Origin of the sequence: Streptomyces sp. TRM49041, from assembly GCF_008271805.1 — a bacterium.
GTDB lineage: Bacteria > Actinomycetota > Actinomycetes > Streptomycetales > Streptomycetaceae > Streptomyces.
The window spans coordinates 1-57,671 of record NZ_VSRY01000118.1 but is presented as its reverse complement, the minus strand read 5'-3'; the positions used below and the strand labels follow the sequence as shown (position 1 = coordinate 57,671).

Here is a 57,671-nt window from a genome sequence, read left to right as displayed (position 1 = left end):
CCGCCGTCGAGGTTCAGCAGCGCGTCCAGGATGTGCAGGGAGTCGCGTGGGGTGCCTGGGACGACCATCTGCCCGATGCCCGCGACCTGGTCGTTGACGGCGTTGAGCCAGGTGATGCCGCGCTTGAATCCGAAGTACTTCGGCGACGGCGCGGCATTGATGGTGCGGACGGGGACGACGAAGCGCAGCCCGTCCACCGAGGCGAGCAGGCCCTCGCCCCAGAACTTCACGATGGGCACGGCGGCCTGGGCGGCGATGAGCGCGGCGTTCGCCGCGGCGATGGTGTCGGCGCGCAGGTAGTACTGGTCGACGTGCACGAGCCGGGCCCGGGTAAGCGCCTCGTAGCCGGGGTTGACCACCGGGACCAGGCCGATGTTGCACGCCTCGGACACCAGCAGCGCGACCACCGAGGTGGACAGGTCCTTCATCCGGGTCGTGCCGTCGCCGAGATACACGAAGGCGTCCAGGAAGCCGGTCCAGGCGTTTACCTCGAACAGCAGGTCCGGCAGGTCGATCTTCGGGAGCATCCGCTCGACCCGCTGGAGCAGCCAGGTTAGGGACTTCGGCTCGCCGAGCGCGCCGAGCTTGTCGACGTTCAGCTTCACCCGCCCGTCGTCCTGCACCTCGATGGAGACCCTCGCCGCCGGCCCGGCCTCTTCCAGACGCTCGGCGAGCTGCTTCCATCTGGCGTCCAGGCCCCGCACCAGCTCCGCCAGGTCCTCGGTGACGGGCATGTCCAGGCTCAGCCCGGCCAGCACGTCCTCCTCGACCGCGTCCCAGTCTGGCCCGTCCAGCAGGCGGGCGCGCGGGTTGGACCAGCGGTGCGAGGGCGAGGCGAACACGTCACGGTTGTTCAGGGCCCGGTGCAGCTGCTCCAGCACGCACACCACGTAGGCGTCCCGGTCCACCGCGCCCTGCGGCAGATCCGGGTTGGCGTACACCGCCTTGCGCCACGCGGGCAGTACGGGCTTGTCGTCCACCTCGCGCGGCAGCAGCGGCTTCACCCCCACCTTCCGCCGGGCCAGCGCCGGCAGGCCGCGCACCCCGGCCAGGACCCGTTTCCCGGCGCTTGCCGCGTCCAGCGCTTTCGACTCGCCCAGCAGGGACAGGAACGGCCGCACCGTCGCGTACCGGTTCGCGAGCGCGGCCCGCATGGCGATCTCGGCCGAGTTCTCGTCCTCGGGCACCAGGGTCACCACGGTGGCCGCCGCGCTCAGCGGCCGCTCCTTCTCCGTCTTCCGCTTCGCCGTGTTCAGCAGCCGGGTGGCCATCAGGACCTGGAACAGGTCCAGAGCCTCGTCGATCGCCTTCGCCTCCAAGTGCCGCATCACCGCGGTGAGCATCGCCGTGCGCTTCGGCTCCGCCGCCCGCTCCAGCAGCGGCGCCCTCGACCCCAGCGCGTACCGGGCTAGCGCCGCCATCCGGTTCGGCGGGATCTGCGACAACTTCAGCCGCCGCAGCCGGTAGGCCCCGATCTCGTCCACCCGCTCCAGCGCGCGGGCGAACGCGGTGCCCGTCGTCCGCGTCGGCGGCCAGCGCAGCCGCTCCAGCTCCGAGAACCGCGAGCCCTTCGGCGTCTTCAACGCCGCCACCAGATCCCCGGGCAGCGCAGGGTCCGCGCGGCGGGCGGCGCCCGCGACGGTGGCGTGCAGCCGCTTCTCCGCAACCTCCCGCGCCTCCGACACCTGCCGGGCCAGCACCGACACCCCAGGCAACAGCACCTGGTGACGTCGCAGCCAGCCCACCGCATGGTCGAACAGCGCCTTCGGGCCCTCGGCGTGCGTCCACGCACGCCCGTGCAGGAACGTACGAAACCGCCGGCCCCCACTCGGCATCCTCGTAGGGGTGGTAGCCGTAGGCGTCCCGGATCTCCCACGCGTGGTCGTACAGCGTCTGGCGCCGCTCCGCGTACCTCTTGACCACCGGCAGGTCCTCGATGCCGAGCTGCGCGGCCAGGTGCTCGATCACCGGCCACGGCACCGCGAGCGGGTCCTCCAGGAACAGACCGACGTAGCGCACCGTGCACATCTGGAGCGCGAACCCGAGCCGGTGATGCTCCGTCCGCCGCAGGGCGATCAGGTCCCGGTCCACGTCGTCCAGGAAGAAGAACCGCTCCAGCTCGGGCCTCGTCGGCTCCTCGGCGAACGTCCCGTACGCCTCGGCCTGCTCATCACTCAGAAATTCCACCGGCACGAGCCGGACCGTAGCCAGCCCCGGACCAGGCCCGGAGGCGTTTCACCGAACCCCAGCGGCGAAGTGGATCACTGTGCTAGCCGACCGTGATCGTTCTCACCGATAACCGCTGTACCGATGTTCCCCGAGGCCGACCCTGCGTGAGATGACGATCTCAGTACGCAGAAACAGGGCCACCATTATCAGTTCGGTTAAGCAGGCGTGTCCGTGTTGGCAGGAGGTGCCGTAGGGGCGTCCGCAGGAGCCGAGTTCGACCTTGCGGCGGTCGAAGTGCTCCTCGAACTCCGACCACTCCGCGTTCGTCGTGTCGCGGTACTCGCCATCGGGGCGGACCTGGCGGCGGTGTTGTAGGTGTTCCTGGTAGTGGCGATACGTCCTCGTCGCGCGGCCGCTACGGCGGATCCGTGTCCGTGATCACGGCGAGCAGTTGGAACGGCAGTTCCCTGTCCCACTGGGAGACGCCCAGTGCTATCCAGCGGCCGTCCGCACGCCACAGATGCAAGTCGGGCACATGGTTGCTGAGGCCGTCCCACGGCTCGGGTATGTCCTCGCCGTCCATGCCGCGCCGGAACACCGACCAGAGGCTGAAGATCTGCGGCTCCCCCCAGCGGGCGGTGAGGAGCACCCCCAGCGCGTCGCGCTCCGCCTCGTACTGCTCCGCGACCAGCTCGACGCGGCTGCGGTCCTCCCAGAAGTCCTCGCTGGTGGCGAGCTCGGCCAGGTGGTAACCGGGGCCGCTGTCGCCCACGTCCGATCTGCTGCGCTCCCCGGGGAAGGGACGGGAGCGCAGCAGGTCGATGGTCGCCAGGTGACGGGCCGTGGTCATGGGTCCAGTAAAGCCTTCCGCACTGACAATTGGCGTGGCGTCAGGTCACGCCTGGGGACGACCGCGGGTCGGTCGGCGCCGCAGGGGCGGCCGTCGGGTCCAGGGCCGTGCCGCGCGGGGCGGTCATCGGGTCCGGGACGTGCCGCGCGGGGCGCCCAGGGCCGGGGCGGGCCCGCGGTCGCCGCCCGACCCAGCATTGAGTACCATCCGGCAGACACGCGGCACGAGCTGGGAGGACACACGGTGGGCCGGCTGACCGGCGGCGACCCTTCGCTGCTGCGGCGGATCAACTCCGCGGTGGTACTCCATGCGCTGCGCGGCGGTGAGGCCCGCACGCTGACCGACCTCACCCGTCTCACCGGCCTGTCCCGCCCCACGGTCGAGGGTGTGACCGAGGGGCTCATCGAGGCGGGGCTCGTGGTCGAGGCCGGGCCCGAGGAGGGCGAGGTGCGGCGCCAGGGGCGGCCGGCCCGCCGGTACCGGTTCCGGGCCGAGGCCGGCCATCTCCTTGGCATCGAGATCGGGCCGCACCGCGTGGCCGCGCTGCTGTCCGGGCTGGACGGGCGGATCATCGGCGCCGGTGCGCGGGAGGTCTCGGAGACCGCGTCGGCCGACGAGAGGCTGGAGCGGGTCCGCGCGGCGGTCGCCGACGTACTGCGTCGTACCGGTGTCGCGCGTGGCGCACTGCGGGCCGTCGGCGTGGGCACGCCCGGGATCGTCGAGGCGGACGGGACGGTCCGGCTGGGTACGGCGCTCCCAGGGTGGACCGGGCTGGCGCTCGGCGACCGGCTGCGGCGGTCGTTCCGCTGCCCGGTGCTCGTGGAGAACGACGCCAACGCGGCGGCCGTGGCCGAGCATTGGAAGGGTGCCGCTATCGACTCGGACGACATCGTCTTCGTACTTGCCGGGCTGAGCCCGGGTGCCGGATCGCTGATCGGCGGGCGACTGCACCGGGGGTTCGGCGGGGCGGCCGGCGAGATCGGGGCACTGCACCTGCTGGGGCGGGGCGAGACGCCGGAGACGCTGCTGTCGACGACGGACGAGCCGCTGCACCCGCTGGACGAGCAGGCGGTCGCCGAGGTGTTCGCCCGGGCGCGGCAGGGCGACGAGCGGGCGCGGGCGGCGGTGGACCGGTTCACGGAGCGGCTGGTGCACGACGTGGCGGCGCTGGTCCTGGCGCTCGACCCGGAGCTGGTGGTGGTCGGCGGCTGGGCCGCCGGGCTGGACGGGATTCTGCCGCCGCTGCGGGAGGAGCTGGCGCGGTTCTGCCTGCGGCCGCCGCGCGTGGAGCTGTCACTGCTGGGCGAGGCCGCCGTCGCCACGGGGGCCTTGCGACTGGCGCTCGACCATGTCGAGGAGCAGCTGTTCGCCGTGGAGGGCACGGTGACGGCACGGCGCTGAGCCGGCCGGGCTCTGCCGCCGGGTGCGGCCCGCCCGGCGCGGCCGGGCGCGCCGGGCCGACCGGTGTTCAGGACGCGATCTGGAGGTCGCCCACGTCGCCGAACGTGAGGCGGCAGGTGTCGGCGCGGTACGTGGCCACGGACACCGCGGCGGTGCGGCCGCCCGACAGGTAGCGGGTGGTGACGACGAGGACCGGCGCGCCCGGCAGGCGGTCGAGCTCCTTGGCGTCGTCCGCGCGGGCCGAGCCGAGCTCGACGGCGCGGTCCTGGCCCTCCAGGGGCAGCTGCTCCAGTTCGCGCAGGACGCCGCGCGCGAGGGCCGGTCCGGCGAGGGTCCCGGGAGCGACGAGGCCGGGGACCGACGCCAGGGGTACGTACAGCTGCTCCGCCGCGACGGCCTGGCCGTGCGTCGCGCGGAGCCTGCGCACCACGTGCACCGGGCGGGCGGCGCCCGTGGCGGGGTCGGTGTCGGTGTCGAGGAGGCGGAGCACCGCGGCGGGCGGTACGGCGGAGGCACAGTCGACGGCCTGCCAGCTGTCCTCGCCGGCGCCGGGCCAGCGGTGCTGGACGGTGGAGACGTCCACGCCGACGCGCGGCGGGGCGACTGTAGTGCCGACGCCGCGGCGGCGCTGCAGGCGGCCCTCCAGCTCCAGCTGTTCGAGGGCTTGGCGGAGCGTGGCGCGGGCGACACCGAAGCGGGCCGCGAGCTCGCGCTCGTTGGGCAGGATCTCGCCGACCTCGAACTCCGAGTCGAGCGCCTCGCCGATCACGGTCTTCAGGTGCCAGTACTTCGGCTCCGGCACCGATTCCAGCTGCGTGGTCCCCACCCTGATCCTCCGCGATCGCCGTGTCCCGGACGAAATTCCGTGCCCTTGTTTATTAAAGGTTCCTGCACTAACTCTGCGACCATAGGACGGGGCACCCCCTTGGTCAAGACCAATCGTCGCGCGACCGTGCGACGTGGTGACGGTGTGCGTTCAAGGCGCCCTTCAACCTTGGGCTACCGAACGGAAATTGTTGCTGACATGCTGTCTGCGAAGCCCGGGCGGGAGACAGGGAGCAGCAGCATGGCCGAAGAGGTCGCGTTCACGGTGGAGTCCCCGCGGGGGCCGCGCACGCTGTCCGTACGGTACGAACGACAGGGCGCCGGCGAACCGCTGCTGCTCCTGCACGGGATAGGGCACCACTGGCAGGCGTGGCAGCCGGTGCTGGACATCCTGGCGGGCGGACGGGATGTGATCGCCGTCGACCTGCCCGGCTTCGGAGCTTCGACGGCGCTGCCGGACGACATGGCGTACGACCTGTCGACGGTCGTGCCGACGCTGGGCGCGCTCTGCTCGGCACTGGAAATCGAGCGGCCCCATGTGGCCGGGAACTCGCTGGGCGGACTGCTGGCCCTGGAGCTTGGCCGGGAGAAGCGGGTCCGGTCCGTGACGGCGCTGTCGCCGGCCGGCTTCTGGACGGACGCCGAGCGGCGGTACGCCTTCGCGGTGCTGCGCGCGATGCGGGCGGGCGCGCGGTCCCTGCCGGTGCCGCTGATCGAGCGGCTTTCCCGGTCGGCCGCCGGACGGGCGGCGCTGACGAGCACGATCTATGCGCGGCCCGGGCGCCGCTCACCGGACGCGGTGGTCGCCGAGACACTCGCGCTGCGCGGGGCCACCGGTTTCGGACAGACCCTGGCGGTCGGGCGGGACAGCCTCTTCTTGGACGACGTCCGGGACGTGCCGGTCACCATCGCCTGGGGGACGAACGACCGGCTGCTGCTGCGGCGGCAGGGCGTCCGTGCCAAGCGGGTCATGCCGGGCGCCCGGCTCGTGCGGCTCCCCGGGTGCGGGCACGTCCCGATGAACGACGACCCGGCGCTCGTCGCCCGGGTCATCCTGGACGGCAGCCGCTGACCGGACGCGGCTGTCACCGCCCCGCCGCACCCGGCCGAGCAGGCCGGAGCCGAGTGCCACACCGGCGCCGACGAGGGCGCTGCCGACCGCCTGGCGGAGCCGTACGAGCCGGTGGCGACCAGTGGCGCGGTCATTGCGGCGGACAAGGGCCACGGCCTCCTGCGGGCGGGGACGCGCAGGGCGTCCCCGCCGTCCGGGACGAGACCGAGGGCGGCGGCCTCTAGCGCGGCGACCACGACGGGCGCGCAGCCGACGAACACACCTGGCACGGCGGGCTCCGCGGTGCGTTCCGCGGCGAGGACCGCGAGGTTGAAGCCGACCATGCCGATGGCGGCGTGCACGGCGATCCGTGTCCACGCGGCGGCGGTGAGGGTGCGCAGAGGGGCTGTTCCGTCACGGCCCAGCAGGGGCAGGAGCAGCGGGCAGGCGAGGCCGTGGCGGAGGGCCTGGCCTCCGGCGTACGGGTACGAGCCGAAGACGCTGTTGACGGTGAAGGACGCGCCGACGAGGACGCAGGCGAGGGCCGCGAGGAGCGCGCGCCGTGCCGGGAGGTCGCGTTCGTGACGCCGACGCTAGGGAACGTGATTGTCCTGGTTGAGGACCACTTTCCTCCTTTCTTCGAGGACCACTTGATGCTTCGAAACGTAGTGGGTGGCACTGACAACGACGCCCGGCCCGGACGGCCGCCCGGAACGTGGAAGCCGTGTAGGTCCGGCGAGTGACGGATCGGGAAGAGGGCGGTGGAGCCTGGAAGTTGCCGGTACGGGCGCTCGCCGCTCCGGCCAGGCTGCGGGGCCGTGCCGTGCAGGAGGCGCTGCGGGACGCGGTGAGGTCGGGGCGGCTGGCGGCCGGGGGACGGCGTACCGCTGGTGCTGGGGTACGCGTACCTGACGCCGGGGGACATCGGGCGCGGGATGCGGGCCCTTGCGCGGGCCGTTCACTCCGCTGCGGTGTGGGCCGGCCGCGCTGGTACGGGAGGAGCCGGTGGCCGTCCGGGACCGCGACCGTCACGCGCCGGATGGGCGCGTCCGGGGTGATTGTCAGTGGCGGGTCCTACGGTCGGAGACATGACGCGATCCGTACAGGCGCTCGCCTACGCACGCCCGTCCGCCCTGGAGTCCTCGCAGGTCGGGCGGTCGCTCGGCCTGGAGACCTCCGGTGGGCTGACGCCGGCCGGGGCCGAGGCCCATCCCCGTTTCTTCTCCGGCTTTCTGACCGCGCCCCAGACAGCGGCGCGCGGTCTGCTCGCCGTCGCCGATGTGGCGGCGGCCCGCTACTACCAGCGGCTCCGTCCCGGATCGCTGGACCCGGTGGTGACGGGGAACGGCGACCGCCTGCGGTTCGAGTCGTTCTCCGGCTGCAACGGCGTGTACGCACGCCTCGACGTGCTGCGTGAGGGCCTGGACGGCGCGGACACCGGACACGGCACGGCGAACGTGGACGTGAACAATCCGCTGAGGGAGGCGCTTTCCCGGCTCACCGGCGAGGACCCGCTGCACCTCCGGGTCGGCCCGGAGGAGTTGGCGGTGACGACGCTGGGCGGCTCCGTCGTGGAGAAGAAGGTGCCGCTGCCGGACCGCTGGCTGCGCGGGTTCGCCGAGGCGCAGGTGGCGAGCGCGGGGTTCGACCTGCGGGCCGAGCTGCCGGCCGCCGAGGCCGTGCGGTTCCTCCGGTCGCTGCCGCGCGGCACGGGCGCCTCCGCGCGGGTTCCGATGTGGGTCGTACCGGCGGGGCGCACGCTGCGGCGGACGACGCGGCCGGTGCCTGGCGCGGTGTGTCTGGCGGGGCCGGACCGGCTGGCCGCGCTGCAGCGGGTGCTGCGGCACGCAATGGCGCTGCGCGTGTACGGGCCCGTGGCGGACCGCGCGGGCGCGTCGGCGTCGAGCGCCTGGGAGGTGGTGCTGCCCGGGATGCGGCTGACGCTCACGCTGTCGCCCGACCCGTCGCGCGGGTTCTCCGGCGAGGGCGGGGTGCTGGAGGCGCTGGCCACGGAGGACGCCGCGCGGGACGCGGAGCTGGTGTCGGTACTGCTGGCCTGGGAGCCGCGCATCGACCCGGCCGGACTGGCCGCTCAGGCGGGCCTGCCGGTGGAGCGGGTGCGTGCGGCGCTGACCCGGCTGGGCTCGGCGGGGCGGGTGGGGTACGACGTGGCGGACGCCGCGTACTTCCACCGGGAGCTTCCGTACGACGCGGACCGGGTGGAGCGGCACAACCCGCGGCTGGTGGCGGCCCGGGAGCTGGTCTCCTCGGGTGCGGTGGAGCTCGCCGGTGACCTGGCGACGGTGGCGTCCGGGCAACGGAGCTACCAGGTACGGGAGTCGGGCGGGATGCTCACGTGCACGTGTCAGTGGTGGGCGGACCACCGGGGCGGGCGCGGCCCGTGCAAGCACGCGCTTGCCGTACGGATGGTGCGGCGTGGCGCGAAGGTGACCGGAGGGGTCCGATGAAGGAGCTGCTGGACGCTGTGCGTCAGGGCCGGGCGGAGGATGTTCCCGGCCTGGTGAAGTCGTCGGACGCCGCCGGGCGCAAGGGCGTGCTGGGTGAGTTGAAGACGCTGCGCGCGGAAGCGCGGAACTGGGGCTGGGACCAGTGGGAGAAGCGGCGCCGTGTCCATCACGCGCTGCTCGTCGCCGGGGCCGGGTGCCACGGCGGAGCGGCCGCGGCCGCCACCTGGATCGGCGCCCGGGACCTGAGGGACTGGCGGCAGCCGCCGTACGGCCTGCTGCTGGATGTGCTCCACGACCGTGACGCGGCATGGCTGGGTGATGTGGCGCACCGGCTCGCGGGCCGTGCCGCGACGGCGCGGGAGGACTACCCGCTGGTCCATGAGCTGGTACGGCGCTCCGGCTGCCCCGTGCCGGTGACGGACGGCTATGTGTACGGATGGGTGGACGAGCTGTCGCGGCGCGGCAGACGGCCGGATCTGTCGGCCGATCCGCAGGCTCCGGTACTGGTGCCCAGGCTCTTCGAGACGGCCGAGCTCGCCGACGGTCTCAGCTGGAAGGAGGGATGGACGGAGGCTCTTGTGGCCCTGCCCGGCGCGGGTGCCGTCGAACGGGCGGTCCTTGTGGACGGGTGCGTGGCGCGGCTGCTGCGCGGCGGCCGGGCGTCCGACCTCCGATTCTTCCTCGGTCTGCTGCGGACGCTGGAGCTGACTGCGGACGAGGAGCGGGCGCGTACGGCCGACTGGATGGGTCTGGCGGCGGACGCCCCGTCGACGGTGGCCGGGCACGCGCAGGACGTACTGTCCCGGCTGGCCGCCTCGGGGGACCTGTCCGCGCGGCGGGTGGCGGAGGTGTCCGCGTCGGTGCTGTTCCGTACGGAGAAGAAGCTGGTCCGTGCACAACTGGTGCTGCTGGGCAAGGTGCTGCGGCGTGACCGGGATGCGGCCGGGGAACTGCTCCCGGTGGTGGCCGAGGTGTTCGGGCACGAGGACACCGCGCTCCAGGAGCGGGCCCTGAAGCTGGTCGGCAGGCATCTCGACGCGGTGGGCGGTGAGGTGCGGCGCGAGCTGGCCGACACGGCGGCCGCGCTGCTCAGCCCGGTGCACCGGGCCGTGGCCACCGAGGTGTTCGGCGGACTGCCCGATCAGGTGGGTGCGGACGGTCCGTACGAGGACCTGCTGCCGCCGGTGCCGGAGCCGCAGCGCGTCGCGCCGGCCGCGCGGACACTTCCGGAGCTCGTCGAGGAGGTCGCCGCGCTGCTCCGCTCCGGAGAGGAGGACGTGATCGACGTCGAGCGGGCGCTGGACGGCCTGACCCGTTCCGCGTACGAGGACTTGGCGGCGCTGCGGGAGGCGATCATGCCGCTCCTGGCCGACGAGTGGTGGTGGGGCGAGGACCGGGTGAACCTCCGGCACGTGGACGGTGTGCGGCTGGTCGCGGCCGCCGCGGCGGGCCGGGTGAGGCTCGACGATCTGCGCCGGGTGATGCGGTCCGGTTCGGATGCCCGCTGTGTGCACCGGCGCCTCGAGCGGATACGGGAGGCGCGGGCGCAGGAGGTCGCGTGGCGGATCATGACGGAGCCGCTGCCCTTCCTCCTGGCCACGCCGGCCTGGCACACGGGCACGGTCGAACCGGCCGAGCTGGTGGAGCGGCTGGCCGCGTACGGACGGCTCGGTGCCGGTCCCGCCGAGTGCGATGTCGCGCAGGCGCTGCTGCGAGTCCGCAGGACGGGCCCGGGCGTGGCCGAGGCGGCGGAGGCGGCGGCCGCTCTGGGCACACCGGAAGGTACGCGTCTCGCCGGGTGGTTGACAGATGGGGAACTGTACGGTCCGGGGACACGCGAGGTCGTCGAGATGTCCGGGCGGGGCTGGGCGGCCGCGGTGCCGTCCGGCACCGGGCGGATCGTGGTGAGCACACCCGGACAGCCGGTGATCCAGCGGGAGTTCCCGCCCGCCTTCCGGGCTCTGGGCAGCCCCTGGTCGGCGACGGGCGACGGTTGTCACCACTGGTGGGCCACGGACGGGGCCGACCTGGCCGTCCTGCCGGAGGACCGCGAGACGCTCGCGGCGTGGCTGCTGCCGGTGGTGACCCTGGCCGCCGACGCCGACGTCCGGGACGTCGCCCGGCCGCTTCCGGCGCTCGTCGAGGCGGGAGGCGAGGCTGGCCCCGCGCTCCATCTGGCGCTGGGCTGCGGGCTCGGCGCGCGGCACACGGAGGACCGGCTCGCGGCCGTCGACGCGCTGCTGGTGCTGGCGGCGCGGGAGCAGTTGGACGCGGCCCGGCTCGGCGGCGACCTCGCCGCCCTGGTCGGCCTCGGCACGGTGAAGCTGAACCGGCTGGCCGACTCGCTGCGTACCGCCGCCGCGACCGGAGCGTACGCCACGCTCTGGGCCGTGCTGGCGAGCGCGCTGCCCGCGCTGCTCACCGCCGACGAACCGCCGCGCGGGCTCGGCGGGATACTCGCGGTGGCCGCCGATTGTGCCGAGCGATGCGGGGCCGCGGCACAGAGTCGGGCCGGCGCGACGGTGGACGGGCTCGACGCGGTCGCCGCGCGCCCGGGCTCCTCGCAGGTGGTCGTCCAGGCCAGGAGGCTGGTGAACGCACTGCGACAGCCGACCGGCCAACCGGCCTCATAAACTGCAAAAATCAACCGTTAAGGACACAAATATATCCTTAACCAGACAGTCACAAATCGTTCGTGATCACGCAACACCGCTGCGCCAGAGTGCTGCCATGAACGACATGACCCAAGCGACAGTCACTTCCGCGAAGCGTACCCGCCGCCAGCACCACTGGCGGCGGGATCTCGTGGAGCTCGCAGCCCTGTTCACCGCTGTGGCGGTCGCCGACGCGATCGCGAACACCATCGCGCACGGACCCGACGGCCCGTATCTGCTCATCGTCTCGGCGGTGGTCCTGGTGGCCACCGCCGCGTTCCACACATGGTGGGCACGCCGGCAGAGTCACTCGCCGCCGACCGCCACCGGGGAGGCATCCGCCGCCCCGGTCGCCTCCCCGGTCACCGAGCCGGCCGGGGACGGCGCGGGCGACACCGACCGCGGATCGGCCGGGACGGTGCTGTGGCGGATGCGGGCCACCGTGCGCGACGAGCCCGGCAGCCTGGCCGCCCTGTGCGGCGCGCTCGCCGAGCTGCGGGTCGACATCCTCACCCTGCAGACCCATCCACTGGCCGACGGCACCGTCGACGAGTTCCTGCTGCGCGCCCCCGCGTCGCTCCAGCCCGCCGGACTCACCCGGCAGGTCGCAGCGGCGGGCGGCACACACGTGTGGACGGAGCGCGCCGATGCCCACGACCTGGTGGACACCCCCACCCGGGTCCTGGGCCTGGCCACCCGCACCGCCCTCGATGCCGCCGAACTCCCGCTCGCGCTACGCCAGTTGCTGGGCCGGTGCACCATACGGTCCATCCCGGCCGTCTCCGCGACCGGCCGCCGCAGCGAGCGCACCGCCCCCGTGGAGGGTGCCCTGGAGCAGGACGACACGGTCATGCTGCTGCGTGACCCGTACGGCGGTGTGATCGCCGTCGAGCGCCCGTATCTCCCGTTCACGCCCAGCGAGTTCGCCCGGGCCCGTGCCCTGGTCGAGCTGGACGCGCGCCTCGGCCCGCGGATCCCGCGCAGCCAGGACGTGCTGACCCTCCCCGAGGGCAACGAGATCACCGTCCGCCGCGCCGACCAGGGCGACCTGGGGGCCGCCCGGGCCATGCACGACCGGTGCTCCGACCGCACCCTCGGGCTGCGCTACCACGGGCCCGTCGCCGACGCGGACCGCTATCTCAACCACCTGCTCAGCCCCCGGTTCGGAAGGACGCTCGCCGTCGCGACGCCCTCCGGCCGGCTGGTCGCCCTGGGCCATCTCCTCTGGGACGGCGACGAGACCGAGGTCGCCCTCCTCGTCGAGGACGACTGGCAGCGCCGCGGCATCGGCTCCGAGCTGCTGCGCCGTCTGGTGGGCCTGGCGGTGGACGCCGGATGCGACAGCGTCTACGCGGTCACCCAGTCGTCCAACACGGGCATGGTCGCGGCCATGCGCGGGCTGAACCTGCCGCTCGACTACCAGATCGAGGACGGCACGCTGGTGATCACCGCCCGGCTGGGCACCCTCCGCGCCGAACAGCACAAGTCGGCCGAACGGCGCGAGCAGGCCGTGCCGTACGCCGACCGCGGCGTGGAGCCCGGCCGCGCCGGTCAGGGCACCCGCCGCCGGCCGTAGGCGCACCCACCAGGCCGGGCCAACGACTCGATCCGGCCAAACCCGGCCACGACCCGGCGGCGCCGCGCCCGACACCTCCGCGGCCCGCCGGGCGCCCCCGCCACGCCCCGTACCGCTCCAGGTGCGAGGCGTCCACAGGCTGCCGGGAACGGAGGCGTGACACTCCCCACGGGGTTCCGCCACTGGTCGCGACAACCGCCCGGCGCACATGGCCGCGGCCCCGCGCCCCCGACCGATCCGGACGACGACCGTGGCGCTCGGCGCCCGACCCCGGCGCGCGGGGCGGAGGAGGCACCGGCGGGCCGCTCATTTGTCAGCCGACTGTGATCGAATGAGGTGACGTGGGCGGCGGCCGCGTACGAGGATGGTGTCATGCCAGATACCCCCTGCAGCGCTCTTCCGCGCCAGGTCGCGGACGCCTTCGTGGACGCCCTCGTCGAGCTCGACCCGGTCACCGGCACGTACCTGGGCGTGCGCGAGAGCCACGCGCTTCTGCCCGACTTCTCCCCCGCCGGCCAGGAGGAACTGGCCGTACTGGCCCGCGAAACACTCGCCCGGCTCGACAAGGCCGAAACCCTGCCGGGCGCCGACAGCGACGCCGAGCGCCGCTGCGGTCGGCTCCTGCGGGAGCGCCTCACCGCCGAACTGGCCGTACACGAGGCAGACGAGGGCCTGCGCACCGTCAGCAACCTGCGCTCCCCCGCGCACAGCGTGCGCATGGCGTTCACCGTGATGCCCACCGAGACGGACGAGGACTGGGCGGCCGTCGCCGAGCGGCTGCGGGCCGTGCCCGCCGCGCTGGACGGGTACCGGGAGGCGCTGGAGCTGGGCCTGGAGCGGAAGCTGCCGGGCGGCCCGCGCCCCACGGCCACGTTCGTCGAACAGCTCACCGAGTGGTCGGGGGGCGACGAGGGGGCACGGCGCGGCTGGTTCGAGGAGTTCGTCACGGCCGGCCCCGCCGGGCTGCGCGTGGAGCTGGACACGGCGGCGCGCGGCGCCACCTCGGCGGTCGCGTCTCTGCGCGACTGGATGCGCGACGTGTACGCGCCGGCGGTCAAGGACGCCCCGGACGCCGTGGGCAGGGAGCGCTACGCCCGCTGGTCGCGCTACTACAACGGCACGGACTTCGACCTGGACGAGGCGTACGCGTACGGCTGGGACGAGTACCACCGGCTGCTCGGCGAGATGAAGAAGGAAGCCGCGAAGATCCTTCCCGGCGCCGGCCCCTGGGAGGCGCTGGCGCACCTCGACCAGCACGGGACGCACATCGAGGGCGTCGAGGAGACCCGGGTCTGGCTGCAGAAGCTGATGGACGAGGCGATCGACGCACTCGACGGCACGCACTTCGAACTCGCCGAGCGGGTGCGGCGCGTGGAGTCGCGCATCGCGCCCCCCGGCAGCGCCGCCGCCCCGTACTACACGGGCCCGTCCGAGGACTTCTCCCGCCCGGGGCGCACCTGGCTGCCCGTCAACGGCGAGACACGGTTCCCGGTGTACGACCTGGTGTCGACCTGGTACCACGAGGGCGTGCCCGGGCACCATCTGCAGCTGGCGCAGTGGGCGCATGTGGCGGACCAGCTCTCCCGCTACCAGGCGACGGTCGGCATGGTCAGCGCCAACGCGGAGGGCTGGGCGCTGTACGCCGAGCGGCTCATGGACGAGCTCGGCTTCCTGCCCGACGCCGAGCGGCGACTCGGCTACCTGGACGCGCAGATGATGCGGGCGTGCCGGGTGATCGTCGACATCGGTATGCACCTGGGCCTGGAGATCCCGGCGCACTCGCCGTTCCGGCCGGGTGACCGGTGGACGCCGGAGCTGGCGCAGGCGTTCTTCCAGCGGCACAGCAGCCGGCCCCCGGCGTTCGTCGAGAGCGAGATGATCCGCTACCTGTCGATGCCGGCCCAGGCGATCGGCTACAAGCTGGGTGAGCGCGCCTGGCTGCTGGGCCGGGAGAACGCCCGCAAGGCACACGGGGCGGCGTTCGACGCGAAGAAGTGGCACATGGCCGCGCTCTCGCAGGGCCCCCTGGGCCTCGACGACCTGGTGGACGAGCTGTCCCGGCTCTGAGGCGCGGCGCGGCTCAGCAGCCGCAGTCGTCGCCGGCGATGGGCGCGGTCAGGGGGTCGGTGTCCCGCCGGCGCCGGCCCTCCCACGTCTCGTACGGGAATCCCTCGCGGGCCCAGTACTCGAAGCCGCCGAGCATCTCCTTGACCTGGTAGCCGAGTTCGGCGAGGGCCAGCGCGGCGCGGGTGGCTCCGTCGCAGCCGGGGCCCCAGCAGTACGTCACGACCGGGACAGTCCGGTCCAGAAGCCGTCCGGCCTGCTCAGGGATGAGGGCCGTCGGCAGGTGCACGGCGCCGGGGATGCGGCCCTGGTCCCATGCCTCGGTGGAGCGGGAGTCGAGGACGACGAAGCCTGGGTCGCCGCCGGCCCAGAGGGCGGCGGCCACGTCGGAGACGTCGGCGTGGAAGGCGAGCCTCGCGGCGAAGTGGGCGGCGGCCGCGGCGGGCGGCGCGGGCGGCACGCGCAGGACGGGGTTGGCGGCGGACGGGGCGGCGGCGGACGGGGCAATGGCGGTGGCGGTGGCGGTGGCCGGAATCTTCGTCGTCATGCCGGAGAATCTACGGATGCCGATCATCTCGGTGAAGTGACGATCCCCGGCCCTGCCCTTGATACGCCGGGGATTCCCCTGCTATTCCTCGTCCATGACGGGATATTCACCGGACGCCACCGACTGGCGCATACTCGAGGCCCTGCAGGCGCAGGGCAGGGCGAGCTTCGCGGAGCTGGCCCGCGCTGTCTCCATGTCGGCGAGCGCCGTGACCGAGCGGGTCCGCAGGATGGAGGAGGCGGGGGTGATCGCCGGATACACGGCGGTCGTCGACCAGGAGCGCCTGGGCCTGCCGATCCTGGCCTTCGTCCGTCTCCGTTACCCGAACGGCAACTACAAGCCGTTCCACGATCTGCTGGACACGACGCCGGAGATCCTGGAGGCCCACCACGTCACGGGCGACGACTGCTTCGTACTGAAGGTCGTCGCCCGGTCGATGAGCCATCTGGAGCAGGTGTCCGGGAAGGTCGGCGCGCTGGGGTCGGTGACGACGAGCGTCGTCTACTCGTCGCCGCTGCCGCACCGCGCGATCAGTCGCTGACGCCCCCCTCGCCCGTCCGCAGCCGCACCTGCGAGCCGGCGCGCCCCTTGACCACCTCCAGCTGGGCCGGGATACGGCGGCGCAGATCGGCGACATGGCTGACGATGCCCACACTGCGGTCCCGTTCGCGCAGCGAGTCCAGGACGTCGAGCACCTCGTCGAGCGTCTGGTCGTCGAGGCTGCCGAAGCCCTCGTCGATGAAGAGGGTGTCGAGCCGGACACCGCCCGCCTCGTCGGTCACGACGTCGGCGAGGCCGAGTGCGAGGGCGAGCGAGGCGAAGAACGTCTCACCGCCGGAGAGCGTCGCCGTGTCGCGCTCGGCACCCGTCCAGGCGTCGACGACATGCAGGCCGAGTCCAGCGCGCCGGCCGCCGCTGCGGGCGTCGGAGTGGACGAGCGTGTAGCGGCCGGACGACATCCGCCGCAGCCGCGCCGTGGCCGCGGCGGCGACCTGTTCGAGGCGGGCGGCGAGGACGTACGACTCCAGGCGCATCCGGCGCTCGTTCTCGGCGGACGTCCCGGCGGTGAGCGTGGCGAGCCGGGCCAGCCGGTCGTACTCGACGCGCAGCGGGCCCAGCGCGTGCACCTCCTCCGCGACCCTGGCGGACAGCCGGTCCAGCGCGGCGCACCGTTCACGGTGTGCGGCCAGGGCGGTGGCGGCGGCGCGGGCCGCGCGATCGGAGGCGTCGTGGGCGGCGAGCGCCGCTTCGACGTCGACGGGCGGGCCCTCGGCGGCGGCGCGCGCGCCGGGCTCGGCGAGCCGGTCGGCGAGCGCGGCCGCCTCGGCCTGCCAGGTGTCGACACGGTGCTGGAGATCGCGCTGCCGGGTGTCGTCCAGGAGGGCGTCGGCGGCGGCCGCCGGGTTGGCGAACCCGGCCTTGTACGCGGCGTCGGCGAGCCGGTCGTCGGCCTCCTTGAGCCGCCGGGCGGCCACCTCGACGGCCCGTGCGGCGTCGGCGGCCGCGGCGAGGGCGCCGGCCCTGCGCTCCAGCAGCGCCGCGCGCCGGGCGACGGTGCCGCCGCTGTCGCCGAGGACTCGGGCGAGCTCCGCGTCGAGCTCGGCCTGCTGCTGGTCGAGCGCCTCGCGCTGTGAAGCCCGGGCGGCGGCCCGTACCTCCATGTGCTGCCGCTCCGCTGACCGCCGCGTGTACTCCGCCTCGGCCCGCTCCAGCGCCTCGCGCGCGTCGCGCACCGCCCCCGCCAGTTCGTACGCCTCCGCGTGCTCCCGCTCCAGCCGCGCGACCAGGTCTCCCAGCTCTCGGACACCGGGACCGCCCTGCTCGGCGGCCGGCTTCCCGGCGTCCGGTTCCCGGGCGTGCTGTCCCCCGGCGCCCTGCCCCCGGGCGCCCTGCTCTTCGGCGTTCCCGGCGGCCGCCTCCGCTGTCGCGGTCGTCAGGGCCTCCCGTACGACGGCGAGTTCGCGTTCCGTCGTGGTGCGGGTCTCCGCGGCCCGGGTGTGGGCCTCGTACGCGGCGGTCTCCGTGGCGCGGTCGACGTGGTCTGCGGTGGGGCGGGCCGGGGACGGGTGGTCGGCGGAGCCGCAGACGGTGCAGGGCGTGCCGTCGGTGAGGTGGGCGGCGAGTTCGGCGGCGATGCCGCGGAGGCGGCGTTCGCGGAGGTCGAGCCAGGTTTCGTGGGCGGTGTTGGCCTGTTCGCGGGCGGTCGCCAGGCGGGCTTCGGCGGCCGCCGCGTCCTGCGCGAGTGCGTCGCGGCGGCGGGCGGCGGCCAGTCGGCGGCGGGCCGGGGCGAGCTGTCCGGCGAGGTGCTCGGCGCGGGTGGCGGCCTCCTGGGCGGCGTCGACCCGGTCGAGCAGGGCACGCCGGGTGGTGTCCCAGTCGGCCAGCCAGGCGGTGGCCTCGTGGAGGGTCTCGTCGTCGGCGCGGGCCTGCCGGTCGAGTTCCGCCCGTTCGCGGGCGATCAGCGCGGTGCGCTGTTCGGCGCGGCGGGCGGAGTCGAGGCCGCCGAGCTCCTGGCGCACGGCGTGTTCGAGGGTGGTGAGCCGGTCGGCACCGGCGTCGGCGAGGTCGGCGGGGAGTGCGGCCGCGGCCCGCTCGCGGGCCGCTTCCGCCGTGCGGTGGTCCCGTTCCGCCTCGTCGCGCAGGGCCAGCGGTCCGGCGACGCGCTCCGCCCTGCGGGCCTGCTCCAGACGGGTCTGCCAGGCGTCCCGCTCGGGGCGGCGGGCGTCGAGTTCTGCGGCGCGGCGGCGGGCCTCCTCGTACCGTTCGCGGCGGGCGGCCAGGTCCCGGCGCGCGTCGAGGGTGCGGCGGGCTCCGGCCTGCCGGGCTTCGGCGGCGACGAGGGCGAGGTCGGCGGCGTCCAGGGCCTCGCGCGCGCCGGAGCGGGCGACGGCGGCCCAGCTCAGGACGGCCTCGGTGAGCCCGGGGTCGCCGGGCTTGCCGTCGGGTGCGGGCCAGTCGTCGGCCGCGTCCCCGGCGGCCTGCGCCATGCGATGGGCGAGGGCGAGGAGCCGCTGGTCGCCGTCGCGGACCCGCTGCTCGGCGGTGCGCCGCAGGTCGGCGAGGCGCTCCTCGACGGCGGCGAAGCGGCGGGTGTCGAAGAGCCGCCCGAGGAGCTTGCCGCGCGCTTCGGCGTCGGCGCGCAGGAAGCGGGAGAAGTCGCCCTGCGGCAGAAGGACGACCTGACAGAACTGGTCGCGGTTCATGCCTATGAGCTGGGTGATCTCCTCGCCGATCTCCTGGTGGGAGCGGCTCAGCCCGTCCCAGGTACCGGTGGCGGGGTCGAACGCGCGCAGCCAGGACTGGGCCTTCTCGGTGGTGAAGCCGTTGCCGCGCTTCTTGGGACGCGGCTGTGCGGGGCGCCGGGTGAGCTCCAGCCGCCGTCCGGCGACGGTCAGCTCCAGGACGACCTCGGTGGGGGTGCCGGCCGGGGCGTGGTCGCTGCGCAGTGAGGTGCCGGGGCTCTGCCGGGCGCCGGTCACGGAGCCGTACAGGGCGAAGCAGACCGCGTCGAGCACGGAGGTCTTGCCCGCGCCGGTCGGCCCGTGGAGGAGGAAGAGCCCGGCGGTGGAGAGCGCGTCGAAGTCGATCTCCTGGTCGGAGCCGAAGGGGCCGAAGCCGCTGATCCGGAGCCGGTGCAGCCTCACCCGCCCACCTCGCGCTCCCGGACGGCCAGGTCCGCGCGGACGTCGGCGAAGGCGCCCCGCAGCGCCGCGCGCTCGTGCGTGTCGGGACCGGCGCCGCCCCGGACGTGCGTCACGAAGTCCTCCGCGATCTGCTGGTCGGTGCGCCCGCGCAGCCGCTGGGCGTAGGAGAGGAGGTCGTCGTCCCCGTCGGCGCGGTCGGGGTCGAAGACGAGGCTGAGTGTGTGGGGGAACCGCCGGGTGAGCCGGGCCATGGGCTCGGCGGGCCGTACGGGGTCGGTCAGGGTGGCCTCGACCCACGCGTCCTCGTGGCGGTCGAGGGCGGGGTCGTCGAGTAGCTGCTCCAGGGGCCCACGGATCCGGGCGAGGGGGCGCGGGACGGGGCAGTCGACGCGCTCGCCGGTGACGCCGCCGTCGGGTGCGAGGTCGACGAGCCACATGGTCTTGCGGTGGAGCGACTCCGAGAAGGAGTACGCGAGGGGCGAGCCGGAGTACCGGACGCGTTCGGTGAGGGTCTGCGCGCCGTGCAGGTGGCCGAGCGCGACGTAGTCGACCCCGTCGAAGACGCCCGCGGGGACGGCGGCGACGCCGCCGACGGTGATGTCCCGCTCGCTGTCGCTGGGTTCACCACCGGCGACGAAGGCATGGGCGAGGACGACGGAGCGGGTGCCGGGCGGGCGGCGCTCCAGGTCGGCGCGGACGCGGTCCATGGCGGCTGCGAGCACCGCCTGGTGGGATGCCTTCCGTACGCCGAAGCGGTCGCGGACCAGGGCGGGTTCGAGGTACGGCAGGCCGTAGAGCGCGACATCGCCGTGCGGCGGGTCGGGGAGGAGGACGGGGGTGCCGATGCCGTCGGGGTCGGTGCGCAGATGGACGCCGGCGCGTTCGATGAGGCCGGCGCCGACGCCGAGGCGGCGTGCCGAGTCATGGTTGCCGGAGATCATCACAGTGGGTACGCGGGCCTCGGCGAGCCGGTGCAGAGCGGCGTCGAACAGTTCCACGGCGGTGAGCGGCGGCACGGCGCGGTCGTAGACGTCGCCCGCCACGAGGACGGCGTCGACGTCGTGCTCGCGCACGGTGGTGACGAGGTGGTCGAGGAACGCGGCCTGGGCGTCGAGGAGGCCGACCCGGTGGAAGGACCGGCCGAGGTGCCAGTCCGATGTGTGCAGAAATCTCACGGTGCCGCTACGCCCCCCATGTGTGCCGCTCCTGTACCGCTCCTCCGCCGCCCGGTCCGGTAGGCAAGTCTGCCATCCACACGGAGCCGAATGGACCACGGTCGGGTTTGCCGTCCGGCGGAAGGGGCTACACAGGTCGCGGGTCGCACCATGCCCGGACCGTCATCGGTCACCAGCGCCACGGAGGGGCCATGCCGCAGCTGGAGCAGAGCCGGCGCAGGGAGCCGCTGGACGCCTCCTCGAATCCGCGCGTTCGGCTCGGCGGCAGGCTCAGGGACTATCTGACCACGACCGATCACAAGACGATCGGCAAGATGTACCTCGCCACCTCGTTCGGGTTCTTCCTCTTCGCGGGGGTGCTCGCCCTGCTGATGCGGGCGGAGCTGGCGAGGCCCGGCACACAGGTGCTCAGCAGCTTCCAGTACAACCAGGCGTTCACCCTGCACGGCACCGTGATGATGCTGCTCTTCGCGACGCCGATGTTCGCCGGGTTCGCCAACGCGATCATGCCGCTGCAGATCGGCGCGCCGGACGTCGCCTTCCCGCGCCTGAACGCGCTGACGTACTGGCTGTTCCTCTTCGGCGGGCTGACGGTCGTCTCCGGGATCTTCCTGCCGGGGGGTGCCGCCGACTTCGGCTGGTTCGCCTACGCACCGCTGAACAGCGCGGTGTTCTCGCCCGGCGCCGGGGGCGATCTGTGGACCATGGGGCTGGCCGTGGCCGGGTTGAGCACCACGCTCGGCGCGGTGAACTTCATCGCTACGATCATCGCCCTGCGCGCTCCGGGCATGACGATGTTCCGGATGCCGATCTTCACCTGGAACATCCTCTTCACCTCCATCCTGGCGCTGCTCTCCTTCCCCGTGCTGACGGCGGCGCTCCTGGCGCTGGAGGCGGACCGGAAGTTCGGGGCGCACGTCTTCGACGCGGCCAACGGCGGGGCCCTGCTGTGGCAGCACCTGTTCTGGTTCTTCGGACACCCCGAGGTCTACATCGTGGCGCTGCCGTTCTTCGGCATCGTCACCGAGATCATCTGCGTCTTCAGCCGCAGGCCCGTCTTCGGCTACACCGCGATGGTCGGGGCCACCATCGCCATCACCATGCTGTCGGCCGCGGTCTGGGCCCATCACATGTTCGCCACGGGCGCGGTGCTGCTGCCGTTCTTCTCCTTCATGTCGTTCCTGATCGCCGTGCCGACCGGAGTGAAGTTCTTCAACTGGATCGGCACCATGTGGAGGGGGAGCATCTCGTTCGAGACCCCGATGCTCTGGGCGCTCGGGTTCCTGGTGACCTTCCTGCTCGGAGGACTCAGCGGGGTGCTGGTCGCCTCACCGCCGCTGGACTTCCATCTGACGGACACGTACTTCATCGTCGCCCATCTGCACTACGTGCTCTTCGGCACCATCGTGTTCGCCATGTTCGGCGGCTTCTATCTGTGGTGGCCGAAGCTGACGGGAAAGCTGCTCGACGAGCGGCTGGGCCGTATCCACTTCTGGACCCTCTTCGTGGGGTTCCAGGTCACCTTCCTGGTGCACCACTGGCTCGGTGAGCAGGGGATGCCCCGCCGCTACGCCGACTATCTGGCGGCCGACGGGTTCACCGTGCTCAACTCGGTCTCGTCGGTCGGCTCGTTCCTGCTGGGCCTGTCGACGCTGCCGTTCCTGTACAACGTGTGGAAGACCGCCCGGTACGCCCCCAAGGTGGAGGTCGACGACCCATGGGGGTTCGGCCGGTCCCTGGAGTGGGCGACGTCCTGCCCACCGCCCCGGCACAACTTCGTGGCGCTGCCGCGTATCCGCTCCGACTCCCCCGCCTTCGACCACCGTCATCCGGAGGTGCTGCGGGCGGCGCCCACGGCGAGCGGCGTGAACCGGCCCGCCCCCGATCCGCTGGGAGAGCAGAGCCGATGAGAAGTGAGGCGTACCTCTTCGCGGGCGTGGCGGCGTTCTTCCTCGTCACGGACGCGGCGTACATCTGGTTCGCGCGGGAGCCCGTCGGGATCGCGGCCCTGACGGTGTCGTTCCTGATGTCGGCGCTCATCGCGTTCTTCTGCGCGGTGAACTACCGCAGGAAGGGCGAGCGGCCGGAGGACCGCCCGGACTCCGAGGTGCGGGAGCGTGGCGGTGTCATCGACTTCTTCCCGCCGCACAGCGGCTATCCGCCGGTCGTCGCGCTCGGCGTGACCGTGCTCGCCATCGGGGTGGTCTTCGGGCTGTGGCTCGCCGTCATCGGGTTCGGCATCATGGCGGGCGCGGTCGTCGGCATGGTCTTCCAGTTCTCGGGTCGCGACGGCTGAGCCGCCCGGATCACTCGTTCTTCTCGGGGCCGGACACCGGGTCCGCCGTCCTGGCCGAGATCTGGAGGCGTTCCTCCGCCGTGGCGGGCATCTCCACGCGGTCGCGGTAGTACCAGGAGCTCAGCACCGCGCGCAGCCGCTGCCCACGGGAGGCGCCCTCGCCGGGGTGGCCGACCGGCCTGGGGAGATCGCGGACGAGGAGCCGGTAGCGCCGCTCGGCGTCGACCGGGCGGTGGCTGTCGCTGATGGCGCCGTACACGCTCTGGCTGACGCTGCCGGTCTCGTCGCCCTCCTCCAGGAGCCGGCGGTCGTGGGCCTGGAGGCCGAGGCAGATCCGCTTGGTGAGCAGGAACGCCAGCACCGGGCCGAGGACGAGCGCCACGCGGAAGGTCCAGGTCAGGGCCTCCACGGAGAGACGGAAGACAAAGGCCATCACGTCGTTGGCCCCGGCCATGAGCAGGACGGCGTAGAAGACGACGGCGGCCACGCCGAGGCCGGTGCGCGTCGGCCGGTCCCGGGGCCGGTCGCACAGGTGGTGCTCCATCAGGTCGCCCGTCACCCACCGCTCGATGTACGGGTACAGGTACAGCACCAGGAACAGCACCCCGGGCAGCACGACGGCCGGGATGAAGACGGTCCACATGACGGTGTGGCCGGCCACGGTGGTCTGCCAGGGCGGCATGAGCCGCAACGCGCCCTCCAGGAATCCGACGTACCAGTCGGGTTGTGCGCCGGTCGACACCTGGTCGGGGCGGTAGGGGCCGAAGTTCCAGACGGGGTTGATCTGGGCGACGGCGCCGATCAGGGCCATGATCGCGAAGACCATCAGGGTCAGGCCGGACGACTTGGTGATGAAGTGGGGAAACATCGGATGCCCCACCACGTTCCGGTTGGTCCTGCCCCGCGCCGCCCACTGGGTGTGCTTCAGGTACACCACCATCAGCACATGGACGGTCACCAGGGCGATCATCAGGCCCGGCACGAACAGCACATGGACGATGTACAGCCGCGGGATGACGATGTCGCCGGGGTACGAGCCGCCCCAGACGAACTCGGCCAGATACGTGCCGACGAGCGGGATCGACAGCACGATCGAGTGCGCGGTGCGCAGCCCCGTGCCGGACAGCAGGTCGTCCGGCAGGGAGTAGCCGGCGAAGCCCTCCAGCAGCGCCAGCACGAACAGGGTGACGCCGAGCATCCAGTTGATCTCGCGGGGGCGGCGGAACGCGCCGGTGAAGAAGACCCGCAGCAGATGCACCCCGATGGCCGCGACGAACACCAGGGCCGTCCAGTGGTGCATCTGGCGGATCAGCAGGCCGCCCCGGATGTCGAAGCTCAGCCGCAGCGTCGACGCGTAGGCGTCCGACACCGGCACGCCGCGCAGCGGCTCGTACGGACCCTGGTAGTCGGACAGATCCATGCCGGGGTCGAAGAACAGCGTCAGATAGCTCCCGGTGACGACCAGCACGACGAAGCTGTAGAGGGCGAGCTCACCGAGCAGGAACGACCAGTGGTCGGGGAACGCCTTGCGCAGCAGTTCCCGGGCCAGCTCCGACAGCGGAGCGCGCCGGTCGACACCGGCGTATCCGAGGTACGCCGCCTCCCGCGCCTTCGCCCTGAGCCTCGCCTTCCGTCTCCGGAACAGCATGCGTCACGCTCCCTCGTCAGACGCGCGGGTGGGGTATCCGCACTATCGGCGCTCGCGCGGGCGCAAACCGGGCATTAGGCAGATCAGGGGCCTGGTCCGGTGGCCCTGCGCAGGGAGGTCCGATGACGGTTCCGGTGGGAGACGCGGTGGGAGATCCAGTGGGAGGTCCGAGAGCGGCGACGGAGGACGCGGACATCGTCCAGGAGCTGACCGCCGGTCATCGGGAGGTGCAGCGGCTGTTCGACCTGATCCGCGCCTCCGAACCGGGCGGTGACGTACGGAGACGGGCCGTCGAGCGGGTGGGCGCCGCGCTCGCACGGCATGCGGACGTGGAGCGGCGGTTCCTCCACCCGGCGGTACGGACGTACGTGCCGGACGGCGAGCGGTGGGCCGCCGCGGGGCTGGCCGCGCACGCGGAGACCGCGCGGGTGATGGCCGCCCTGGCCGGGCGCGACCCGGCCGGAGAGGAGGCCACCGAGCTGGTCCTCACCCTGACGACCGTGGTCACCCGGCATGTCCTGGACCAGGAGCAGCGGCTGTTCCCCCGGGTGTGGGCAGCGTGCCCGCCGGAGGTCCTGCGGGACCTGGGGCTGCGGGTACGGCGGGCCCGCGGGGCGCCCGCGCCCCGGCTATCGCCGACCGTCCCGGACTCGCCCCGGGAGCTCGCCCGCGCCGCCCGGCGCGTCGGTGTGCTGGACCGCGTCCGCTCGGCCCTCACCCGCCGGCGCCGCACCGGATGAGCGTCCGGCCGCACGGCGCCCCCGGTCACCTGCCCCCGTCCTCTGTATCCCGGCCCCGTACGGCCTAAGGAAGCCGTCCATCCAGTGACGGACCGGCCGCACGCGGGCCGGGGCGGGAACGGGCGGGTATCGGACGCCCATGACCACTCACCCCGCCGAGCGTGGGAGCTCCGGTCGCGGCAGGTTCGAGCGATTCGCGGAAGCGGCGTCCAACTTCACCAGCTCCCCGCCCTTCTTCGTGATCTGCCTCGCGGTCGTCGGTGCCTTCATCGGCGTGCACGCCGCCGGGCTGCCCATCGAGTGGCTGCTCCTCGCGGGCGATGGCATGGCCGCCGTCACGCTGCTGCTCCTCGCCCTGCTCAAGAACTCCGAGATGCGGGTCGAGCACGCCGTCCACCGGAAGCTGGACGCGATCGCCGCCGCCATGCTGGAGATGCACGACAACCCCCAGACCGGGGCGGCCAAGAACCTGCGGGACTCCATCCGGATGGAGGAGGAGACGTGAGCGACGGGCGCGTGTCCTCCGTACGGCCCATTTCGGGGTGACCCGCGGTCCTCCTCCCTTTCGTGCCGGGGGCGCCGGGGCGACGATGCCACGCATGTACGTCCTCATCGTCGTCAGCGCCTTCAACAGCCTGTCCCAGCGGGTCCACGCCGAGTTGTCCGACGCCGGGCACCAGGTGGAGGTGGTCCTCGCGGCGAACGGGGACGACGCGGTCCGCGCGGCAGTACGCGGGCACCGACCGGACCTGATCGTCGCCCCGATGCTGAAGACCGCCCTCCCCGAGGACGTCTGGGCCGAGCACACCTGTCTCATCGTCCATCCCGGGCCCCCCGGCGACCGGGGCCCTTCCGCCCTCGACTGGGCCATCGGGACGGGCGCCGACCGCTGGGGCGTGACCGTTCTCCAGGCCGGCGCCGAGATGGACGCGGGCGACATCTGGGCCACCGCCCCGTTCGACGTGCCGCCGGTCGGCAAGAGCGACCTGTACCGCAACGAGCTGTCGGACGCGGCCATGGCGGCCGTGCTGGAGGCCGTGGAGCGCTTCGCCTCCGACACGTACCGGCCGCTGCCGCAGCGGGACGGGGACGGGAACGGAGACGGGAACGGCGTAGGAGCCCCCGTCGTACGGGTCGTGCAGCGCGGATACTTCCGCCAGGAGCGGCGCCGCATCGACTGGGCCCGGGACGACACCGAGACCGTGCTGCGCAAGCTGCGCGGCGCCGACTCCCAGCCGGGTGTGCGGGACGAACTGCTGGGCCAGGAGCTCTTCCTGCACGGTGGCCACCCGGAGGACCGGCTGCGCGGCCGCCCCGGAACGGTGGTCGCGCGGCGCGCCGGGGCGGTCTGCCTGGCGACCCGCGACGGCGCCGTGTGGGTTCCGGAGCTGCGGCCCCGCCGTACGCGGGGCGGCCCGGCCACGTTCAAGCTGCCGGCCACGCTCGTGCTCGGCGACCGGCTCGCGGACGTGCCGGAAGTGCCCGCACCCCTCGAACTGCCCCCGCACCGGCGCACCTGGACGGACATCCGGTACCGCCAGTCGGGTGATGTGGGGTTCCTGGGCTTCCGCTTTCCCGGCGGGGCGATGAGCACCGCCCACTGCCGCAGACTGCTGGACGCCTACGCTTACGCCCTGTCCCGGCCCACGCGGGTCCTCGTCCTCGGGGGCGGCCGGGACTTCTTCTCGAACGGCATCCACCTCAACGTCATCGAGGCCGCGCCCGATCCGGCCGCCGAGTCCTGGGCGAACATCAACGCGATGGACGACCTGGTCGAGGCGGTGCTGCGGACCACGGACCGGCTGGTCGTCGCCGCGCTCGGCGGCAACGCCGCGGCGGGCGGGGCGATGCTGGCGCTGGCCGCCGACGCGGTGTGGTGCCGCACCGGCGCGGTGCTCAACCCGCACTACCGGCTCATGGGTCTGTACGGCTCCGAGTTCTGGACGTACACGCTGCCCCGGCGCGCGGGTGCCGACCTGGCGGAGCGGCTCATGGAGGAGGCCGCGCCGGTGAGCGCCGCCTCGGCCGCCCGGATGGGCCTCGTGGACCGGCTGGTCACCTCGGCTCCGCAGGGGTTCGCCCCGGAGGTCGCGCGGATGGCGGGCGACCTGGCGTCGGGAGGCAAGCTGCGGCAGCTCATCCACGACAAGGGCGAGGCCAGGGAGAAGGACGAGGCCGAGCGGCCACTGACGGAGTACCGGCGTGAGGAACTGGCGCGGATGCACCGCACCTTCTTCGACCCCGAGTCGTCGTACCACGCGCTGCGCACGGCCTTCGTACGAAAAGCACCACCGCAGGCGACGCGCCAGGGCCAGGGCTGGGGCTAGGGCTGGGGCTGGGGCTGGGGCTGGGGCTGGGGCTGGGGCTGGGGCTGGGGCTGGGGAGTGTCCGGCGGATCACGGCGGCAGCGGGGCCGGGCGGCATTTTTCAGCGCCGGTGAGCGGGGTCTGGTGCGTGCGGCCGCAAGGCGGAGTCCGGCCGCCGGCACCAGGGCCGGCCGCTGCTCCACACGTGGGAATCCCCGGGCCCGGCGCGGGCACGTCCCGGTGCGGCGCGGGACGGGTGCCTAGCGTCGTGCCCCATGCACGAACTGTCCATCGCCACCTCTGTTGTCGAGGCCGTCGAGGACGTCGTCCGCGAGCACGGCGCCGAGGGCGTCGAGTCAGTGCGGCTGCGCGTCGGGGCCCTCGCGGGTGTCGTGCCCGACGCGCTGCGGTTCTGTTTCGACCTGGCCGCCGAGGGGACGCCCGTCGCGGGCGCCGTTCTGGTCGTCGAGGACGTGGCCGCCCGCGCGCGGTGCGCGGGCTGCGACGGCGCGTTCGCGGTGGGCAGCCCACCCGACCTGACCTGCCCGGAGTGCGGCGCGAGCGCGGCCGAGCTGCTCGCGGGCCGGGAGCTGGAGATCGCCGGAGTGGGGCTCGTCCAGCCGGGGACGTGCCGCGCCGAGCCCACGAGTGGTGGGCCGGCGGCCGGCGTACACCGAGGAGGAGACGCATGATGTGCCGGTCGGTCGACCTCGAGCACGCCGTCACCGCGAAGAACGACGGCCTCGCCGCCGCCCTCCGCGCCGACCTGACGGCACGTGGGGTGACGGTGGTCAACCTGATGTCCAGTCCGGGCAGCGGCAAGACCGAGCTGCTCGCGCGGGTACTGGGCCGGGCCGTCGAGCGCGGGCTGAAGGTGGCGGCGATCACGGCGGATCTCGCCACGGAGAACGACGCGCGGCGGCTGGCCCGCTCCGGCGCGCCGGTGAAGCAACTGCTCACGGGCGGGCTGTGCCACCTGGAGGCGGAGCAGGTGCGCGCCCACCTCGACGGCTGGCTGCCCGACGGCACGGAGGTGCTCTTCGTCGAGAACGTGGGCAATCTGGTCTGCCCGGCCGCGTACGACCTCGGGGAGGCCCTGCGCGTGGTGCTGATGGCGGTGACCGAGGGCGAGGACAAGCCGCTGAAGTACCCCACGGCGTTCGGGTCCGCCCAGCTCGTGGTGGTGACGAAGACGGACCTGGCGGAGGCTGCCGGGTTCGACGCGCGGGCGTTCGCCGAGCACGTCCAGCGGATCAACCCGGGCGTGGATACGGTACGTTCCTGCGCGCGCACCGGCGACGGCGTGGACGTGCTCCTCGACCGGGTCACCGCCGTGCGCGCGGGTGAGCCGGTGCACCGGCCGGTCCTTGCGGGCCACGGCGAGACGCACCTGTCGGCGGCCCTGGACCCGCGGTGACACCGGCCCGGCCGGACGTGGCGGCCGAGGCGCGGGCGGCGGTCCCGGGCACGCTGCGCCGGCGGGTGACGGTGGAGGGGGTCGTCCAGGGCGTCGGATTCCGGCCGTATGTGCAGCGGCTGGCCACCGAGCACGCGCTCGTGGGCCACGTGAGCAACACCGCCTCGGGCGTACTGATCGAGGTGGCGGGCGACGCGGCGGCCGTGGCCCGGTTCTGCGACCGGCTCGGCGAGCGGCTGCCGCCGCTCGCCCGGCTGACCGCCGTACGGTACGAGGATCTGCCCACGGCCGGCGAGGCGGACGGCGGCTCGGACAGCGGGGCGGACAGCGGGTTCACCATCCGGCCCTCCGGGCCGGGTGGCGGGCGGGCCGCCCCGCTGCCGCCGGACACGGCGACCTGCGACGCCTGTCTGCGCGAGCTCACCGACCCGGCCGACCGCCGTCACCGCCATCCGTTCATCACCTGCACGAACTGCGGCCCCCGCTTCACGATCGTCACCGCTCTGCCGTACGACCGGGCGACCACCACGATGGCGGGCTTCCCGATGTGCGCGGCGTGCGCGGCCGAGTACCGGGACCCGGGCGACCGGCGGTTCCACGCCCAGCCGGTGGCCTGTCCCGACTGCGGCCCCCGGCTCCGTCTCGTCCCCGCCGCCGGGTCGGGCCACGCCCCGGCCGAGGGCCCCGACGCCGTGGCGGCCGCGCGGCGGCTGCTGGCGCGGGGCGGGATCCTGGCCGTCAAGGGCATCGGCGGCTACCACCTGGCGTGCGACGCCACCGACGCGGGTGCCGTCGCCGCGCTGCGCGCCCGTAAGGCCAGGGGCGGCAAACCGTTCGCGGTGATGTGCGCCGACGCGGAGACGGCCGCCCGGTTCGCGGCCGTCTCCCCCGCCGAGCACGCCGTGCTGACCGGCCCGCTCCGCCCGATCGTGCTGCTGCGCCGCCGCGCCGGTTCGGGCAGCGGGCTGCCCGCGCCGGAGGTGTGCCCGGGCAGCCCGCACGTGGGGGTGCTGCTCCCGTACGCACCGGTGCACCGGCTGCTGTTCGGACTGCCCGGTGACCCGCCCGGCCCCCAGGTGCTGGTGATGACCAGTGGGAACCGGTCCGGGGAGCCGATCGTGACGGACGACGGCGAGGCGCTGACGCGGCTGGCCGGGCTCGCGGACGCCTGGCTGGCGCACGACCGGCCGATCGAGGCGCCGTGCGACGACTCCGTGGTCCGCGTACGCCCGGACGGCACCGAGCTGGTGCTGCGGCGCTCCCGCGGATATGTCCCGCGGCCCCTGCCGGTCCCGGTGCCGGTGCGGTCCGCGCTGGCCGTGGGCGGCGACCTGAAGAACACGCTGTGCCTCGGCGCGGGGCAGGACGCGTGGTTCTCGCCGCACATCGGCGACATGGGCGACCTCGCCACACTGGACGCGTTCGCGCGGAACGAGCGGCGGCTGCGGCACCTCACCGGGGTCGAGCCCCGGCTCGTCGTGGCCGACCTGCACCCCGCGTACCACTCGGCGCACTGGGCGCGCCGCCGTGCCGAGGGGCCGCGCCTGCGTCTCGTGCAGCACCATCACGCGCACATCGCGTCGGCCATGGCGGAGCACGGTCTCGACGGTACGACGCCGGTCATCGGGGTCGCCTTCGACGGCACCGGCTACGGCGAGGACGGCACCGTGTGGGGAGGCGAGTTCCTGCTCGCCGACTACGTGGGCTACCGGCGGTTCGCGCATCTCGCGCCCGCGCCGCTGCCGGGCGGCGACGCCGGCGTGGCCAACCCGTGCCGTACGGCGCTGGCCCGGCTGCGTGCCGCACGGCTGCCCTGGGACCGCGATGTGCCGAGTGCGGTGGCCTGCTCGGCGGCCGAGCTGACGCTGCTCGACCGGCAACTGGAGCGCGGGACGGCCTGTGTGGCGACGTCCAGCGCGGGGCGGCTGTTCGACGCGGTGTCGTCGCTGGCGGGGGTGTGCCACCGGGCCGGGTACGAGGCGCAGGCGGCCCTGGAGCTGGAGGCGCGGGCGGCGACCGCCTGGGCGGACACCCCGGACTCGTACGGCTTCGCCGTCGGCACGCCCGGCGGCGGCGGGCCGCTGTTGCTGGACCCTGCGCCGGTGCTCGGCGGAGTCGTCCGTGACGTGCGGCGCGGCACGCCGGCCGGGGTGGTCGCCGCCCGGTTCCACCGGGGGCTGGCGGTGGCCGTGGCCGATATGTGCGGGCGGGCGCGGCGGGCCACGGGGCTCGGGACGGTGGTGCTGACGGGCGGTGTGTTCGCCAACGCGCTGCTGGAGGAGGAGTGCGCAGCCCGGCTCGCCCAGGACGGGTTCACCGTGCTCAGGCACGGCGAGGTACCGCCGGGCGACGGGGGTCTGGCGCTCGGTCAGCTTCTCGTCGCGGCGCGCGAGGAAACGGGCGGCCGGTAGCCGGTGGACCGGTGGACAGCGAGGAACGGAGACGGCCCATGTGTCTGGCAGTGCCCGGCAAAGTGCTGGCGATCGAGGAACGGGACGGTCCGCTCACGGGCCGGGTCGACTTCGGCGGCGTGCGGAAGGACGTCTGCCTGGAGTACGTCCCCGAGGTCCGGGTCGGTGAGTACGTCATCGTCCATGTCGGCTTCGCGCTCCAGCGGCTCGACGAGGAGTCGGCGCGGGCTTCCCTGGAGCTCTTCGAGCAACTGGGCCTGATCGACGAGGAGTTCGGCGACGCCTGGCAGCGCGCCGCGGCGGAGGAGAGCGGCACCACCCCATGAGATACATCGACGAGTTCAACGACCCGGACCTGGCGCGCAGGCTGCTCGCCGAGATCCATGCCACCGTCACCCGCCCCTGGGCGCTGATGGAGGTGTGCGGCGGGCAGACGCACTCCATCATCCGGCACGGGATCGACCAGCTGCTCCCGGAGCAGGTGGAACTGATCCACGGCCCCGGCTGCCCGGTCTGCGTCACGCCCCTGGAGATGATCGACAAGGCGCTGGAGATCGCGTCCCGGCCGGGGGTGATCTTCTGTTCGTTCGGCGACATGCTGCGCGTGCCGGGCACCGACCGGGACCTGTTCCGGGTGAAGGGCGCGGGCGGTGACGTACGCGTGGTGTACTCGCCGCTCGACGCGCTGGACGTCGCCCGGCAGAACCCGGACCGGCAGGTGGTGTTCTTCGGGATCGGCTTCGAGACGACCGCGCCCGCCAACGCCATGGCGGTGCATCAGGCGCGGCGGCTCGGGGTGCGCAACTTCGGCCTTCTCGTGTCGCACGTGCGGGTCCCCCCGGCCGTGGAGGCCATCATGACGGCGCCGTCGTGCCGGGTTCAGGGGTTCCTGGCGGCGGGCCATGTGTGCAGCGTGATGGGCGTGGCCGAGTATCCGGAGCTGGCCCGGCGGCACCGCGTCCCGATCGTCGTGACGGGTTTCGAGCCGCTGGACATCCTGGAGGGCGTCCGCCGGGCCGTGCACCAGCTGGAGCGCGGGGAGCACCGGGTGGAGAACGCCTACGCGCGCGTGGTGCGTGACGAGGGGAACCCGGCGGCGCTGCACATGATCGAGGAGGTCTTCGAGGTCACGGACCGGGCGTGGCGCGGTATCGGCATGATCCCGGCGAGCGGGTGGCGGCTGTCGGAGGCGTTCCGGGAGTACGACGCCGAGCACCGCTTCGACGTGGGCGGTATCCGTACCGAGGAGTCGGCGGCGTGCCGCAGCGGCGAGGTGCTCCAGGGGCTGATCAAGCCGGTGGAGTGTGAGGCGTTCGGTACGGCGTGCACACCGCGTACGCCGCTGGGCGCCACGATGGTGTCGAGCGAGGGCGCGTGCGCCGCCTACCACCTGTACCGGCGGCTCGGTTCACCGAAGGAGATGAACCCCGTTGGCTGAGACACTGACGTCCGGGCCGGTCGACCCCGCGAACTGGAGCTGTCCGGCGCCGCTGCGCGATCAGCGGGTGGTGCTCTCCGGGCACGGCGGCGGGGGCGCGCTCTCCGCGGAGCTGGTGGCGGAGGTCTTCGTCCCCGCGTACGGCAACGAGGTGCTGGCGGGTCTGGGCGACTCGGCGGCCGTGACGCTGGGCGGGGCACGGCTGGCGTTCTCGACGGACTCGTACGTGGTGCGGCCGCTGTTCTTCCCCGGCGGCTGCATCGGGGACCTCGCGGTCAACGGGACGGTCAACGACCTGGCCATGAGCGGGGCCCGCCCGGCTTATCTGTCGTGCGCGTTCATCCTGGAGGAGGGCACGGCGCTGGACGTCGTCGGGGAGGTGGCTCGGGCGATCGGCTCGGCCGCCGCGGCCGCGGGCGTGACCGTGGCGACCGGGGACACGAAGGTCGTGGAGTCGGGGCACGGCGACGGCGTGTACATCACGACATCGGGCGTGGGCGTGATTCCCGACGGGGTCGACATCCGCCCGCGGCGGGCGGCGCCCGGTGACGTCGTCCTCGTCAGCGGGCCCGTCGGCCAGCACGGCGTGGCCGTGCTGAGTGTGCGGGAGGGCCTGGAGTTCGGCGGCGAGGTGGTGAGCGACACGGCGGCGCTGGGCGGCCTGGTGGAGGCGATGCTGGCCGTCACCAAGGACCTGCATGTGCTGCGGGACCCGACCCGGGGCGGGGTGGCCGCGGCGCTGAACGAGATCGCGTCGGCCTCCGGCACGGGCGTACGGCTGTCGGAGCGTGCCGTTCCGGTGCCGGACGCGGTGGCGGCGGCATGCGGTTTCCTGGGCCTCGATCCGCTGTACGTGGCGAACGAGGGGCGGCTCGTCGCGTTCGTACCGCGTGAGCACGCGGACGCGGTTCTGGCGGCGATGCGGGCGCACCCGCTGGGCGCCGGCGCGGCGATCGTCGGCGAGTGCGTCGCGGAGCACCCGGGGATGGTGGTGGCCGCCACGGGCCTGGGCGGCACGCGGGTGGTGGATCTGCCGCTGGGCGAGCAGTTGCCGCGCATCTGCTGACGGGGTGGCGGTCAGCCGTCCCCGTACGCCTCGCCGCCGAGTTCCAGGCCGGCCGTTCCGGCCGTCGCGTCGGCGAGCCAGCCGCGGAAGGCGTCGACGTCGGCGTCCGGGAGGCCGATCTCGATCCGGACGGCGTCGGCGTACCGTACGTCGCGGACGGTCCTGCCGGTGGCGCGCAGGTCGTTCTGGAGCTTGCCGGCCCGCTGGTGGTCGACGGTGACGGTGGCGAGGCGGTAGCGCCGGCGGGTGATGGTGCCGAGGGCGTCGAGAGCCTCGCCGACGGCGCCGCCGTACGCCCTGATCAGCCCGCCGGCGCCGAGCTTGACGCCGCCGTAGTAGCGGGTGACGACGGCGACGACGTAGCGCGTCTCGCGCCGCAGGAGCATCTGGAGCATGGGCACGCCCGCGGTGCCGCCGGGTTCGCCGTCGTCGCCGGCCTTCTGGACGGAGGCGTCGGCGCCGATGACGTACGCGAAGCAGTTGTGCGTGGCGGTGGGGTGCTCCTTGCGGATACGGGCGATGAAGTCCTGGGCCTCCTGCTCGGTCGCCGCGGGGGCGAGCGCGCAGAGGAAGCGCGACCGGTTGATCTCGGTCTCGTGCACGCCCTCGCGGGCCACCGTCAGGTACTGCTCCTGCATCCCGCCACCCTAGTCGCCGGCCGTCGCGCCCCGGGCACCGCCGCCGTCGCCGTCCCGCGCGGCCTGCTCGGCGAGCCGCCGCCGGGCGTCGTCCCAGGCGAGCGGCAGGTCCTCGGCGGTGGCCTCCCAGAAGGTGAAGGTGGAGCCCCGCATGGTCGCCCGGAGGTCTTTCATGATCCCGCGGTGCGGTTCGGTCCGGGCGTAGGTGTAGAGGGCCTCGCGGTCCTGCCACGCCGAGAGCGTGTAGAAGGTCCGCTTGAGCGGCTGCGCGACGAGGGACGCCCCGTAGGCGCCGGGCGCGGAGGTGACCTGCCGCCAGGCGGCGAGGGACTTGACGAAGAACCGGGGCACGTCCTTGAGGGACCGCACTTCGAAGCGCGAGGCCATGACGTAGGCGGGGGCGTGCGGCGGTGCGGGATTGGGCGTGGTCCAGGGAAGGGTGGGCATGACGGTCCTCTCGACGAGCCACGACACGATCGGATAGTGGCACTACCCATAACTGGATAGTGCCACTATCTATCATGCGGGTAAACCCCGCCCGAAGGGGAATGCCCGGGCGCACGCGGTGGTTTCCCGGTCTGAAGCGACCCCCGCCCGGCAGGAGTGCCCACGTGTACGGCGACACCGAGACCATCCGCAGGATCCTCACCGAGTCCGGCGACACCTGGGCCGTGGTCGGCCTGTCCACGAACCGGACGCGGGCGGCGTACGGCGTGGCCGCGGTGCTGCGGCGGTTCGGGAAGCGGGTCGTGCCCGTACACCCGAAGGCGGAGACCGTGCACGGGGAGCAGGGGTACACCACGCTCGCCGACATCCCCTTCCCGGTGGACGTCGTGGATGTCTTCGTCCACAGCGAGCTGGCCGGGGACATCGCGGACCAGGCCGTGGCGAAGGGCGCCAAGGCGGTCTGGTTCCAGCTCGGGGTCGTGGACGAGGACGCGTACGAGCGGACGCGGGCGGCCGGTCTCGACATGGTCATGAATGTGTGCCCGGCCATCGAGATCCCCGCGCTGGGGCTGTCGCCTCGCCACGGGCGCTGAGGGGGTCGTTTCACGCCCGGCCGTGTTCCTTCTGCGAGCGTCTCGCCAGGGTGTCGACCACCACGGCCGCGAGCAGCACCCCGCCGGTGATCATGAACTGGACGGCGGCCTGGATGCCCAGCAGGGCCATGCCCGAGGCGATCGACTGGATGACGAGCATGCCCAGCAGGGCCGACCACGTCGTGCCGCGGCCGCCGAAGAGGCTGGTGCCGCCGATGACGGCCGCGGCGATGGCGTTCATCAGCAGCAGGCCCGTGCCGGAGGTCTGGCTCACCGAGGTGATCCGTGAGGCCAGGAACAGGCCGCCGATCGCGGCCATCGTGCCGGACACCATGAACACGGAGACACGCACCCACACCACGTCGATGCCGGCGCGGCGGGCCGCCTCCGTGCCACCGCCGAGCGCGTAGACGCTCCGCCCGTACCGGGTGCGGCGCAGGATCAGGTCCAGGCCCGCCACGACGGTGAGGAAGGCGAGCAGGGCGAGGGGCAGTCCCTGGAACTGGTTGAGCACATACGCGGCGGCGAACGCCATCAGCGCGACCACACCCGCGCGTAGCACGATCTCCCCGAGCGGCCGGTACGGCATGCCGGTGGCCTGACGGCGTCGCCGGCCCTGGTAGTAGACGAGGAAGTACAGGACCGACCCGAAGGCGGCCAGGCCGTAGGCGGCGGCGACGTCGTGGAAGTAGAAACTGGTCAGCTTGGCGACGAGCCCCTGGTCCTCGAGGTTGATGGTGCCGCTGGTGCCCAGGACGTACAGCATCAGGCCGTTCCAGCCGAGCAGCCCCGCGAGGGTGACGACGAAGGAGGGTGTGCCGAGCCGGGCGACGAAGAAGCCGTGCACGGAGCCGATCGCGGCGCCGCACAGCACCGCGATGACGACGGCGAGCCACTCCGCCATACCCTGCTGCACGTTGAGCACGGCGAACAGCGCCGCCGCGAGGCCGCTGACGGAGCCCACCGACAGGTCGATCTCGCCGATCAGCAGGACGAAGACGATACCGACGGCGATCATGCCCGCCCCGACGATGTCCACGCTGAGGTTGGACAGGTTGCGCGGCGAGAGGAAGTTGCTGTTGAGGATCTGGAAGACCGTCCAGATCACCAAGACCCCGACGACGACCGGGACCGCGCCGAGCTCACCGCCGCTCACCCGCTGTCTGAGCACGCCGGTCCAGCTCCCGAGAGTCCGCCGGAGGCCGTTCACCGCTCCGCCTGCCCCGGAGGGGAGGTGCGGCGGGCCGAGCTGTGGTGGTGGCTGGTGACGCCGGTGATGGAGGAGATGATCTGTTCCTGGGAGGTGGTGCCCACATCGAAGACGCCGTTGTTGCGGCCGAGGTGCAGCACGGCCACGCGGTCCGCGACCGCCTTGATGTCGCCCATGTTGTGGCTGATGAGGAGGACCCCGAGGCCACGGTCGCGGAGCATCTCGACGAGGTCGAGGAAGCGGCTGGTCTGCTGGATGCCGAGGGCCGCCGTCGGTTCGTCGAGGAGGAGCAGCCGCGGCTCGCCCAGCAGGGAGCGGGAGATCGCGACGGTCTGCCGCTGTCCGCCGGACAGACTGGCCACCTTGGCGCGCAGATTGGGGACGTGGATCGCCAGCGAACTCAGCAGGTCGCGGGTCTGACGCTCCATCTCGGCCTCGTCGAGGAGACCGACCCTGCGGAGTTCCCGGCCCAGGAAGAGATTGCCGACGACATCGAGGTTGTCGCAGAGCGCGAGGTCCTGGAACACGGTCGCGATCCCCAGGGCATGGGCGTCCTGTGGGTTTCTCACTCTGACGGGCCGACCCGCCCACTCGATGACACCTTCGTCCGCGGGGCCGACCCCCGCGATCACCTTGACGAGGGTGGACTTCCCCGCACCGTTGTCGCCCATCAGAGCGACGACCTCACCGGCCCGGACGTCCAGCTCCACGTCGGCGAGCGCCTCGACGGCGCCGAAGCGCTTGCGGACGCCGCGCAGTGCCAGCAGGGGTGGGACCGGCACGGAAAACCACCTCCTCTCCGCCCGATTACACGGTGAGTCCTGCCTTCGCGCACGCCGACGCGTACTTCGGAGTACAGATCTGGTCAATCGTGTACATGCCGTCCTTGACGACGGTGTCGCGGACCGTGCCCGCGGTGACGGAGATCGGGGTGAGCAGGACGGCCGGTACGCCCTGGACCGTCCCGCTGCTCGCCTCGTGCGAGGCGATGGTGTCGAGCGGGTCGCCGCGGCCGAGGGCGACGGCCATCTCGGCGGCCGCGGCGGCCTGCGGTTTGAACGGCTTGTACACCGTCATGTACTGGTCGCCGCTGATGATGCGCTGGATGGCGCCGAGGTCGGCGTCCTGCCCGGTGACCGGGGGCAACGGCTCGACGAAGTTGGCCTTGAGGGAGGAGATGACGCCCGCCGCGAGCCCGTCGTTCGCCGCGTACACGCCGTCGATGTTCTCGGCCCCCAGGGCGGCGATGGCGCCGGACATGTTGACGTTGGCGATCTCCGGCCGCCAACCGGTGGTGTCGAACGCCTTGCCGATCTTGACACGGCCCTTGAGTACGGAGAGCGCGCCCTTCTCGAACGAGCCCGAGTTCGGGTCGGCGGGGTCGCCGTTCATCATGACGATCTGGCCGCCGTCCGCCTTGTCACCCATCGCGGTGAGCAGCCCCTCTGCCTGAAGCCTGCCGACGTCCTCCCCGTCGAAGGAGACATAGCCGGAGATCGGGCCCTCGGCGAGACGGTCGTAGGAGACGACGGGGATGCCCGCGTCGTCGGCTCTTCTGATCGAGGAACTGAGGGCCAGCGAGTCGACCGGGTCGAGGATCAGCACATCGACCCCTTTGGTGATCATGGATTCGATCTGCCGCTTCTGCTGGGCCACGCCGCCGTGGGCATTGGCGTACTCGACCCCGCACCCCGGGCAGATCTCGGCGATCCGCTTCTCGATCAGGGGTCGGTCGAAGGTCTCCCAGCGGGGGGTATGGGTATCGGGGAGCAGCACACCGATCGTCGGGGTGGGGTCCGTGCGGTCCGAGCGCCCGGGGCTCGGACCGCCGTTCTCGTGCGCCATGTCGGCCGTGCCGCAGGCGGCGAGAGCGACGGTGAGAGACACGGCCGCCGCGCCGAGGGCGGTACGGCCACGGCCGTGCCTGCGGGGCTTCATGGGGAACACCTCCTCACCGGCCCACCGGCCGGGGCTGTGGCTGTGGCTGTGGCTGCCCTACGGGTCCGGGGGCGCCGCGCGGGACGACGAACTCGCTCCACACCTGTTTTCCGCCGCTCACCGGCACCGAGCCCCAGGACGTCGACAGGGCCTCCACCAGGAACAGGCCGCGGCCTCCCGTCGATTCCCAGTCGGCCATCACGGGCTTGGCGGGGGCCCGCGGCGACACGTCGCTGACGGCGATCCGCAGACGGTCGCCGGCCAGGGTGAGGTCGAGACGTACGGGGCCCTGTGTGTGGACGAGGGCGTTGGTGACCAGCTCGGACACGACCAGCAGAGCGGTGTCCGCCTCCTCCGCCACGTTCCACTTGCGGAGGGTGCGGGCGGTGAAGCGGCGGGCGTGCATCACGGCGTCGGGAAGCCGCCAGACCGCCCAGCCCGCCCGGATCGGCCGGACCTTCATGCCGTCATAGCGCATGACCAGCAGCGCCACGTCGTCGGCGCGGCGGGTCCCGTCGCCCAGGAGCTCGTCGGCCAGGCGTCCGGCGTCGGTCGGGTCGGCGGCGGACAGCAGCGCGCGCATCCTGCGCATGCCCTCCTCCAGGTGGAGGCTCGCCGACTCGACGAGGCCGTCCGTGAGCAGCGCGAGGACCGTGCCGGGGGTGAGGCCGACGGCGGTCATGGGAAAGTCCGCGTCCGCGAAGACCCCGAGTGGCAGGCCGCCTTCGGCGGCGACCTCCTCCGTACCGCCGTCCGGGTGGCGCAGCAGCGGGGAGAGGTGCCCCGCGCGGACGATCCAGGCGTCGCCCTCCTCCATGTCGAGTTCGACGTAGCAGCAGGTGGCGAAGAGATCGGTCTCCATGCCCACCAGGAGCCGGTTGGCGTGCGAGACGACGACGTCGGGCGGATGGCCCTCCACCGCGTAGGCCCTGATCGCCGTCCGGATCTGGCCCATGATCGTGGCGGCTCCGGCGCTGTGGCCCTGTACGTCCCCGATGACCAGGGCGACGCGGCTATCCGAGAGCGGGATGACGTCGTACCAGTCGCCGCCCACCTCCAGCCGGGCCATGGCGGGCAGATAGCGGGCGACGGCCACTCCGCCGGCGAGGTCGGGCAGCCTGCGGGGCAACAGGCTGCGCTGGAGGGTGGTGGCGAGCTCGTGCTGGGCGTCGAAGGCCTGGGCGCGCCGGAACGCCTGCCCCACCAGGCCGGCGGTGGCCGTCAGCAGGGAGCGTTCCTCGGCGCCGAACTCGTGCGGCTCGTCCCAGCCGACCAGGCACGCGCCGATGACCCGGCCCTCGGCGGGCAGCGGCAGGACGGCGAGCCCGCCGGGGCCGACGCCCGCGAGCCCGGGTTCGAGTTCGGCGCCGGCCGGGCACAGGCCCACGCGGACGTCGCGGAGCGCGGCCGCGAGGGTGGGCAGGGCGCGGATCGGTGTGTCGGGCCATTCGGAGCGCCATTCCGAGCGCCAGATCTCCGGCCAGGCGGCGGGTTCCGGCGGGTCCAGGACGGTGACGACCAGCCGGTCGGCCTCCAGTCCCGCGACCGCCACCCGGTCGGCGCCCAGCAGAGGGTCGCGCAGGGCGTCGACGACGACCCGGCCGACGTCGCGGGCGGTCATCGAGGCCGCCAGCGAGGCCGCGAGCCGCTGCACCATGGAGACCTCGTCGGCACCGGGCCGCAGCGAGGACGCGTCGACGACGATGCCAAGGACGCGTTCGGCGCGCCCGGCGGAGTCGGTGAGGACCCGGGAGCGCAGCCGGAGCCAGCGCAGTTCGCCGTTGGGGCGGCGGATGCGGAAGTCCAGCTCGCGGCTGGCGGCGGCGGTCTGGGCCGGCTCGACCAGGGACATGAAGGCGGGCAGGTCGTCCGGGACGGTGTGGGCGAGGAGGGTCTCCACGCGGCCGTCGAAGTCGTCCGGGTCGATGTCGACCAGTTCGAGGACCCGCTCGTCGGCGGTGATCCGGCCGGTGTGCAGGACGAGGGTGAACGAACCGACCCGGTCGGGCTCCAGTACGTCACCGGGCATGCGTCGGGGCCGGGCGGGGCCGGCCGAAGCGGCCGTCGCGGAGGCACCGCCGGGGGTGGGCGCATGCGTGGCCGATGCGCCCGTGGCCGGTTCGGCCGACCCCGGTGCGGTCGTCGCTGGTGCGGTCGTCCTCGATGCGGTCGTCCTCGATGCGGTCGTCCCCGATGCGGTCGTCCCCGATGCGGTCGTCCCCGGTGCGGTCGGCCGTACGCCGCCGTGTTCGGCGCCCGCTCCCACGCCTGCTTCGGCCGCCGCCTCGGCGGCGGCTTCAAGCCGCGTGGCGACCTGGTCGGCGTACAGCTCCAGGAAGCCGCGCCGGTCGGGGTCGAAGCCCTTCCCGGTGGTGTCCACGACGACGAGGCAGCCGAGCCCCCGGCCCTCGGCGCCGATCGGCAGCACGCCCAGCGCGACGTCCGGCGCGAGGTTCTCGGGTGCGGCCTCCCCGCGGGCGCCCAGCTCTCCGGAGGTCAGCCACAGCGGCCGGCCGCCGCGGAAGGCGTCGGCGACCGCGGACCGTCCGGACACGGCATAGCCGGTGGGCCAGCCGGGCGGCGCGTCGGTCTCCCCCGCCGGTCCGGCGAGTCTCAGCTCCCGGCCGCCGTCGCTCGGCACGTAGACGGCCACCAGGGCGGCCCCGGCGAACACCAGAGCATGCTCAGCCCCCAGCTGGTCGGCAGCGGAGGGCCGCAGGGCACCGGGGGCTCCGCCTGCGAGGTCCGCCCGCAGTCCCGGAGCTCCAGCCGCGGCGCCACCTTCGCTGGACACTTCGCCATCACACCTCACCCTCCATACTGGGCGTCCCTGGCGGAAAGCGGCCAGTCCAGGGCGTTCTCCGGGGGTGGCGGGGCGGCGGGGCGGCCGGCGCGCGGGCCGGACGGTCAGCGCACGGGCGGGACGGAGACCGCCAGGGTCATCTCGACCGGTACGTCGCCGTCGTTGCGGTAGGCGTGCGGGACGTTGGACTCGAAGACGGCGGACATGCCGGCGGCCACCGGGTGGGCCGTGCCGTCGACGACGAGGGTGAGTTCCCCGGCTGTCACATGCAGCAACTCGGTCGTGCCGTCGGGGTGCGGATCGGACGTGGAGGCGTCGCCGGGCATGAGCGTCCAGGTCCACAGCTCCAGCGGGCCGCGCGCCTCGGTGCCGACCAGCAGGGTGCTGTGACTGCCCGCCGCGGTCGACCACATGCGTACCGCCTGCTCGGCCTGGACCACCCGGACGTGGGGGCCCTGCTCGTGGTCCAGCAGGGTCGTGATGGAGACGCCCAGCGCGTCGGCGAGCTTCACCGTGGTGCCCACACTCGGGTTCGTCCTGGCCTGCTCGATCTGGATGATCATGCCGCGGCTGACGCCGGAGCGGGCGGCGAGTGCGTCCAGCGTGAGGCCCCGCTCCTTCCGCCAGCGCTTGAGGTTGCGGGCGAGGGACTGCGTGAGCTGATCGAGGTCCGACACATTCCGTCCAATATTCTGGATGACAGAGTTCAATGGACTGCACTACGGTGTGGTGCACCCCCGTGTTCAACGCACTGTACTGCGAGGTCGTCATGACAGCCCTGTTCGCCCTGGCCACCAGCCTGCTCTGGGGGCTGGCCGACTTCGGAGGAGGGCTCCTGACCCGGCGCACGCCCGCGCTCACCGTCGTCGTGGTCTCGCAGACCATCGCCGTCGTCGTACTCGGCGCGGTCGTGGTGGCGACGGGCGGCTGGAGCGAGGCGGGGCCACTGCTGTGGTTCGCGGTCGCGGCGGGCGTGGTCGGCCCGGTGGCGATGCTGGCCTTCTACAAGGCCCTGGCCCTCGGCCCGATGGGGGTGGTCTCGCCGCTCGGCTCGATCGGCGTCGTCGTTCCCGTGTCGGTCGGCCTGATACTCGGCGACCGGCCGGGGCTGCTGCAGTTCGCCGGGATCGGCGTGGCCGTCGTCGGCGTGGTCCTGGCGGGCGGGCCCGAGCTGCGCGGGGCGCCCGTGCAGCGCCAGACCGTGCTGCTCACGCTGGTCGCGGCGTTCGGGTTCGGCGGCGTGATGGTGCTGATCGCCGAGGCGTCGACGACTGTGACGGGCCTGTTTCTGGCACTGTTCGTGCAGCGGGTCACCAATGTGGCGGTCGGCGGGGCGGCGCTGTTCGTGTCCGTGCGGCGCGGCGGGCGCGCACTCCCCGAAGAGGGCGGGATGCGGGTGGTGTGGGCCGCCCTGCCCGCCCTTGGGTTCGTCGGCCTGGCGGACGTGGCCGCGAACGGCACGTACGCGATCGCCGCGCAGCACGGGCCGGTGGCCATGGCCGCGGTCCTGGCCAGCCTGTACCCGGTGGTGACGGCACTCGCCGCGCGGGGGGTGCTCAAGGAACGGCTGCGGGCGGTACAGGCCGCCGGTGCGGGGCTCGCCCTGGCGGGTTCGGTGCTGCTGGCGGCCGGCTGACCGGGGTCAGCGGCTCTCCCAGTGCGCCAGCGCGGCCAGCTGCGCGGCGGTGACGTCGTCGGGTATCGGTACGGGCGCGGGCGTACGCAGCGGCGGCTGCCAGCCGTTGTCGGCGTCCCAGCGGCGTACGACGCGGGCCGGGGCCCCGGCGACGACTGCGTGGTCGGGCACTTCGCCGCGTACGACGGCCCCGGCGGCGACCACGACGTTGCGGCCCAGGCGGGCGCCCGGGAGGACCACCGCGCCGGTGCCGATCCAGCAGCCCTGGCCGATCTCCACCGGGGCGGAGCGCGGCCACTGGCGGCCGACCGGCTCGTGCGGGTCGTCGTAGCTGTGGTTGGTCGAGGTGATGTAGACGTACGGCCCGCAGAAGGTGTCCGGGCCGATCGTCACCGGCGCGTCCGCCACGACGTGGCTGCCGCGGCCGAGGACGACGCCGTTGCCGAGGATGACGACCGGGTCGGGGCCCAGATCGAGACCGGGCAGCATGCCGGCGCTGAGCGTGACCTGCTCGCCGATGATGCAGCACTCGCCGAGCTCGATCCACTCCTCGCCGAAGACCGCGCCCTGCGGGAAGGCCAGCCGGGTGCCCGCGCCGATCCGGCGGAACCGCAGCGGCCCGGGGCGCTCGGCGGTGACGGAACCGGTCTCCTGTATCCAGCGCCAGCCGCGGTGCACGGCGCGGGACAGTATGCGGCGGCGCCACGCGGAAAGCGACGAGAATGAGAACGTGTTTCTGTCCCTGGGCACCCGGACACGGTAGTGGCCCGGATCATCGCCGGTCAGGGCGCGAAGCTGTGATGTTCGCCCCACCGTGGGGGCGGCGCGGGGTGTCGCTTACGGTTCCCCTGGCGCGACGGCGAACCATCGGGCGCGGGAGGAGCAGAGGATGACGGAACGGCCATTGATCACGGCGGTGGGCGGCAAGGAGCCGGAGGTGGCCGGCAGCGCCTTCGCCGCGCCGACGTCCGTCGTGGTCGGCGAGGTGACGATGGGGCCGGGGTCCAGCGTCTGGTACCACGCCGTGCTGCGCGCGGACTGCGGGCGGATCGTCCTCGGCGCGGACAGCAACATCCAGGACAACTGCACGGTGCACGTCGACCCGGGCTTCCCCGTGACGGTCGGCGAGCGCGTGTCCGTCGGCCACAACGCCGTGCTGCACGGCTGCACCGTGGAGGACGACGTGCTGATCGGCATGGGCGCGACGGTGCTCAACGGTGCTCACATCGGCGAGGGGTCGCTGATCGCCGCCCAGGCGCTCGTCCCGCAGGGCATGCGCGTCCCGCCCGGCTCCCTGGTCGCGGGCGTGCCCGCGAAGGTCCGACGTGAGCTGACGGACGAGGAGCGCGAGGGCATCAGGCTGAACGCGGCGATGTACCTGGAGCTGGCCCGCGCGCACCGCGAGGCGCACGCCGCGGAGGCCTGACCGGTACCCCCGCGGCGGCGCCGGGCGCCGTCCCCGTCAGTCGGCCGAGGCCGTGGCGGGGACGGGGTCCTTGTGCGGCTCCGCGGCGGGCGTGGCGGCCGCAGCGGCGGCGCGTTCCGCCTCGGACCTGGCCGCCGCCTTCTTGGCGCGGTGCTTCAGGATCAGCATCGACGAGATACCCACGGCCACCGCGAGGACGAGGCCCAGCCACGAGAAGCGCTTCAGCCACTGTTCGGCGACGATACCCACCGAGTAGACGACTGCCGTGGTGCCGCCCGCCCACAGGATGCCGCCGAAGACGTTGGCGATGAGGAACTTCCAGTACGGCATGCGCAGGACACCGGCCAGCGGTCCGGCGAAGATCCGCAGCAGGGCCACGAACCGGCCGAAGAAGACGGCCCACATGCCCCACTTCTCGAAGGACCGCTCCGCCATGGCGATGTTGGCTTCGCTGAAGTGCTTGGGGAACTTTCCGCCCAGCCAGGCCAGCAGCGGCCGGCCGCCCTTGCGGCCGATGGCGTAGCCGATCGAGTCTCCGATGATCGCGCCCGCCGTGGCGCACGCGCCCAGGATGTACGGGTCGATCTCCCCGTGCTGGGACGCGAGGAGCGCGGAGCTGACGAGGACGATCTCGCCCGGCAGCGGGATACCGAGGCTTTCGAGCCCGATCACCACACCCACCAGGATGTAGATGCTGACCGCGGGAACGGTCTCGAGCCACTCCTGGACGTGCAACGCCGGTTCCTCCGATTCGACGAGTGACCTCTGGGGGCAGGCAGCCTACCTGGTCACATGGGGAGCACCTCGACTCGTGGTGCGAGGGGCAGATCATCGGAGGAGACGCCGGCACGTACGGTCCGGTTGCCCGCGCCGGGAACCGGCGCAGTCTCCGGACGCGGCGGACGCGGCGCCGGACGCGCCCGCCCCCGCACCCGGAGTGGGTGCGGGGGCGGGGGCCCGGCGGGCCGGTGTGGTCAGGAGTTGGGGCGCAGGGTCCAGGTGATGGTCATCTCGCCGGTGACGGCGCCGTCCTCGCGGGTGATCGCGATGTGGACGGGGAACTCGGGGCGCTGCCCGGCGTCGAGTTCGGCGAGGACCTCGTCCCGGGTGCGGCCGAGGGTGGCGGTGGCGGTGACGACGCCCATGGCGAGCTTCTTGTAGCCGATCTCGGCGTTGACCGCGAGCGGCACGGCGCGGCCCATCTGGTCGCCGAAGGCGCCGAGGACGATGGCGCCGCTGGCGGACTCGCCGAGCGTGAACATCGCGCCCGCGTGCGGCCCGCCGACGTGGTTGTGGAAGTCCCGCTGGTCGGGCAGGCGCAGTACGGCGCGGTCGGCGGTCGCCTCGACGACCTCGAGGTTCAGGGTCTTGGCCATGGGAACGGTGGCCAGCAGCATCTCGCCGATATTCGGCAGCGTCTCGGACATACCCTGAAGTTACCAGGCGGTAGCTTGGGCGGGAAGCCTCCACGTCAGGGGCCGGGCGTAGCAGCCGTCACCCCTCCCCTCTATCGTTACGGCCCATGTGGCCAGGACAGCAGCCGCCCGGGGGCGAGCAGAACCCGCAGGACCAGAACGCGCCGAATCCCTATCAGCAGCCGGGGTATCAGCAGCCGAATCCCTATCAGCAGCCGGGTTATCCGCAGCCGCCGGGGCAGCCGCCGCAGCCGGGCGGGCAGCCCGGTGCGCAGGAGCAGCCCGGCTACCCGCAGCCGGCATACCCCCAGCACAACCCGTACCAGCAGCCGACGGTGCCGCAGTACGCCGTGCCCGGACAGCCTCCCGGCCCGCCGGTGCCGTCGAACGAGGACAAGAAGAAGACGACGATCGTCGCGATCGCCGCGGCCCTCGTCGTCCTGGCCGCCGCCGGTGTGACCGGCTATCTGGTCCTCGGCGACGACAAGAAGGAGCCGTCCGCCAACGGCGGTTCGACGCCCTCGCAGAGCGCCTCCGCGTCCCCGTCCGACTCCGACTCCGGCTCCGAGTCCGCCGATCCGGCGCAGCCGCCGGCCGAGAATCCACGCGACGGCTCGTCGGCGCCCAAGCCGACCATCCCCGGCTGGAAGGTCGTCCACAACCCCAAGCGCGGCACCCTGTTCGACATCCCGCCGGACTGGGAGGCCCTGGGCTCGGGCATGTCCACCGGCTTCGAGGACGAGAAGGCGGGCGACGGTTCCCCGGTCGTCACCATGTCGGCACCGGGCCGCTACAAGAGCGAGTGGTGCACGTTCGACGACGACAAGGACGGCACGCCCGCCAAGTGGAGCCTCGCGACGGCCGGTACGAAGGGCGGCCAGGGCGCGAAGGACACCGCCGAGGCGGCGTACAACGAGGCCGGCAGCTGGGTATGGGCGGGCTACGCGCAGACCGAGCCGAAGGGCACCGTCAAGATCACCAAGGCGGTCCCGTTCACCACGAAGTCCGGGCTCAGCGGCCATATCGCCACCGCGACCGCGCTGAACACCAAGCACGAGAACAAGTGCGACACGGACGGCAAGTCCATCGCGTTCTCCTTCAAGAACGCCAAGGGCGACTTCGTCACCTGGGTGCTCTACGCCAACACGGGCATCAAGGACGAGGTGCCGAACGAGAAGATCCAGCAGATCCTGAGCACCGTACGGCTGGCCGAGGGCACATCCTGAGCGGCGCCCGGGACAAAGCAGGTAACGGTCGTGACCGGCCCTCTATATGACGGGCCGTCGGCAGACGGATAAACCGTTTGGCGGCGGGGGCCCCCTCCGGCGATAGTCCGGGATGTGAGAACCCCCGCCGCCCTCCGCCCCGGGCCCGGCCGCCGCCGCCCCGAGTGGGCGGGACGCAACTACGTCCTGCTGACCGCCGCCGCGGTGGTCACCAACCTGGGCACCCACGGCGCCCTCATCGCGGCGGCCTTCGCGGTGCTGGAGTCCGGCGGCGACGGCGGGGACGTCGGCCTGGTCGCGGCGGCCCGTACGCTGCCGCTCGTCCTCTTCCTTCTCGTCGGCGGAGCGATCGCCGACCGGCTGCCCCGGCACCGGGTCATGGTCGCCGCCAACGCCCTCAACTGCGCCTCGCAGGCGGTGTTCGCCGCCCTCGTGCTGACCGGCAACGCACAGCTGTGGCAGATGATGCTGCTGACCGCGCTGTGCGGCACGGGACAGGCGTTCTTCAGCCCCGCCGCCGAGGGCATGCTGATGGCCGGCGTCAGCGGGGAGCAGGCGAACCGGGCCTTCGCGCTCTTCCGGATGGCCGTGAACGGCGCCGCCATCGGCGGCGCGGCACTCGGCGGCGCCATGATCGCCGCGCTCGGCCCCGGCTGGGTCCTCGCCATCGACGCGGCGGCGTTCGCCGCGGCGGGCGCGCTCCGCGCGTTCCTCGACGTCGGCCACATCGCGGAGCGGGCGCCGGGCGGGGGGCTGCTGTCCGATCTGCGCGAGGGGTGGAAGGAGTTCGTCAGCCGCCCCTGGCTGTGGTCCATCGTCGCCCAGTTCTCCGTCGTCGTCGCCGTCATCGGCGCCGCCGAGTCCGTGTACGGACCGCTGGTCGCCCAGGACTCGCTGGGCGGCGCGCGCCCGTGGGGACTGGCGCTGGCGGCGTTCGGCGCGGGCACGCTGGGCGGCGCCCTGCTGATGATGCGGTGGAAGCCGCGCCGGATGCTGCTGGTGGGCACCCTCTGTGTGTTCCCGCTCGCCCTGCCGTCGGCGGCGCTGGCCGTGCCGCTCCCGGTGGGCGGCCTGGCGGTGGCGATGTTCGTGTCCGGGGTGACCATCGAGGTGTTCGGCGTGGCCTGGATGACCGCGCTGCACCAGGAGATCCCGGAGGACAAGCTGTCGCGGGTCGCCGCGTACGACTGGTTCGGCTCGACCGCGATGCTGCCGCTGTCCACCGCCCTCGCGGGCCCGGCGGCGGACCTGTTCGGGCGGTCGGAGGCGCTGTGGGGGTCCGCGGCGCTGATCGTGCTGGTGACGGCGCTGGTGCTGCTCGTACCCGACGTACGGAACCTGACACGGAGTACGAAGGAGGTCTCGTCCGGCGCGGTGCCGACGACGGGGTCGGGGCCGTCGGCGGACGCCGAGGGCCCCGCCGAGCGGCTCGGCTGACCGCCACGGCGGTTCGCAGCGTCCCGTCGCGCGGACCGGCGACGCACCGGCTCCGCGCGCGGGGGCGGGCATGCGTCGGCCCCCGCCGCTCCCCCGTCCCCGTACGGCCGACCGGGCAGCCGTCACCCGATGCCGAACGCGCCCCCGGGCGGCTCGGGCGAGGCGACGGCGTCCGCGTCCCGCACCAGGGTCGCGTCGCCGGTGAGCCGCGCCAGCGACGCACCGTGCTCCACGCGTGCCGGGAACGCGTCGGCGGCCGCGCGGCGCGCCAGCCGGGCGGTGTCGACCGGGGCGTGCGAGGCGATCAGGACCACGTTGCCGAAGCGGCGGCCGCGCAGCACCGCGGGTTCGGCGATCAACGCCACCTCCTCGAACACGGCGGCGAGCGTGGCCAGTTGGGGCCGCAGGAACGCGAAGGGCGCGCCGTCCGCGAGGTTGGCGACGTAGCAGCCGTCCGGGCGCAGAACGCGCTCCACCTCGCGCGCGTACTCCACGGACGTCAGGTGCGCGGGCACCCGGGAGCCGCCGAACACGTCCCCGACGACCAGGTCCGCCGACCGCGCGGGCGCCGCTTCGAGCCAGGCCCTCGCGTCCGCCCCGTGCACGGCGATCCCGGACCCGTCCGGTACCGGCAGGTGCTCGGCGACCAGCGCCAGCAGCCCCAGGTCCGCCTCCACCACGTCCTGCCGGGAGCCGGGCCGGGTCGCCACCACGTACCGGGGCAGCGTGAGGGCGCCGCCGCCGAGGTGGACGACGTCGAACGGAGCGCCCTCGTCGGCGGCGGCGTCCACGACATGGGCCAGCCGCCGGGCGTACTCGAACTCCAGGTGCGTCGGCTCGTCGAGGTCGACGTACGACTGGGGCGCGCCGTCGACGGTGAGCAGCCAGGCCCGCTCCCGGTCGATGTCCGGCATGAGCTTGGCAGCGCCACCGTCGACGGCGCGGAGTACGGGGACGGGTTCGGGTTCGGGTACGGGCTCGGTCACCGCCCCATTGTCCCAGCGGCGCGGCCCGCTAGAGCAGCTCGGTCACGGTGCCCGCTCCGACCGTGCGGCCGCCCTCGCGGATCGCGAATCCGAGGCCCGGCTCCAGCGGTACGTCGCGGCCGAGCCCGACGGTCAGGGTGACCGTGTCGCCGGGCCTGGCGACCGCCGTGTCACCCAGGTCGATGTCGCCGACCACGTCCGCGGTGCGGATGTAGAACTGCGGGCGGTAGCCGGTCGACACGGGCGTGGTGCGCCCGCCCTCGCGGGCCGACAGGACGTACACCTGCGCGGTGAAGCGCCGGCTCGGTACGACGCTGCCGGGCTCGGCCACCACATGGCCGCGGCGGACCGCGTCACGCGGCACGCCCCGCAGGAGCAGCGCCACGTTGTCGCCGGCCTGCGCGGAGTCCATCGGCCTGCCGAAGGTCTCCAGGCCGGTGACGACGGTCTCCGTGTCGGCGCCGAGCACCTGCACCCGGTCGCCGACGCGTACGGTGCCGCGCTCGACGGCCCCGGTGACGACGGTGCCCCGGCCGGTGATCGTGAGGACGTTCTCGACGGGCATGAGGAACGGCGCGTCCACATACCGCACAGGCATCGGCACATAGGTGTCGACCGCGTCGAGCAGCGCCTCGATCGCACCGGTCCAGCGCGGGTCGCCCTCCAGGGCCTTCAGTCCGGAGACCCGTACGACCGGGACGGAGTCGCCACCGTAGCCGTTGGCGGTGAGCAGCTCGCGCACCTCGAGCTCGACCAGATCGGTCAGCTCCTCGTCGCCCGCGTCCGCCTTGTTGAGGGCGACGACTATGTGGTCGACGCCGACCTGGCGGGCGAGCAGGACGTGCTCGGCGGTCTGCGGCATGATCCCGTCGAGCGCGGAGACGACGAGGATCGCCCCGTCGAGCTGCGCGGCCCCGGTCACCATGTTCTTGACGTAGTCGGCGTGGCCGGGCATGTCGACGTGCGCGTAGTGCCGGGTCTCGGTCTCGTACTCGACGTGCGCGATGTTGATGGTGATGCCCCGGCGCGCCTCCTCGGGCGCCCGGTCGATCCGGTCGAACGGGACGAAGGCGCCGGTCCCGCGCTCGCTGAGGACCTTGGTGATGGCGGCGGTGAGAGTGGTCTTGCCGTGGTCGACGTGGCCCATGGTGCCGATGTTGAGGTGCGGCTTGGTGCGCACGTATGCCGTCTTGGACATGACGGGGTGGTTCCTCTCCGGAACTCGAAGCGTGATGCCGGACCCCTCGGCCTTGCCGACCCTCCCCCTGCGGGGTCCGCCGGACGATCCGGGGAGGGTCAGCTTCGGGCGCCGTCCAGGACGATGGCGGCAGCCTTCGGCGCGTCCGCGACCGCGGACGACGCTGCGAGGAAGGCGTACCGGAACATGCGGTCGATCCTGCCGGGCCGGCGGTCGCACGTCGACCGGTTTTCCGGTGGCCGACCGCGAGCCCGTCCTGGGGCGGGTGCCCGACCGCCCGGCCGGTCCGGTGTGCGGCTTCGGTCACGGCGATCACTCCCGCGTGTCGGTTACGCTCCCCGGATGCTCGACACCGTCGTTCCTCCGTCGGCCCCGGACGGTTTCGCCCTGCGCTGTTCCCGGGCGCTGTTGTCGCCCTGGGCGCGGCTGTCGTTGCTCGCCGTCCTGCTCGCGAGCGGCGTGGCGGCGGTGCTGGCGTACGAACCGCAGAGACTGCTGGCCGGCGGGGCCTGGCCGCCCCAGGTCGGCGGGGCCGGAGCCGCCGTGTTGTTCGGCGTGGCGTACGGGCTGTGCACTGCCGCCTTCGTGCCGCGGCCGGTACTGAACCTGGCGGCGGGGGCCCTGTTCGGTACGCAGGCCGGGCTGGCGGCGGCGGTCGGCGGGACCGTGCTCGGGGCGGGCATCGCGTTCGCGCTCGGCCGGGGGCTGGGTCAGGACGCCCTGCGGCCGCTGATGCGCGGGCGGTGGCTCTCCGCGGCGGACGGGCAGCTCAGCAGGCACGGGTTCCGTTCGACCCTGGCGATCCGGTTGTTCCCCGGGGTGCCGTTCGCCGCGGCCAACTACTGCGCCGCGATCTCCCGTATGGGCTACACGCCGTTCCTCGTCGGCACCGGTATCGGCTGCGTGCCTAACACGGCGGCCTATGTGATCGCCGGCAGCCAGGCGGCCTCGCCGACCTCTCCGGCCTTCCTCATCTCGGCCGGATTCATCGTCGCCAGCGCGCTGGCCGCCGCCGTGGTCGCATGGCGGAAGCGACACCGGCTGCGCTCGGCGACAGCGTCCTGACGCCTCCGGCAACGCAGGCCGGCCACCGCTCCAAGACACCGGATGATCACCGTCCGTTCACCGTGAGGCGGTACGCTGCACCGACTTCAACGACCGCACACGTACATTTCGGGACGGCCCTGGCCCCATGAATTGGTTCGAATCGCTCATCCTCGGACTCGTCCAGGGGCTTACGGAGTTCCTCCCGATCTCCTCCAGCGCCCATCTGCGTCTCACCGCCGCCTTCGCGGGCTGGCACGACCCGGGCGCAGCATTCACGGCGATCACGCAGATCGGCACGGAGACCGCGGTCCTGATCTACTTCCGCAAGGACATCTCGCGGATCCTCTCGGCCTGGTTCCGGTCCCTGACGGACAAGGCGATGCGCTCCGACCAGGACGCCCGCATGGGCTGGCTGGTGATCGTCGGGTCGATCCCGATCGGCGTGCTCGGTGTGACGTTCAAGGACCAGATCGAGGGCCCGTTCCGCGATCTGCGGCTGATCGCGACCACGCTCATCGTGCTGGGCATCGTGCTGGGTGTGGCCGACTGGCTTGCGTCGCGCCAGCAGGCGAGCGGCCGGCACCGGGCGGCGCAGGAGCGCAAGACGCTCCAGGACCTCGGCATCAAGGACGGTCTGATCTTCGGCATCTGCCAGGCGATGGCCCTGATCCCGGGTGTCTCCCGGTCCGGCGCGACCATCAGCGGCGGTCTGCTGATGAACTACTCGCGGGAGGCCGCCGCCCGCTACTCGTTCCTCCTCGCGATTCCCGCCGTCCTGGCGTCGGGCGTCTTCGAGCTGAAGGAGGTCAGCGAGGCCGCGCATGTGGCGTGGGGGCCGACCGTCTTCGCGACGGTCATCGCGTTCGGCGTGGGCTACGCGGTCATCGCATGGTTCATGAAGTTCATCACGACGAAGAGCTTCATGCCGTTCGTGGTCTACCGGATAGCGCTGGGCATCCTGCTGTTCGTCCTGGTCAGCATGGGTGTGTTGAGCCCGGACGCCGGCGAGTCGGGCGACTGACGCAGTGCACACATGTAGCGCCATCTAGCATTTCCGAGCGCCTGACTGCAGCACCACGCCATGATCATCTCCCACTCGTCTCCCACCCAGGAGAGCGGGAGACGATCAGCCAGAAGTGCGCACCTGCAAAGGCGGGAGCAGAAAGGAGGGCCCGCACAGCAGCAGCTGTGCGGGCCCTCCTGCGTGGCGGCCGGCCCGGGTCAGTCGAGGCTGAGGCGCGCCAGCAGGCCCTGGACACGGCCGGCGAGCGCCTTCTCCGGGTCCGGGCTGATGGTGGCAAGTGCCACTGCGGCCGTCACGATGACGTCGCTCAGCTCCTTCTCGACGAGCCGCCAGCGCGGGCGGTGAGGAAGTCGAGGGTGTATCGGTCGGGGTTGCCGTAGCCGGCCAGGCCCATGAGCTTGCCGGAGCTCGTCCAGTCACCGAGGCCGAGGTGTTCGGCGACGGTCTCGTAGAACCAGCCCAGCGACTGGCTGAACGGGAACTGGCGCAGGACCTTCAGTCCGTCGGCGGTTCCGTGGGCGAGGGTGGCGGAGACGCCGTCGCCGGAGCCGTCGACCACCAGGACGGCGGCCTCATCGAAGCCGCTGGGGTGGAAGGCGGAGGCGGCGTGCGCGAGGTGGTGCTCGACCACGGTGACCTGCCGGGGCCGGTGGTGGCCGAACAGGGCGGGGTCGAGGAGTTCGGCGATCAGCTCGGCGTCCGTGCAGATCTCGCTCGGGGTTGGCCAGGCCGGGTTGAAGGCGATGGCGATCTCGTCAACGTCGGCCAGGGTGATGCCGGCCTCGGACAGGCAGTAGGCCGCGGCCACCGCGCAGCAGCGGGAGTCCTTGTGGTGCTTGCGGCGGGAGAAGCGCTCCTCCTCGGCGAAGGCGACCACCTTTCCCGTCGATGACCAGGCAGGCGGAGGGGTGGAAGCAAAGAGGGAGGAGGGGGCGGCGGTACGGGCCGATTCGGCTGGTGCCCGTCGTCCTCGATCGGCGACCGGTGATTCCCCTCCACGATCCTTGCCACAGCAGCCTCCTCAAGGCCTGGGTTCTCCACTGCAGAAGCGGAGGCCCGCGATGCACGAGGGCGCACATGCGCCTGTACGGCTGCTGCATACAACCCAGCGACTGGGTCGCTCGTCAGCCTTCGAGCGGGCGGCCCTGTGCTGCCCGCAGGCGGGCCAGAGCGGAGATCCGCGTGCGAGCAAGTGGCAGTTCGTCTTCGGGGGTCGGGAGCGTGACGGGCATGGACCACACACCGCTGTCTGGGAGGCGATGCCGAGCGCGACCATCACCTCGGCGAGTCCCATGCCGTGGCCGGGACAGGGAGCCCGGCCACGGTGAGTACGTCGGTGCAGCCGGCCTCCTTCCCGGCAGCCAAGGCGCGGAGCTGGGCCTTGGTTGCCGTCCCGCGCAGCGGTAATCGCGGAGCCAACTCAGCCCTCTACCGCATTGCCCTCGTCCGCATGTCCAGAGACGCCCGCGCCAACGAGTTTGCCGCGGCGGCGGACCGTTCCGACTTTCCTGCCGGTGGATGTCGGCCGGTGATCGGTCGCGTCCAGCTGCCCGGCGAGCGGGAAGCTGCCGCCATAATGGGAGGCATGCCCTCCAGCCCGCACCACCCCGCACCCGCGTCGAAGAACCTCTCGGGCGCGGACGCCGAGGACCTCGCGTTGTACCGGGAGAAGTTCCGGTGCCGTCTGCCGGAGTCGCTGGACGAGTTGCACGGCCCGACCCAGGGGGTCGTCGAGCTGCCGCTGCACATGGCCTGGTCCGGGATGACCTCGTACGACCTGGGCAAGCCGCGCCAGCGCATGGGCCTGTACCGCACTGTCCTGCATGAGGGCCTGCACGAGGACCTGCCCCGCTACCTCAACCAGGACCTGCTCCTCCAGCTGTGGCCGGTGCTGCGCACTCTCGTCGGCCGCACCGTGCGCACCGTGTGGGAGGACGCCTTCGCTCAGCTCGCCTCCCGCACCCAGGCAGCCGCGTGACGGACATGCCGGAGCTGCACACACGGCTCCTGGCGGATGTGATCGCCCTCGGCTCCCCCTACCCCCTGGTCCTCACCGGCGCTATGCCGTCCGGGCGCACCACCTCGTGAACCGCCCCAGCCAGGACCTCGATGTCGCCACCGAGAACCCTGCGCCCATGGCCGACATCGCGGCCACGCTCCGCGCCGGCCTGGAAGCCCGCGGCTGGAAGGTGCACGCGCTGGAGACCGCCCCGCTGTCCGCCCGCTTCACCGTGACCGACCCAGCCAACGGGCAGGACTGCGAGGTCGACATCCTCAAGGAGAACTTCTGGCGGCCGGTCACCCAGAGCCCGTACGGGCCCGTCCTCGCGGAGGAGGACGTGATCGGGACCAAGGTCCGCGCCCTCGCCGACCGCGGAGCGCCCCGTGACCTGATCGACGTGTTCGCAGCCTCCCGCCGCTGGAACACCGCCGATCTCGAGGAATTCGGCCGTCGCCACGCCCGCGGCCGCTTCGAGCGCGAAGACCTGCAGGCAAACCTCGCCGGATCCGAGTGGACCGACGACGAAGCCTTCGCCGCCTACGGCCTGGACCAGGCCACCATCATCGCTCTTCGTGCCTGGGCCGTGGAGTGGGCCGACGACCTCGCGGCCCGACTCCTCGAAGAGTCGGATGATCCGGACATCGACTGATCACATCTGGCCGACCACCGGAAACGGGAGCCCGGGGAAGCTCCAGGATCGCCACCACTCCACGTGATGGGTCATCGGAAACATGTCACGATGTGCCGACACGGGAGAACGTGCAGGTCAGGCCGGGTTATTCGGCTTTGCCAGCGGCCCGTCGGGGGACCGGAGCGTCAAATGAGCGTCACAGCCGCTGAGCGGTGGAGGCGGCACCGCGGGCTGCTCGGAGGCAGCGAACCAGCTGCTGCACCCGGCCGGGGCCCAAGGCCAGCCTGCGGCTCCAAACGTGGGATGGGCGCAAGGCGAGAGGGAACTATGCCCGCCATATCTTGGCCGTCCTCCGCGTATCCCGTCCAGTGGGACGGGAGCCGTGAAGTATGCGTTGACGGGGGTACAGGCCGTCTTGCGTGGACGAGCCGAACCGACCGGGCACCCGCGCACCACACAACTTCACCCTGTTCGTGACGGTTCCCTGCGGAGTCTGAGTGTGTCGCGGTGCCGCTCCCCCTACTTCCGCCGGCATCGACACCGGCTGGTGTCGTTCCTCGATGCGGCGCTGGTCTCTGAAGGTGAGTCCACCCTGGCTCAGGCCGTTGCGGGCTTGCGCTTCCACGGGTGGTGCGGATGCAGCCAAATCTGCACTTACCTTCGAACGGCTCCAGTTGACTGTGCCGACAGTGCCTGGACGACGAGGAGCCTCGTGTGGCTTCAATTGGACCGGGGTCATGCCGCGTTCGCCGGGATGGAGATCTGCGAGTTCGACCTGGGGCCAGCCTCGGGTGCTCGACCTTGACCGGCCTTCAGAGATGGGCTGATTCTTGCGGTCGTGCCGTCCCGACCATGCGATCGTTGGTCCGGTCGTGCCGTTGACTGACGCGCAGTGGTGCACCTGACCCCGAATACGGCTCACGAGTCATGGCGAGCAGGCCGAGGACGACGAAGAGGGGCTTGTCGGTGGGCACCGCTACTATCCGGGATGCCTCACGGGACGACGATGGCAACTGACGCCACGTGCACCTCGACGTCGCCACGAAGATGATCGCAGCCAGAGCCTCACGGTCACCCGCCCGACGCCGGCCACCGCCCTGCGGACGTATCACCACCTCCGGCGGCACCACCCGCCGGAACAACACCCACAACTCATCCGGCACCAACCGCTCAACCAGATCCGTCATGCACGGCTCAACGAACGATCATGCCATGAGAAACGACGTCTTAGAGGTCGTTTTCATCTTCAATGCGCCGTTATCCCCGGTTTTCTGCGACGCACTGGTGTGATGTTGATGAGGCTATCGATGCGAGTGGGCCTTAAACGCTGGGTGGGGTGACAGCTGAGGCGGAATGCGGCTTGCGCCTGTCTCATCCCAAGACGCCGGCAGAGTGTGCTCCTGCCGGTCGCACTGCACGCCTGGGCGCACGCCCCCGAGCGGCGGTATGCCCGAGTCATGGCCGAACGTCGTGCGTATCCGAGTGATCTGTCCGATGCCCGCTGGGAACTGGTCGAGCCGGTGCTGAGCGCCTGGCGGACCGAGCGGCGCCGACGTGCGCTGAACATCGGGCGCCCGCCCGAGCACGAGCTGCGCGAGATCATGAACGCGATCCTGTACGTGGACCGCACCGGAGTGCAGTGGCGCTACCTGCCGCACGACTTCCCGCCCTGGGAAACCGTCTACGGCTACTTCGCCAAGTGGCAGAAGGACGGTGTGTTCGTCCAGCTCAACGGATTGCTGCGGGAGTTGGTGCGCCAAAAGGAGGGCCTCAACGCCCAGCCCTCGGCGTGTGTCATCGACGCGCAGAGCGTGAAGACCTCCGCCAGCGTGCCGGCCGCCGGACAGGGCACGGACGCGGCGAAGAAGATCGTGGGACGCAAGCGGAGCATCGTCACCGACACCCTCGGGCTGCTGCTGGCGGTGCTGGTCACCGCGGCGAGCGTGCAGGACTCCGACGCCGGCCGGATCCTCATCGAACAAGTCGCCGCAGAGCATCCCGCCGTCCGCAAGACCTGGGTCGACGGCGGCTACCGCCGACACCTCGTCGAGCACGCGGCCGCCCTCGGTATCGACATGGAAATCGTCCAACGCAACCCCAGGACCAGGGGTTTCACCCCGCTGCCAAAGCGCTGGACGGTGGAGCGGACCTACGGGTGGCTGATGCTCCACCGCCGCTTGGCCCGCGACTACGAAACCCTGCCCGCCCGCTCCGAAGCCATGATCCACCTCGCCATGACCGACCTGATGGCCCGCCGCCTCACCGGCG

47 protein-coding genes and 4 pseudogenes (1 of these 51 running past the window's edge) are annotated in these 57,671 nt (G+C 72.8%); 29 read left to right on the top strand and 22 right to left on the bottom strand.

What is annotated here, in order from left to right:
• Together FVS66_RS14105 and FVS66_RS14095 are read right to left on the bottom strand one after the other, a co-directional pair.
• Positions 1-2,193 (bottom strand): annotated as a pseudogene (locus tag FVS66_RS14105) (Tn3 family transposase) (it extends 789 nt beyond the left edge of the window).
• A gap of 391 nt (positions 2,194-2,584) precedes the next feature.
• Positions 2,585-3,019, bottom strand: coding sequence for a hypothetical protein (locus FVS66_RS14095; protein ID WP_149181535.1), 435 nt, complete (start codon positions 3,017-3,019; stop codon positions 2,585-2,587).
• 243 nt (positions 3,020-3,262) lie between these two features.
• Here FVS66_RS14095 and FVS66_RS14090 point away from each other — a divergent pair, with 243 nt between their 5' ends.
• Positions 3,263-4,420: an ROK family transcriptional regulator gene (locus FVS66_RS14090; RefSeq protein ID WP_149181534.1), complete on the top strand. Its 1,158-nt coding sequence runs from the start codon at positions 3,263-3,265 to the stop codon at positions 4,418-4,420.
• Positions 4,421-4,487: 67 nt separating this feature from the next.
• Here FVS66_RS14090 and FVS66_RS14085 read toward each other — a convergent pair whose 3' ends face one another.
• Positions 4,488-5,246, bottom strand: a complete 759-nt coding sequence (locus tag FVS66_RS14085; protein WP_149181533.1) for a GntR family transcriptional regulator — start codon at positions 5,244-5,246, stop codon at positions 4,488-4,490.
• A 240-nt stretch (positions 5,247-5,486) separates the two neighbouring features.
• On the opposite strand from FVS66_RS14085, the gene FVS66_RS14080 reads away from it, so the two are divergent.
• The gene (locus tag FVS66_RS14080) at positions 5,487-6,317 is read left to right on the top strand and encodes an alpha/beta fold hydrolase (RefSeq protein WP_149181532.1); all 831 of its coding nucleotides are present in this window, start codon (positions 5,487-5,489) and stop codon (positions 6,315-6,317) included.
• A gap of 263 nt (positions 6,318-6,580) precedes the next feature.
• Here the strand turns inward: FVS66_RS14080 and FVS66_RS35940 are convergent.
• Positions 6,581-6,790, bottom strand: a pseudogene (locus FVS66_RS35940) (EamA family transporter); the annotation flags it as partial.
• Between FVS66_RS35940 and FVS66_RS14070 the strand changes: the two are divergent.
• From FVS66_RS14070 to FVS66_RS14050, 5 genes are all read left to right on the top strand, one after another.
• The gene (locus tag FVS66_RS14070) at positions 6,752-7,039 is read left to right on the top strand and encodes a hypothetical protein (protein ID WP_149181531.1); all 288 of its coding nucleotides are present in this window, start codon (positions 6,752-6,754) and stop codon (positions 7,037-7,039) included. The pseudogene FVS66_RS35940 and the gene FVS66_RS14070 sit on opposite strands and share 39 nt — an antisense overlap.
• Positions 7,040-7,384: 345 nt before the next feature.
• Complete coding sequence (locus tag FVS66_RS14065) at positions 7,385-8,764, top strand: SWIM zinc finger family protein (protein WP_149181530.1); 1,380 nt, start codon at positions 7,385-7,387, stop codon at positions 8,762-8,764.
• Positions 8,761-11,397 carry a DUF6493 family protein gene (locus tag FVS66_RS14060; RefSeq protein WP_149181529.1) on the top strand — a complete coding sequence of 879 codons (2,637 nt, stop codon included), beginning with the start codon at positions 8,761-8,763 and terminating at the stop codon, positions 11,395-11,397. Before FVS66_RS14065 ends, FVS66_RS14060 begins: the two co-directional genes overlap by 4 nt.
• Positions 11,398-11,503: 106 nt before the next feature.
• The gene (locus tag FVS66_RS14055) at positions 11,504-12,994 is read left to right on the top strand and encodes a GNAT family N-acetyltransferase (protein WP_149181528.1); all 1,491 of its coding nucleotides are present in this window, start codon (positions 11,504-11,506) and stop codon (positions 12,992-12,994) included.
• A gap of 372 nt (positions 12,995-13,366) precedes the next feature.
• Positions 13,367-15,061 carry a DUF885 domain-containing protein gene (locus FVS66_RS14050; RefSeq protein WP_149181527.1) on the top strand — a complete coding sequence of 565 codons (1,695 nt, stop codon included), beginning with the start codon at positions 13,367-13,369 and terminating at the stop codon, positions 15,059-15,061.
• 13 nt (positions 15,062-15,074) lie between these two features.
• Here FVS66_RS14050 and FVS66_RS14045 read toward each other — a convergent pair whose 3' ends face one another.
• A complete protein-coding gene (locus tag FVS66_RS14045; RefSeq protein WP_149181526.1) occupies positions 15,075-15,605 on the bottom strand; it encodes a rhodanese-like domain-containing protein in 531 nt (176 codons plus the stop codon).
• Positions 15,606-15,699: 94 nt separating this feature from the next.
• On the opposite strand from FVS66_RS14045, the gene FVS66_RS14040 reads away from it, so the two are divergent.
• Complete coding sequence (locus tag FVS66_RS14040; protein ID WP_149181525.1) at positions 15,700-16,146, top strand: Lrp/AsnC family transcriptional regulator; 447 nt, start codon at positions 15,700-15,702, stop codon at positions 16,144-16,146.
• Here the strand turns inward: FVS66_RS14040 and FVS66_RS14035 are convergent.
• Positions 16,136-19,249, bottom strand: a complete 3,114-nt coding sequence (locus tag FVS66_RS14035) for an AAA family ATPase (RefSeq protein WP_149181524.1) — start codon at positions 19,247-19,249, stop codon at positions 16,136-16,138. The genes FVS66_RS14040 and FVS66_RS14035 overlap by 11 nt on opposite strands.
• Complete coding sequence (locus tag FVS66_RS14030; RefSeq protein WP_149181523.1) at positions 19,246-20,424, bottom strand: exonuclease SbcCD subunit D; 1,179 nt, start codon at positions 20,422-20,424, stop codon at positions 19,246-19,248. The genes FVS66_RS14035 and FVS66_RS14030 overlap by 4 nt, the downstream gene beginning before the upstream one ends.
• Positions 20,425-20,615: 191 nt before the next feature.
• On the opposite strand from FVS66_RS14030, the gene ctaD reads away from it, so the two are divergent.
• Positions 20,616-22,334, top strand: a complete 1,719-nt coding sequence (gene ctaD, locus FVS66_RS14025) for a cytochrome c oxidase subunit I (RefSeq protein ID WP_149181522.1) — start codon at positions 20,616-20,618, stop codon at positions 22,332-22,334.
• The gene (locus FVS66_RS14020) at positions 22,331-22,720 is read left to right on the top strand and encodes a cytochrome c oxidase subunit 4 (protein WP_149181521.1); all 390 of its coding nucleotides are present in this window, start codon (positions 22,331-22,333) and stop codon (positions 22,718-22,720) included. The genes ctaD and FVS66_RS14020 overlap by 4 nt, the downstream gene beginning before the upstream one ends.
• Positions 22,721-22,730: 10 nt before the next feature.
• Here FVS66_RS14020 and FVS66_RS14015 read toward each other — a convergent pair whose 3' ends face one another.
• Positions 22,731-24,368, bottom strand: a complete 1,638-nt coding sequence (locus tag FVS66_RS14015; RefSeq protein ID WP_149181520.1) for a ubiquinol-cytochrome c reductase cytochrome b subunit — start codon at positions 24,366-24,368, stop codon at positions 22,731-22,733.
• A 158-nt stretch (positions 24,369-24,526) separates the two neighbouring features.
• Between FVS66_RS14015 and FVS66_RS14010 the strand changes: the two genes are divergently transcribed.
• From FVS66_RS14010 to hypE, 9 genes are all read left to right on the top strand, one after another.
• The gene (locus tag FVS66_RS14010; RefSeq protein WP_187645520.1) at positions 24,527-25,108 is read left to right on the top strand and encodes a hemerythrin domain-containing protein; all 582 of its coding nucleotides are present in this window, start codon (positions 24,527-24,529) and stop codon (positions 25,106-25,108) included.
• A gap of 139 nt (positions 25,109-25,247) precedes the next feature.
• Positions 25,248-25,613 carry a low affinity iron permease family protein gene (locus FVS66_RS14005; protein ID WP_149181518.1) on the top strand — a complete coding sequence of 122 codons (366 nt, stop codon included), beginning with the start codon at positions 25,248-25,250 and terminating at the stop codon, positions 25,611-25,613.
• Positions 25,614-25,707: 94 nt separating this feature from the next.
• Positions 25,708-27,435 carry an enoyl-CoA hydratase-related protein gene (locus FVS66_RS14000; protein WP_149181517.1) on the top strand — a complete coding sequence of 576 codons (1,728 nt, stop codon included), beginning with the start codon at positions 25,708-25,710 and terminating at the stop codon, positions 27,433-27,435.
• 254 nt (positions 27,436-27,689) lie between these two features.
• A complete protein-coding gene (locus tag FVS66_RS13990; RefSeq protein WP_149181516.1) occupies positions 27,690-28,106 on the top strand; it encodes a hydrogenase maturation nickel metallochaperone HypA in 417 nt (138 codons plus the stop codon).
• Entirely contained in the window at positions 28,106-28,831 is a 726-nt protein-coding gene (gene hypB / locus FVS66_RS13985) for a hydrogenase nickel incorporation protein HypB (RefSeq protein WP_149181541.1), read from the top strand. Before FVS66_RS13990 ends, hypB begins: the two co-directional genes overlap by 1 nt.
• A complete protein-coding gene (gene hypF / locus FVS66_RS13980) occupies positions 28,828-31,242 on the top strand; it encodes a carbamoyltransferase HypF (RefSeq protein ID WP_262386988.1) in 2,415 nt (804 codons plus the stop codon). The genes hypB and hypF overlap by 4 nt, the downstream gene beginning before the upstream one ends.
• A 38-nt stretch (positions 31,243-31,280) precedes the next feature.
• Entirely contained in the window at positions 31,281-31,568 is a 288-nt protein-coding gene (locus FVS66_RS13975) for a HypC/HybG/HupF family hydrogenase formation chaperone (protein ID WP_149181515.1), read from the top strand.
• Complete coding sequence (gene hypD, locus FVS66_RS13970; protein WP_149181514.1) at positions 31,565-32,680, top strand: hydrogenase formation protein HypD; 1,116 nt, start codon at positions 31,565-31,567, stop codon at positions 32,678-32,680. Before FVS66_RS13975 ends, hypD begins: the two co-directional genes overlap by 4 nt.
• Positions 32,673-33,746: a hydrogenase expression/formation protein HypE gene (gene hypE, locus FVS66_RS13965; RefSeq protein WP_149181513.1), complete on the top strand. Its 1,074-nt coding sequence runs from the start codon at positions 32,673-32,675 to the stop codon at positions 33,744-33,746. The genes hypD and hypE overlap by 8 nt, the downstream gene beginning before the upstream one ends.
• Positions 33,747-33,757: 11 nt before the next feature.
• Here hypE and FVS66_RS13960 read toward each other — a convergent pair whose 3' ends face one another.
• Together FVS66_RS13960 and FVS66_RS13955 are read right to left on the bottom strand one after the other, a co-directional pair.
• Positions 33,758-34,384, bottom strand: a complete 627-nt coding sequence (locus FVS66_RS13960; protein ID WP_149181512.1) for a YigZ family protein — start codon at positions 34,382-34,384, stop codon at positions 33,758-33,760.
• Between the two features lie 9 nt (positions 34,385-34,393).
• A complete protein-coding gene (locus FVS66_RS13955) occupies positions 34,394-34,831 on the bottom strand; it encodes a DUF3291 domain-containing protein (RefSeq protein WP_149181540.1) in 438 nt (145 codons plus the stop codon).
• A 164-nt stretch (positions 34,832-34,995) separates the two neighbouring features.
• Here FVS66_RS13955 and FVS66_RS13950 point away from each other — a divergent pair, with 164 nt between their 5' ends.
• A complete protein-coding gene (locus FVS66_RS13950; RefSeq protein WP_149181511.1) occupies positions 34,996-35,424 on the top strand; it encodes a CoA-binding protein in 429 nt (142 codons plus the stop codon).
• Positions 35,425-35,434: 10 nt separating this feature from the next.
• On the opposite strand, the gene FVS66_RS13945 is transcribed toward FVS66_RS13950, so the two are convergent.
• From FVS66_RS13945 to FVS66_RS13925, 5 genes are all read right to left on the bottom strand, one after another.
• A complete protein-coding gene (locus tag FVS66_RS13945) occupies positions 35,435-36,634 on the bottom strand; it encodes an ABC transporter permease subunit (protein ID WP_149181510.1) in 1,200 nt (399 codons plus the stop codon).
• Entirely contained in the window at positions 36,631-37,416 is a 786-nt protein-coding gene (locus FVS66_RS13940) for an ATP-binding cassette domain-containing protein (protein WP_149181509.1), read from the bottom strand. The genes FVS66_RS13945 and FVS66_RS13940 overlap by 4 nt, the downstream gene beginning before the upstream one ends.
• A 25-nt stretch (positions 37,417-37,441) precedes the next feature.
• Positions 37,442-38,572, bottom strand: coding sequence for a sugar ABC transporter substrate-binding protein (locus tag FVS66_RS13935; protein ID WP_149181508.1), 1,131 nt, complete (start codon positions 38,570-38,572; stop codon positions 37,442-37,444).
• Positions 38,573-38,585: 13 nt separating this feature from the next.
• Positions 38,586-41,366 carry a SpoIIE family protein phosphatase gene (locus FVS66_RS13930; protein WP_149181507.1) on the bottom strand — a complete coding sequence of 927 codons (2,781 nt, stop codon included), beginning with the start codon at positions 41,364-41,366 and terminating at the stop codon, positions 38,586-38,588.
• A 113-nt stretch (positions 41,367-41,479) separates the two neighbouring features.
• Entirely contained in the window at positions 41,480-42,052 is a 573-nt protein-coding gene (locus FVS66_RS13925; RefSeq protein WP_149181539.1) for an XRE family transcriptional regulator, read from the bottom strand.
• 92 nt (positions 42,053-42,144) lie between these two features.
• Between FVS66_RS13925 and FVS66_RS13920 the strand changes: the two genes are divergently transcribed.
• The gene (locus tag FVS66_RS13920) at positions 42,145-43,011 is read left to right on the top strand and encodes an EamA family transporter (protein WP_149181538.1); all 867 of its coding nucleotides are present in this window, start codon (positions 42,145-42,147) and stop codon (positions 43,009-43,011) included.
• Positions 43,012-43,017: 6 nt separating this feature from the next.
• Here the strand turns inward: FVS66_RS13920 and FVS66_RS13915 are convergent, their stop codons facing one another.
• Positions 43,018-43,761 (bottom strand): acyltransferase, encoded by a 744-nt coding sequence (locus tag FVS66_RS13915; protein WP_149181506.1) that lies wholly within the window; start codon positions 43,759-43,761, stop codon positions 43,018-43,020.
• 139 nt (positions 43,762-43,900) lie between these two features.
• Between FVS66_RS13915 and FVS66_RS13910 the strand changes: the two genes are divergently transcribed.
• Complete coding sequence (locus FVS66_RS13910) at positions 43,901-44,437, top strand: gamma carbonic anhydrase family protein (RefSeq protein ID WP_149181505.1); 537 nt, start codon at positions 43,901-43,903, stop codon at positions 44,435-44,437.
• A 36-nt stretch (positions 44,438-44,473) separates the two neighbouring features.
• Here the strand turns inward: FVS66_RS13910 and FVS66_RS13905 are convergent, their stop codons facing one another.
• Together FVS66_RS13905 and FVS66_RS13900 are read right to left on the bottom strand one after the other, a co-directional pair.
• A complete protein-coding gene (locus FVS66_RS13905) occupies positions 44,474-45,172 on the bottom strand; it encodes a DedA family protein (protein ID WP_149181504.1) in 699 nt (232 codons plus the stop codon).
• 239 nt (positions 45,173-45,411) lie between these two features.
• Positions 45,412-45,864, bottom strand: a complete 453-nt coding sequence (locus FVS66_RS13900) for a DUF4442 domain-containing protein (RefSeq protein ID WP_149181503.1) — start codon at positions 45,862-45,864, stop codon at positions 45,412-45,414.
• 95 nt (positions 45,865-45,959) lie between these two features.
• Here FVS66_RS13900 and FVS66_RS13895 point away from each other — a divergent pair, with 95 nt between their 5' ends.
• Together FVS66_RS13895 and FVS66_RS13890 are read left to right on the top strand one after the other, a co-directional pair.
• Positions 45,960-47,078: a hypothetical protein gene (locus FVS66_RS13895; RefSeq protein WP_149181502.1), complete on the top strand. Its 1,119-nt coding sequence runs from the start codon at positions 45,960-45,962 to the stop codon at positions 47,076-47,078.
• A 114-nt stretch (positions 47,079-47,192) separates the two neighbouring features.
• The gene (locus FVS66_RS13890) at positions 47,193-48,515 is read left to right on the top strand and encodes an MFS transporter (RefSeq protein ID WP_149181501.1); all 1,323 of its coding nucleotides are present in this window, start codon (positions 47,193-47,195) and stop codon (positions 48,513-48,515) included.
• A 122-nt stretch (positions 48,516-48,637) separates the two neighbouring features.
• Here the strand turns inward: FVS66_RS13890 and FVS66_RS13885 are convergent, their stop codons facing one another.
• Positions 48,638-49,429 carry a fused MFS/spermidine synthase gene (locus FVS66_RS13885; protein WP_149181537.1) on the bottom strand — a complete coding sequence of 264 codons (792 nt, stop codon included), beginning with the start codon at positions 49,427-49,429 and terminating at the stop codon, positions 48,638-48,640.
• A gap of 100 nt (positions 49,430-49,529) precedes the next feature.
• A complete protein-coding gene (gene tuf / locus FVS66_RS13880; protein ID WP_149181500.1) occupies positions 49,530-50,699 on the bottom strand; it encodes an elongation factor Tu in 1,170 nt (389 codons plus the stop codon).
• Between the two features lie 342 nt (positions 50,700-51,041).
• On the opposite strand from tuf, the gene FVS66_RS13875 reads away from it, so the two are divergent.
• Both FVS66_RS13875 and FVS66_RS13870 read left to right on the top strand, forming a co-directional pair.
• Positions 51,042-51,764, top strand: a complete 723-nt coding sequence (locus FVS66_RS13875; RefSeq protein WP_149181499.1) for a TVP38/TMEM64 family protein — start codon at positions 51,042-51,044, stop codon at positions 51,762-51,764.
• Positions 51,765-51,891: 127 nt separating this feature from the next.
• Positions 51,892-52,767, top strand: coding sequence for an undecaprenyl-diphosphate phosphatase (locus FVS66_RS13870; RefSeq protein ID WP_149181498.1), 876 nt, complete (start codon positions 51,892-51,894; stop codon positions 52,765-52,767).
• 310 nt (positions 52,768-53,077) lie between these two features.
• On the opposite strand, the gene FVS66_RS13865 is transcribed toward FVS66_RS13870, so the two are convergent.
• Entirely contained in the window at positions 53,078-53,647 is a 570-nt protein-coding gene (locus FVS66_RS13865) for a carbamoyltransferase N-terminal domain-containing protein (protein WP_149181497.1), read from the bottom strand.
• Between the two features lie 708 nt (positions 53,648-54,355).
• Between FVS66_RS13865 and FVS66_RS13860 the strand changes: the two genes are divergently transcribed.
• Positions 54,356-54,748 (top strand): hypothetical protein, encoded by a 393-nt coding sequence (locus FVS66_RS13860; protein WP_149181496.1) that lies wholly within the window; start codon positions 54,356-54,358, stop codon positions 54,746-54,748.
• Positions 54,749-54,753: 5 nt separating this feature from the next.
• Positions 54,754-55,421: pseudogene (locus FVS66_RS13855) on the top strand (nucleotidyl transferase AbiEii/AbiGii toxin family protein).
• 989 nt (positions 55,422-56,410) lie between these two features.
• Here FVS66_RS13855 and FVS66_RS13850 read toward each other — a convergent pair.
• Positions 56,411-56,590 (bottom strand): annotated as a pseudogene (locus FVS66_RS13850) (transposase); the annotation flags it as partial.
• Between the two features lie 270 nt (positions 56,591-56,860).
• Between FVS66_RS13850 and FVS66_RS13845 the strand changes: the two are divergent.
• Positions 56,861-57,671: IS5 family transposase (locus tag FVS66_RS13845; protein ID WP_149181495.1), on the top strand; the 811-nt coding region annotated here is incomplete at its 3' end.

Bases quoted from the DNA above. Each gene is read 5' to 3' on its own strand.
- FVS66_RS14095 (WP_149181535.1), bottom strand. From the start codon at position 3,019: ATGACCACGGCCCGTCACCTGGCGACCATCGACCTGCTGCGCTCCCGT.
- FVS66_RS14080 (WP_149181532.1), top strand. From the start codon at position 5,487: ATGGCCGAAGAGGTCGCGTTCACGGTGGAGTCCCCGCGGGGGCCGCGC.
- FVS66_RS14065 (WP_149181530.1), top strand. From the start codon at position 7,385: ATGACGCGATCCGTACAGGCGCTCGCCTACGCACGCCCGTCCGCCCTG.
- FVS66_RS14060 (WP_149181529.1), top strand. From the start codon at position 8,761: ATGAAGGAGCTGCTGGACGCTGTGCGTCAGGGCCGGGCGGAGGATGTT.
- FVS66_RS14055 (WP_149181528.1), top strand. From the start codon at position 11,504: ATGACCCAAGCGACAGTCACTTCCGCGAAGCGTACCCGCCGCCAGCAC.
- FVS66_RS14050 (WP_149181527.1), top strand. From the start codon at position 13,367: ATGCCAGATACCCCCTGCAGCGCTCTTCCGCGCCAGGTCGCGGACGCC.
- FVS66_RS14045 (WP_149181526.1), bottom strand. From the start codon at position 15,605: ATGACGACGAAGATTCCGGCCACCGCCACCGCCACCGCCATTGCCCCG.
- FVS66_RS14040 (WP_149181525.1), top strand. From the start codon at position 15,700: ATGACGGGATATTCACCGGACGCCACCGACTGGCGCATACTCGAGGCC.
- ctaD (WP_149181522.1), top strand. From the start codon at position 20,616: ATGCCGCAGCTGGAGCAGAGCCGGCGCAGGGAGCCGCTGGACGCCTCC.
- FVS66_RS14020 (WP_149181521.1), top strand. From the start codon at position 22,331: ATGAGAAGTGAGGCGTACCTCTTCGCGGGCGTGGCGGCGTTCTTCCTC.
- FVS66_RS14015 (WP_149181520.1), bottom strand. From the start codon at position 24,368: ATGCTGTTCCGGAGACGGAAGGCGAGGCTCAGGGCGAAGGCGCGGGAG.
- FVS66_RS14005 (WP_149181518.1), top strand. From the start codon at position 25,248: ATGACCACTCACCCCGCCGAGCGTGGGAGCTCCGGTCGCGGCAGGTTC.
- FVS66_RS14000 (WP_149181517.1), top strand. From the start codon at position 25,708: ATGTACGTCCTCATCGTCGTCAGCGCCTTCAACAGCCTGTCCCAGCGG.
- FVS66_RS13990 (WP_149181516.1), top strand. From the start codon at position 27,690: ATGCACGAACTGTCCATCGCCACCTCTGTTGTCGAGGCCGTCGAGGAC.
- hypB (WP_149181541.1), top strand. From the start codon at position 28,106: ATGTGCCGGTCGGTCGACCTCGAGCACGCCGTCACCGCGAAGAACGAC.
- FVS66_RS13975 (WP_149181515.1), top strand. From the start codon at position 31,281: ATGTGTCTGGCAGTGCCCGGCAAAGTGCTGGCGATCGAGGAACGGGAC.
- hypD (WP_149181514.1), top strand. From the start codon at position 31,565: ATGAGATACATCGACGAGTTCAACGACCCGGACCTGGCGCGCAGGCTG.
- FVS66_RS13960 (WP_149181512.1), bottom strand. From the start codon at position 34,384: ATGCAGGAGCAGTACCTGACGGTGGCCCGCGAGGGCGTGCACGAGACC.
- FVS66_RS13955 (WP_149181540.1), bottom strand. From the start codon at position 34,831: ATGCCCACCCTTCCCTGGACCACGCCCAATCCCGCACCGCCGCACGCC.
- FVS66_RS13935 (WP_149181508.1), bottom strand. From the start codon at position 38,572: ATGAAGCCCCGCAGGCACGGCCGTGGCCGTACCGCCCTCGGCGCGGCG.
- FVS66_RS13920 (WP_149181538.1), top strand. From the start codon at position 42,145: ATGACAGCCCTGTTCGCCCTGGCCACCAGCCTGCTCTGGGGGCTGGCC.
- FVS66_RS13910 (WP_149181505.1), top strand. From the start codon at position 43,901: ATGACGGAACGGCCATTGATCACGGCGGTGGGCGGCAAGGAGCCGGAG.
- FVS66_RS13900 (WP_149181503.1), bottom strand. From the start codon at position 45,864: ATGTCCGAGACGCTGCCGAATATCGGCGAGATGCTGCTGGCCACCGTT.
- FVS66_RS13895 (WP_149181502.1), top strand. From the start codon at position 45,960: ATGTGGCCAGGACAGCAGCCGCCCGGGGGCGAGCAGAACCCGCAGGAC.
- FVS66_RS13885 (WP_149181537.1), bottom strand. From the start codon at position 49,429: ATGCCGGACATCGACCGGGAGCGGGCCTGGCTGCTCACCGTCGACGGC.
- tuf (WP_149181500.1), bottom strand. From the start codon at position 50,699: ATGTCCAAGACGGCATACGTGCGCACCAAGCCGCACCTCAACATCGGC.
- FVS66_RS13875 (WP_149181499.1), top strand. From the start codon at position 51,042: ATGCTCGACACCGTCGTTCCTCCGTCGGCCCCGGACGGTTTCGCCCTG.
- FVS66_RS13870 (WP_149181498.1), top strand. From the start codon at position 51,892: ATGAATTGGTTCGAATCGCTCATCCTCGGACTCGTCCAGGGGCTTACG.
- FVS66_RS13860 (WP_149181496.1), top strand. From the start codon at position 54,356: ATGCCCTCCAGCCCGCACCACCCCGCACCCGCGTCGAAGAACCTCTCG.